This window comes from Bifidobacterium pseudolongum subsp. pseudolongum DSM 20099, from assembly GCF_000771225.1.
Taxonomy (GTDB): domain Bacteria; phylum Actinomycetota; class Actinomycetes; order Actinomycetales; family Bifidobacteriaceae; genus Bifidobacterium; species Bifidobacterium pseudolongum.
On sequence record NZ_JDTZ01000005.1, the window covers coordinates 1 to 57671 of the forward strand.

A 57671-nucleotide genomic window follows, 5' to 3' on the forward strand; every position below is an offset into this window, starting at 1 on the left:
CGCCGATTTCCCGCACTTCCACGGTACCGCTCTGCGCTTAAGCTCCTATACCCACGCAACGCCATCCACTACGCGAACAATACAACCATTTGCATTGAGACAAAGCCCGTACGTACGCCCCGCGGAAAAAGCCCTGCCGGCAGCCCAGCCCAACCCAACCCTTCTTTGTAATACGACAAAAGGGCCGCAACCATCCAAACGGTTGCGGCCCTGCAGCCCAGCGGCTCCCCGCCACTACAGCGGCGCCACCGCGCTCACACGATCTTCGGCATCGGCGTGGTGAGCGACGTCGTCAGGTTCACATGCACGAGCCCCGCACCCGAATGCACGTCCACCTTCTTCAGCGTCACGGTGCGCTCGTCGGCCGGCGCGGTGTCGTCGTCGGTCATCGTGGCGGGCGACTTGACCGACACGAGCGCCAGATCGTCGAACGCGATGCCCGCGCTCTCACACAGCTCACGCGCCGCCTCGAGCGACTGCGCGAACCCGGCCTTCTCCACCACGCGCGCTTCCGGCACGCCGTACGCGTTCTCGCAGACCCAGCGCAGATTGTCGATCAGGCCCATGCCCTTGTGGCTCGCCGGTGTCTCGATTGGCTCGCCATCCGTCACCGCGCCCACAAACTCGTCGAGCTGCGGCACGAGCACGTCGCCGCCGTCGCGGAACAGGTTGCCGACGATCGGCGCGCGGAACCCGAGCTCGCTCGCCGTCTCGCGCAGCGCCGGCACCTGGTCGTCCTCGCCTTCCCACAGATTGATGAGCGGGAATGTGGGAATGTTGAGTTCCTCAAGTCGTTTCACGTGGAACGGATAGCGCCACTGCAGCGCCGGGTCGTCGCGCCACGTGGACGCACGCGTCACCACGACGGCCGCGCTCGGCCACTGCGCGCCGTACTCGCGGCATGCGATGTCGAGCCACTTCTGCGCACCGGCGTCGGCGCCATACCCGGCCTCGACGATGACGACGTCGTGCTCCGCGCACGCCATCTCCACCGAGACAAGCGAGGGAATGCCGATCGAGACGTTCGCGAACGGACCGCCGTGCACATACACCGGCGAACCGTTGACGGTCTCGGTCTTGGCCGGTTTGACGGCGTCGCCAAGGATGTCGGTGATGCGCCACAGGTCGATGAATTCGCCGAACGTGACCGCCTTGCCGTCTTTCGTGCCGGCGATCATCTTCGCCACGCGCTCGGCGATCTCGTCCATCGACCGCGAGAGCACGACGATCTGCATGAGTTCGCACGTCGGCGTCAGCACGACCTTCTCGTGCACGTCGTTCTTGCCGGCGTCCACCACAATCGAGCGCAGCGAGCGCGACGGCACTTCGGAGACGCGCGGCACGAGCACGTCGTCGAGCAGCCCATCGTCCACGGCTTTCTCCGCGAACGAAACAAGCAGGTTCTGCGCGGCTTCGATCGCACCCATCTCACCGCACAGGCCCCAGTCGATGAGCTCGGGGTGGGTCAGAGACGCGCTGCCACCGCCCGACGCGCCGCCCTTGGATCCGGCGGCGGTGATGCCCATGCTCGGCTGGCGCAGCACGGCGGCGGCGTCGATGCCGCGCGCGTTGAGTGCGTCGATGAGCGCGATGGTTGTGGTGGTCTTGCCTTCGCCGCGCGACGCCTTGAGCGGCGTGTCCGCGGTGACGAGCACGACCTTTCCGTGCTTGCGTGGAGCGTCAGGATGATTCTTGAGATAGTCCAAATAACCGAAGGCGTCGATTTTCTCTACCAGCCCGTAAGGCATGGTGAATTGCTCGATGAGCGTCACTACACGTTCCTTTCCGCGGATGTTGTGCTGCCTTTTCAACATATCAGCACACCACGGCCGTGTATAGATGCGTGTCACTGTGCGAACAGTATCCAAGCACCCTCTGAGGCGACTGCCCATAGCTACCAACTAGACACAGACAGCTATGCGATGGCACTGCGATGTACATTCATGGCTACGGTCAGCCACAACCGTACATATTCCTACGAAAAACGGCTGTCCGTGGCTACCAGCCAGCCACGGACAGCCGCCATACGGCATGGCAACCGTCAGTTGTCGGAACGGTTGTAGCCGTTGCGCATCTTCATGCTCACCGTGTAGAGCACGCTGTTGAGCAGTTCGTCGGTGTTCTCTTTGAGCTGCTGCGCCATCGTCTCATTCGCCGCCTCGAGCACATCGCGCACCTCGGGGTTGCGCACGGCGGCGACGATGGCCTCCGGGGCCATCGGCTCGACGTCTTCGGAGATGTCGTCTGCCTCATACCGTTCCTCGAGCTGCGCGGCATCGAACACATCGGCGCCGCCGAGGCGGTCGACCTGTGCGTCCGCGGCGGCGACCATGCGGTTGCCGAGCGCGCCCATCTTCTGTTGGAACCGCTCGACCGCGGCGCTCGTCTCGGCGAAGCGCGCGTCGCACAACGCGGCGATGATGCGGTTTTCCCAATACATGTTCTCGGTCGTCACGCGCGTCGTGGTGTCGCGCAGATACGCGGGCGTGTCGTTCACATTCGGGAAGAACGGCACGAGCGCGTTGAAGGGGTTGGACGCGTAGGTGAGCCACTGCACGGCGCGGTTCGCCTGCGGGCGGTACGGGCGGAGCTGCATGACGGCTAGATGGTTCTGCCGGTTGATACCGATCGGACGGTACAGGTGCCGCGTCTCCTCGGTGCCGAGCGTGCCGTAGGGGTCGAACTCGGTGCCCTGGTAGTGGGAGCTAAGCACATATTTGATGTCTTCGATCGTGATCTTGCGTTCCGGTTGGCGCGCCCACGGAATGTCGTCGCTCGTCGGCTTGTGGTCGGCGTCCGGACCGTCCCAGACCTCGTCGTACGGGTTGAGGCACCGCTGCATGTACCATGCGCGCGGCGTGTTGTACACATGGTCGGCGTCGGAATGCGAGCCGAAGGCCGACCGCGGGTCGAACGCGGACAGTCCTTCGACGGAAAGGTCGAGGTGGTTGTGTGCGATGAACTCGCGCAGGTCGGCGGAGCACATGCAGTCCTGCTGCTCGCCGAAGGCGTCGTCGAGGTCGAACTCGTCGATGCCCAGCTGGTTCGGCATCGTCACATAGCAGCCGTCCGGCACGCGCTTGGCAATCCAATGGTGGCCGCCGACCGATTCGAACCACCAGATCTCGCTCGCGTCACTGAACGCGACACCGTTGGATTCGTATGTGCCGTATTCCTCGAGCAGCGCGCCGAGGCGCTCCACGCCTTCGCGCGCCGTCTTGATGTACGGCAGCACGACGGTCACGAAATCCTCTTCGCCCAGGCCGCCGGGCACGGCCGGCTCATAGCCGTCCTCGCCTTCCGTGCCCTTCGCCGCCACATATTCGACGAGCGGATCGGCGCCGAGCACGCGCTCGTTCGTGGTGATCGTCTCGGTCGCGCTCATCGCGACGTTCGCTTCATTGACGCCGGCCTCGCCCCATTCGCCGATGTGCAGGTCCGCGTTCGGCACCGCCGTGTATTGCAGTGGATTGTCCGGCAACGCCACCGTCAGATGGCTCTGCACGGTCGTGTAGGTGCGCGGCTGGTCGGCCGGCTTGACCACGACGAAGCGCTTCGGGTCGAACTCCCCGAAGCAGGAATCCTCATTGCGCGCGATGATCGTCGATCCGTCGTAGCTGGCGTCCCTGCCAACCAGAATCGTTGTGCAGCTCATTGATGCTCCTCATAGGTATAGCGGTCGCACCCCGGGCGGGGCGCAGTATACGCAGACACCTTAGAGCATTCCGTACGGATACGCCCAGAGCAAGCCATCATGCGGGATGATGGCCTTGGCGCCACAGCACAGCACCGTCATGGCATCATCCCGCAAGAGCGCACACGGATCCGTGCGCCAGTGCCGTCAGGCTTTGCCTACGAGCATCACACCGCCGGCGTCGCACACGGACTTGCCGCGTTCGAGCCCGTGCAGCAGCTCGTTGAGCCAGAAGCCCTGTTCGAGTCCTTCGACCGGCTCGCTCGTGCCCCACACCTGCAGCGCGTACTGATGGTCCTTGTCCGGCGGCTGCGGCCCGTTGTAGCGTTCGATGAGCGCCGGGTCGGAGCTGCGGCCCAGGAACGGCGAGGCGGAGGAATTGCGGCCCTGCAGCGCCTCGGGGATCATCGCGGGCAGCGAGCGCGAGAAATCAGCCGGAATCGACAACGCGTGCGCGTCGCTCGGGTCGAACATGATCGCCTCAACCGGCAGGTTCGCCACGGTCCAGTGGATCCATTCGAACCCGCATACGGGGATGGAATCCGGATCGCTGAACTCCCAGTGCAGGTACTTCGCACGCGGGTTGAGTTGGTCGATGTAGAAGGGGAACGATACGCACGGCACGGAGTCGACGCGTGCGTCTTCAGGCGCGTCTTTTGCGTATGCGCTGGGGATGATGGAAAAATCTGCGGTGATCAGCATGTTCCCAGTATGGCGTATGGGCTGGCCACCCGGGGGCGCACCGGCGTTTCCAGCGCGCCCCATGGGCGTGTCAGCGGCGTCATTCGCCCAGTTCGCACCACTGTGGCGGATTGTAGAAATCGCCGTTGAGCGCCTTCTCGGCGATCTGCTGCGCCTCTTCGAGCGTGTGCTGCGCGAGTTCCGCACGCACGTCGTCGAGGGCGACCGGGGTCATCGACAGCGAGTTGACACCGAGGCCCGCGAGCACGACGGCCAAATCCGGGTCGGCCGCTGCCTCGCCGCACACGCCGACCGGCATGCCATTCTTGTTGCCGGCTTCGCAGATCATCTTGATGACGCGCAGCACGGCCGGGTGCCATGCGGTCTGGTAGTTCGAGACGGAGCCGAGCGTGCGGTCCGCGGCGAGCGTGTACTGCGTCAGGTCGTTCGTGCCGATCGAGACAAAGTCGGTGACCTGCGAGACCTTGTCCGCCATCACGGCGATCGACGGCACTTCGGCCATCGAACCCACGAACTTCAGGCCGAAGCTCTTGCCGAGCTTCGTGAAGTATTCGGCTTCCCACTCGTCGGCCACCATCGGCGCCATGACCCACAGGTCGGCGTCGGTCTGCGCGTCGGCTTCGGCGAGCGCCTTGAGCTGGCCTTCGAGCACGGCCTTGTGCTGTGCGAGCGTGCGCAGGCCGCGCAGGCCGAGCGCCGGGTTCGGCTCGTCTTCGGGCGTCAGGAACGGCAACGGCTTGTCGGCGCCGGCGTCGAGCAAGCGGATCACGACTTTCTTGCCGGGGAATTGCGCGAGCAGTTCGGCGTAGGCCTTCGTCTGCTCTTCCACCGTCGGCGGCTCTTCGTTGCCGATGAACAGGAACTCGGTGCGGAACAGACCGACGCCTTCCGCGCCGTATTCGAGCGCGGTCTTGGCGTCCGACGGCTTGCCGACATTCGCGAGCAGCGGAATGCGGTGGCCGTCCTTGAGCTGTCCGGGCTGGCCGCGCAGTTCCTTGGCCTTGTCGGCGCGCAGCTTCGCGTCGTGTGCGGCGGCGAGCTGCTCGTCGGTCGGGTCGGTCGTCACTTCGCTCTTGGCGGCGTTGACGATCACGGTCTCGCCGTCGGCCAGGTCCACGGCTTCGGTGGCCGAGACGACGGCCACGATGCCGCGCGCACGGCACAGGATGGCCGTGTGCGAGGTGGGGCCGCCTTCCGACGTGACGATCGCGAGCGTCTTGTCCAGATCGAGGCTCGCGGTGTCTGCGGGCGAAAGGTCCTTGGCCACGAGCACGAACGGCGTCTCGCTCTGCGGCACGCCGGGGGCCGGGCGCCCCATGAGCTCGGCGATCACGCGCTGGCCCACGTCGTGCAGGTCGGCGGCGCGTTCACCCTGATAGCCGCCGATCTGGCGGAACATCTCCTCGACCTGGCCGAAGCCATCGAGCACGGCGCGTTCGCCGGTCTTGCCTTCGTCGACCATTTTTGCGATGTTCGCGGCGAGCGCAGGATCGGAGGCGAACATGGCCACGGCCTGCAGGATCTCGGCGGCCTGCTTGGTGCCTTCATCGCCGTTCGCGGCTTCCTGCGCGCGACGGTTGAGGTCGGCGTTCACCGCGGCCAGCGCCTTGGTGACGCGCGCGTTCTCCGCTTCGGCGCTCACCGACGCGGCGCGCGGCTCGTCCTTCGGCTCCGGCAGCGGCTCAGCCATACGAAGCACCGGGCCCACGGCCACACCACGGCCAATGCCCACACCTTTGATAATCATTTAGGGACTCCTTCCATCCCACCCATTCCCCTACGCGCGTCGCACATACTGGGGCCCCACGCACGCCAGCGCGCGGCCCCGGCGCGACGGCACGGGAATCCAGTGAATCGATCGTCAGCAATTCTACTCGCGCGCAGCCGTGTGGGGCCGTTTTCCGGTCTCAGCTAATAGCGCGTCCTTCAAGGTGGGCATGGTAACGTGTGCACTGTCTGCGGTATATCCGCTGCATGTTTTTGCTTATCAGAAGGAGCACACTATGGCAACCGCTACTCGTAGCACCGTGATCAACGATCCCGTGGGCATCCACGCCCGTCCGGCCGCGCAGTTCGCGCAGGCCGCCGGCGCGAGCGGCTGCACCGTGACCATCGCCAAGGGCGACGGCGCACCGGTGCAGGCCGATTCGATCCTCTCGGTGATGGGTCTGGGCGTCAAGCAGGGCGACACGGTGGAGATCACCGTGGAAGGCGACAATGCCGAAGCCGTGGCCGACGAGCTCATCAACACGCTGCTCGCTGTCTGATTCGCGGTACACACCGCCTACACCAAGGCCCGCGATGCGCACTGGCGCACCGTGGGCCTCTTCGTATGCGCCTTTATGCGCGCCGGTCACTGCGGCAACAGCTCGCAGAACAGGGCTTCGAACACCAACTGCGGGTTGACGTTGCCGATCAGACGGCGGCGCGCCACGGCGATGCGGTCGAGCCGTTCGATCACCTGTTCGCGGCGCAACGCGACCGACAGGTCCACGATCGCCTTGCGGTTCTCCACGTTCACGAGCCCCACCGACCCTTCGGCGTCGTTCTGCAGCACCGCCACATCGCGGTAGACGCTCGCCACCGAGTTGAGCGCGCGGTCGAGCACGTCGCGTTGGCGGCGCGTGGCCTGCCGTTTGAGCTCGTCTTTCTTCGTGATCGCGTTGTACATGCCGCGCAGGCCCGGCGGCACACGGTCGTCCTCCCCCAGCCCGTTGATGCGCCGGAACTCCTGCTGCGCGCGCTCGGCCTGCCGGTCCACGTCCGCCTGCGCCTGCGCCTTCGCGCTCGCGATGAGCGTGTCGGCGAGCAGCACCGCCTGCGAGGCGCGCGCCAGGCCGAGCACACCCACCACGAGTTCGTCACGGTCGGCGAGCACCTGTGAATCGCGCGCATAGAGCGCGGCGATGCCGATATGCCCTTCGGCGAGGCGCGCCACACGCGCCGCCGTGGCCCGGTCCGCGCCGCAGCTGTGTTCCAGATACGCGGCCACATCCGCGTCGTCGGGCACGCCCAGATTGACGATTCGTGTGCGTGAGCGAATCGTGGGCAGCACGTCTTGCGCGCTCGGCGCACACAACAGCCAGATGGTGCGTGGGCTCGGCTCTTCGATCTCTTTGAGCAGCACGTTCGTGGTGCGCTCGAGCATGCGGTCCACGTCTTCGATGATGATGATGCGCCACGGCGCCGTGCTCGGCGTCTGCTCAGCTGTGCCGATGAGGCTGCGCACGTCGTCGATACCGATCGTCACTTTGTCGGTCGTGAGCGTCGTCACGTCGGGGTGTGTGCCGGCGAGCACCTGCTTGGTCACGCGCGTTGGCGTTTCGGAAAGCCCATGGTCGGGGCTTTCGAGCGCCGCGGCGAACGCGCGCGCCACATGCGACCGGCCCGACCCGGGCGGCCCGCAGATGAGCCACGACTGCGCCAGCGCGCTCCCGTCGCCGCTGCTGACGGCGCGCAGCTGCTCCACCACGCGCGGCTGGCCCACAATGGAATCCCATACACTCATACGGATTCACCCAACCAGATTCGCACTGTCTTGGCAAATCACTTCGGCGATGCGCCCAATCGGCTCGCGCGCGTCCAACACAAGGAACCGCTCCGGTTCGCGCTCGGCGAGACGCAGGAACGCGGCGCGCGTGCGGCGGGCGAACTCGGCGCCGGCCGATTCCATGCGGTCCTGCTCGTGTTCGAGCCGGCCGAGCGATACGGCCGGGTCGATGTCGAGCAGATAGGTGCGCGCCGGCAGCAGCCCGTCTGTGGCCCACATGCTCAACGCGCGCACGTCGTCGGCGGTCAATTCGCGGCCGCCCGACTGGTAGGCAAGCGACGAATCGAGGTACCGGTCGGTGATCACGATCGCGCCGCGGTCGAGCGCGGGGCGCACGACCTGCGCCACATGCTGCGCGCGGTCCGCGGCGAACAGCAGCGCCTCGGCGCGCGGCGCGATCGGCTCCGCACCGTGCAGCAGCAGCCGGCGGATCCGCGTGCCGAGCTCGGTGCCGCCCGGTTCGCGCGTGACGACGACTTCACGCCCGCGCGCACGCCAGAACCCGGCGAGACGCTCGACCTGCGTGGTCTTGCCGGCGCCGTCGACGCCTTCGAACGAGATGAACAGTCCGCGTGGGGTCTGTGTGGCCATGGCGACCATGCCCTCAGCGGTTCGGCACGACCGGCGGACGGCTGTAGCCGTCGTGTTCGGCCATGTATTCGACGTCGTTTTTCACGGTGATGGCGGTCGTGCCGAGCTCCTTGGCGATGCGCGAGTTCGCCCACCCCTTGTCGGCGAGTTCACGCACCTTACGGCGGCGCTCCTCGCGCGCCTTCTGCGCAGGGCTGGCCGATTTTCCGCCCGACTTCGCCTTCGTCTTCGCAGCGGTCTTGCGCCCACGGCGTTTGGCGGGGCCGGCCGCGCGCTTTTCGGCGAGCAGGCGGAACGCGTCTTCCGCGGAGATTGTCTTGGAGTCGTACTGCTTGGGCAGCGACCGGTTCGTTTCGCCGTCGGTGATGTACGCGCCGTAGAAGCCCTCTTTGATCGTCACCGGCTTGTTCGTGGCCGGGTCGTTGCCCAGTTCGCGCAGCGGCGGCTTGGCCGCGCGCCCACGCCCACGGCCGTACTTGGGCTGCGCGAACAGATCGCGCGCCTGCTGTTCGGTCACAGTGAAGATCGCGTCTTCGTTCTCGAGCGAACGGGTCTCGCTCGCCCCGCCCTCCACGGCGCGCGTCAGGTACGGGCCGTAGCGGCCGTTGTTCGCCGTCACCGTCACATGTTCGATCTCGCCGGTCTTCGCGTTCGGCTCATCGGCCGCATACACCTCGCGCGGCAGGCTCAGCAAGCGCAGCGCGTCCGCGAGCGTGACCGTCTCGGGGCTCATCGACTTGAACAGCGACGCCATCTTGGGGCGCTCGCCCTCCGCCTTCTTGGATTTCTTCGCATCGTGCTCGTGCGCGGCCTGCTCCTGGCCGGGCAGCACAAGCGCCACATACGGGCCGTAACGCCCGTTGCGCACTTCCACCGTGCCGCCGGTGGCCGGGTCGGTGCCGAGCACACGCGGGCCGCCCGCATTGCTGTCGATCAGCTTGCGCGCCTCGGCCACAGTCAGCTCATCGGGGGCGAGCGTGTCGGGGATCGTGGCGCGCTTGGGGTTGCCCTCGGCGTCCAGATGCGCACAATCCTCCAGATACGGGCCATAGCGCCCCACGCGCACGGCCAGGCCGTCGCCGATCTCGATCGTGTTGATCGCGCGCGCGTCGATCTCGCCGAGCTGCGCGACCTGCTGCTGCAGGCCCTCATGCACGTCCTGCGCGGTGTGCGCGGCGTCGTGCCCCGTACCGAAGTAAAACGCGGTGAGCCATTCGCGCCCGGTCTCCTTGCCGTGCGCGATCTGATCGAGCCCGTTCTCCATGTCCGCGGTGAACTGGTAGTCCACGTATTTCGGGAAGCGCGTCTCGAGCAGTTTCGTGACCGCGAACGCGAGCCATGACGGGATCAGCGCGCGGCCGCGCTCATACACATACCCGCGGTCCATGATCGTGGAGATGATGCTCGCGTACGTGGACGGACGGCCGATCTCCTTCGCCTCAAGCGTTTTGACGAGCGACGCCTCGGTGTATCGCGCCGGCGGCTGCGTCTCATGGCCGTCGGCCTGCACGCCGGTGGCGGTGAGCACTTGGCCTTCGCTCATCGGCGGCAGCGACACCTCGTCGCTCCCCTTCGCCCGCGCCGATCCGAGCACGCGCAGGAAGCCGGGGAATTCGATCACGGTGCCGGACGTCTGGAATACCGCCTTGCCGTGTTCCGGGGCCTGCGCAGTGAAGCGCGCGACGGCGGTGGAGCCGGTCGCGTCGGCCATCTGCGAGGCGAGCGTGCGCTGCCAGATCAATGTATAGAGCTTGAGCTGGTCCGGCGGCAGCGTGCCCGCGAGCTCGTCGGGCGCGCGGAACCGCGAACCCGCCGGGCGGATGCATTCGTGCGCTTCCTGCGCGCCAGCCGTCTTTGTGGCGTACTGCTTGGGCTGCGGCGCCAGATACTGCTCGCCGAACTGCTGCGCCACCGACTCGCGCGCGGCGGCGATCGCCTCGTGGCTCAACGTGACCGAATCGGTACGCATATATGTGATATAGCCGTTTTCGTACAGGCTCTGCGCCGCGCGCATCGTCTGGCGCGACGACATGCCGAGGCGGTTGCCGGCGGCCTGCTGCATCGTCGACGTGGTGAACGGCGGCTGCGGACGGCGGCGGTACGGCTTCTTCTCGACCGACGAGACGAGGAAGTCGGCGTCGCGCAACGTGTCGGCGAGCGCCGTCGCATCGGCCTCGGTCAGCTGGCGCACATCGTCGTGCGCAGCCGCGTCGGTCAGCGCGCCCGCGGCGGTGAAGTCCTTCGAGCCGGCCACGCGACGGCCGTCGAGCGTGGTCAGGCGCGCATCGAACGGTGTGAGTTCGCCGAGCGCATCGGGGGCCTGCAGTTGGGCCACCACATCCCAGTATGGGGCGCGCACGAACGCCATGCGCTCGCGCTCGCGCTCCACGATCAGGCGCGTGGCCACCGACTGCACGCGGCCGGCGGACAGGCCCGGCCCCACCTTGCGCCACAGCACCGGCGAAAGCTCATAGCCGTACAGGCGGTCGAGGATGCGGCGCGTCTCCTGTGCGTCGACCATGTGGTCGTCCACTTGGCGCGTGTGTTCGAGCGACGCGCGGATCGCCTCGGGCGTGATCTCGTGGAACACCATGCGCTTGACCGGCACCTTCGGCTTGAGCGTCTGCACGAGGTGCCATGCAATCGCCTCGCCTTCGCGGTCCTCATCAGTCGCCAGATAGAGTTCGCTCGCGTGTTTGAGCGCGGACCGCAGTTCGGAGACCGTCTTCTTTTTGTCGGCGCCCACAATGTAATAGGGTTTGAAGCCGTCGTTCACGTCCACGCCGAACTTGCCGTACTGCGCCTTCTGGTCGGCGGGGATCTGGCTGGGCTGCGCAAGGTCGCGGATATGGCCCACTGACGCCAGCACGGTGTAGCCCTCACCCAGATACCCGCCGATCTTCTTTGCCTTGGCGGGAGACTCGACGATGACGAGCTTGCTACCGGTAGTCATGCTCTTCTCCTTACACTTACGCGTTTCGAGACGTCATATTACTCATGCCGTGTGCACAGCGCGCGGACGAGGTGTGGCGCACAGCTGAAAACACAGCTGTGGCGGAGGTCAGGCCGCGGCCTTGCGCGGTGGCGCGGGAGGCTCGCCTATCAGGCCGAGGCGCGTGAGCGGGGCCGCCGTGATCTGCCGCATCATCAGCACCATGCCGTTGACGAGCCCGGCGAACCCGACGACCATCGCGGTGGCCGCGGCACATGCGCCCGGCGCCGCCCACGCGGAGGCGTACTGCAATCCGGGGAACACCTGCCACAGCACGTATGCGCCGTATGCGATCGCGCACAAGCCCAGCGTGATGAGCGCGGTGGCCGCAATCTGCACGCTCGGCGACGACATGCGGCTGCCCGTGCGGTCCATGCCCGAGGCGCGCGTGCAGGCGAGCGCGAGCATCATGCACGCGCCGGCGATGCACACCGACATCACCACGTCCACCGGCCGGTGCCAGCGGTCATAGATCACGCTCACACCCACGATCGACGTGAACACAGTGGACAGCACCGCCGCGCACGCGCGCCATGAACGCGGCACCGCGGCGAGCAGCATGAGCCCGGCCGCCGCGGCGAGCATCGTGTGGCCCGAGGGGGCGGAATTGTTGACCGACGACTCCACATGCACGAGCAGCGGGCGCGGCAAAAGCGGTTTGAGCAGCTTCGCCGCGGCGAACGCGACGGCCGCGAACACGGCGAGCTGGCCGAGCAGCCACCAGCGTTTGCGCGCCGCCGCCACGAGCATGGCCGCGGCGCCGAACGCGAGACTCACGCCGATGACGAGCCCCGATTTGAGGTTGCCGAAGCTGAGCCATGCGGGCATCGTGTCGGCGAAGTTCATGATGGCCAGGTCTTCGTAGCTCTGGCCGTCCACCGTGTGCACGCCGAGCCAGTAGACGGCTGCCGCGACCGCCAGGAACACCACGCCGAACACCACGCACAGCACAACGCTCGATGTGCGCGGGCGCAGCGCGAGGGGGTCGGGCTGGGCGAGCGAGGCGTCGATCTGCGCCGACAGCTGGTCTTCCGCGGTAGGCACGGCGGTGGGCGCACTGGTCGGCTGCGACTCACGGCGTTCCTCGAGCGGGGCCCACTGCGCGGCGGGGGTGGTGGCATCGCCGGTGGCAACACCATCGCTGGGTGCACTGCCGCCGGAGGCGTTCGCGGAGCCGTTGGCGCGCGGCTCGTCTTCTGGGGCGGATTCGTGTTGTGTCATGGCTACGACTGTACGAGCACGAGTGAACCTTGGCACCGACGCCAATGCGTGCACGAATTGGAAGAGGGTATGGAAAAACCTCCGCGCACCCACCAGAGGCCACTTACCCTTGCTGCATTCCTGCCCTGGGGGGATTGGGTGACGTAGTGCCACGCGGAGGCTTTATCAGTGTACACCATGCCGGGACCAAGCGGAACCGGCGGCTGTGTCAGGCCTTCCAGACGTCCTTGCCGTCGGCCTTCGCCTTGGCGACGTCGGCGTTGAGCTGCTCTTCGGTCGCTTCGACCGTGCCGGCGATGAACTCCTCGACGAGCTGGCGTGCCTCATTGTCCTCATGCTGCACGGCCGGGGACTTCATGAAGTACGACGACGGCGCGAGGATCGGGCCGGCCAGGCCGCGGTCGAGCGCGATCTTGGCGGCGCGCAGCGCGTCGATCACGATGCCGGCGGAGTTCGGGGAATCCCACACTTCGAGCTTGTATTCAAGATTGAGCGGCACATCGCCGAACGTGGTGCCTTCGAGACGCACGAACGCGAACTTGCGGTCGTCGAGCCATGCCACGTAGTCGGACGGCCCGATGTGCACGTTGTACGGATCCATCTCGTGCGGCACCACGGAGGTGACGGCGCGGGTCTTCGAGATCTTCTTCGACTCAAGGCGCGAACGCTGCAGCATGTTCATGAAGTCCATGTTGCCACCCACGTTGAGCTGGTAGGTGCGGTCGAGGCGCACACCGCGGTCCTCGAACAGGCGGGCCATCACGCGGTGCGTGATCGTGGCGCCGACCTGCGACTTGATGTCGTCGCCGACGATCGGCACGCCGGCATCGCGGAACTTCTGCGCCCACTCCGGGTCGGACGCGATGAACACGGGCAGGCAGTTGACGAACGCGCAGCCGGCGTCCATCGCGGCCTGCGCATACGCCTTGTCCGCCTCTTCCGAGCCGACCGGCAGATACGAGATCAGGACGTCGACCTTCTTGTCGCGCAGCACCTGGGCCACGTCCACAGGTTCGGCGTCGGACTCCTCGATCATCTCACGGTAGTATTCGCCCAGACCGTCGTAGGTGGGTCCGCGCAGCACTTCGACGCCCAGTTCCGGCACGTCCGCGAATTTGATCGTGTTGTTCTGCGAAGCGCCGATCGCCTCAGACAGATCCTTGCCCACCTTTTCGGCGTCCACGTCGAATGCCGTGACGAACTCGATGTCTCGGACACGGTACCCGCCGAAATTGTTGTGCATCAGGCCCGGAATCTTGTCTTCGTCTTTGGTGTCTTTATAGTAGGTCACACCTTGCACCAGCGACGAGGCGCAATTGCCCACACCGGCGATAGCCACGCGAATGCTCATCTGAAACGACTCCTCCAAGTTGCGTGCGTTCATACAACCTTCAAGCATACCTTTACACCCCCGCAATTGCCATCACGGGGCGGTTCGACGATAGCGGAAGCGCTGGAAAACAACAGATTGCGCGCATCTGCACAAAGGTCGCGGTCGTGTGCACGGCCGCGTATTTTCCATTGGCGAACCCGCCTTTTTTCAGGTGGAACGATTACCGTGGTGCTCATGGCTTCACAAACTCGCACCGCAAGCTCACGCCAGAATGGCGCCAAGCCGCGCACCGCCGCCTCAGGTTCCACCAGGCAGGCCGGTTCCTCCACGCGCCGCAGCGCCACGCGTTCGAGCGGCAAACGGCCCAGTGGCAGCCGCAACCAGTCCAAAGGCCACAAGCAGCCGAGGAACCACAAGAAAGGGTTGTGGTGGAAGATCCTGCTCGGCGTGATCGGCGGCCTGCTGCTCGCCGGCATCGGCCTGTTCATCTACCTGTATGCCACAACCGACATCCCCCAGCCTGAAAAAGTGGCGATCGCCGAAAAGACGAACATCTACTACAGCGACGGCACCACGCCGATCGGCTCGATCTCGTCGCAGAACCGCGAGATCATCGACTGTTCCGTGCTGCCCGAGTATGTGGGCAATGCGATCGTATCGTCCGAGGACCGTTCGTTCCACACGAACAAGGGCATCGACATCATGGGCATGGCCCGCGCGCTCTACAACAACCTGACCACCGGGTCACGCCAAGGCGGCTCGACGATCACGCAGCAATACGCGGAGCGGTATTACCTCGGCGAGACCACGTCGTACGCGGGCAAGATCCGCGAGGCGATCCTCGCGATGAAGATCGCGAATTCGCAAGACAAAGACGAAGTGCTGTGCAATTACATGAACACGATCTACCTGGGGCGTGGCGCGTACGGCATCCAGGCCGCCGCGCAGGCGTACTTCGGCAAGGACGCCAAGGACCTCACCGTGTCCGAGGCGGCCATGATCGCCGGCATCATCCCCGCGCCAAGCTCGTGGGATCCGCAGGAGAACCCCGAGCAGGCGAAGAAACGCTTCGACCGCGTGATCCGCATCATGAAGGAGGACGGCTACATCACCGACGCCGAGGCGGCCGAAGCCCAGTTCCCGCAAGTCAAGGACTACACGCTGAGCAACGATTTCGCTGGCCCGAACGGATACCTGCTCTCCACTGTGGAATCGGAACTGGTCAACGCCAAGGCGTTCACCAAGGACGAGCTCGAAACGGGCGGCTACAAGGTGGTGACCACGATTGACAAGGCGTTGCAGGACCGCATCCAGGAGGTGGGCGACGAACGCCCCGAGGGCATGCCGGAAACACTGCAGGTGGGCGGCATAGCCGTCGACCAGAAGACCGGTTCGGTCAAGGCGATGTACGCCGGCTCCGACTACCTCAAGCAGCAGCTCAACAATACCACGCAGTCCACGTTCCAGCCCGGTTCCACCATGAAGCCCTTCGGCCTCATCGGCGCCGCGCAGAGCGATGTGAGCTTCGCGACGCTGTTCAACGGCAACTCGCCCGAGGAGTTCGAAACCACGCCCGGCACCTTCGCCGAAGTACCGAACGCGCTCGGCATCAGCTGGGGCAACATCAACCTCAACCAAGCCACCGCGAACTCGGTGAACACGGTGTTCATGAACGTCAACGAACACCTGACGCCGGAACGCTACGCGCAGATCGCGCATGACGCCGGCATCAGCGGAGACATCCAGACCGACACGCTCTACAACATCCTGGGCATCAACTCGCTCACCGTGTGGGATCTGGCACAGGGCCACTCGACGATCGCCAACAACGGCACGAAGAACACACTGCACGTCGTGGACCGCGTGCTCAAGGGCGACAAAGACATGTACCAGCCGAATCTCAACACCACCAAGGTGTTCGACGAGAACGACTGCGCCCTCGTGCAGCACGCGATGCTCGGCACCACGCAGTATGGCACGGCCGCAGGCGTGGCGAGCGCGCTCGGTCGCCCAGTGGCCGGCAAATCGGGCACGGCGAACGACGAGACCGCGGCTTCGTTCGTGGGCTATACACCGCAGCTGATGAACGTGTGGGCCATCTGGAACCCGGGCCCGAACGGCGAGAACCAGGTGGTGCCGCAGTTCGCCGGCTATGGCGTCTCGTCCACCGGTTATCCGTCGCATCTGTTCTCCGAATTCATGTCGACGGCGGTCGCCGACATGCCGGTCGAACAGTTCCCCGACGCCATTGACAACGGCGTGATCGGCGGACCGGACGGCGATTGGGGTCTGGGCGGCAGCAAGCGCGGGTCCGGCAACAGCTACAACAACCTGCAGCAGATGCAGCCCACGCCGAGCGAGAGCAGCTCGTCGCCGTCGAATTCACCGTCGCCTTCGACGGAGCAGCAGCAGACGCCCGAACAGACGACACCCACCGAGCCGAGCGGCGGCAATACGCCCGAGCCGGAGCCAAAGCCGAGCCAAAGCACGCCGGGGCCCCAGCCGAGCGAATCTCCGGCCGAGACGCCGGGCGGCGGCGGTGAATCCGGCGGCAACACGCAGGAGAACAAGCCGTAGCAGCAGTCAGGGCCAGTCAGCTCGTCCAGCCCTGACTGCTCCATCATGATGAGGTGACGACACGCAGCGCCGTCACACGTGGCCCGCAGGTTGTGGCCGTGGCGCTCAACGAGAAGCGCGCACAGGCTCCCGCATCTCCCGCCTCATGCAGGCGCCCGGGCGGATCGCACTGCGGCACGGCGTACACATCGATGATGCGGGATGAATCCTTCATGGTGCATCTCTGGGTTCGCTCAAGCGGCATGTCGTTCATGAACACCGCATAGTCGCAATCGCAATCGGCCTTCATGATCTCGACGTGCAGCGTGCATCGATCCCGAGTGAGCGCCATTATATAGGAGAACACCCCGCACAATTGCGCGCAGCGCCAGTGCACATCGCGCTGCCTGCCAAGGCGGTCCGCACGGCCACGGTACTGGTGCCCCACCTCGGATTGCTGCCTGCCACATTCCACTTCGTCAACAATGCCGGCAGCATGCTCAAGGCGCTCCTCATCCAACCGCATCAGTCCGGCCCGCACCCGCGCCGCATCGGATTCATCCCGTGCAATCGGCAGATACACGCTATACCGGGTACGGTCCATCGCAGCAAACGGCTCCAGTGTGAGTTCGGCGAGAGCCCCATCCGGCATCAGCGCCTCAACGCGCAACGAGCCTTCGATCAACCGGGGAGGACGGTTGCCACACAGGACCGGCAGATCCGCAAGAGGCAGTTTCTCGCCTTGGGCGATATGCCCCATCCGGCTGGAGTCAGCGTTTTCACCGTCTCGGCCGCCATGACCATCACGTAACGCCATGACCGTGTTCCCGACAATGATGCTTGCCCAATCGGAACCATCAGGCAAACGCTCAACCGCTATGTTCTCGGTGAGGCGCACCGTGAACTCCATGCCGCCCGTCCAAGTCGCCCGCAACGGACGGAACCCTTCGGGCACATCGTCATCTGCATCCACGGCAATCGTGCCTCCCTGCACATCCTCGACGCTCCAGCCGAAAGCCCATTGTGGTTCCCGTACGCCAAGGCGTAGTTCATGGCGGAAGCCCCGCGTCTCACGCAAGGCGATGGTGACGAGCAAGGAGCCATCGGCGGCATGGTGAACGCGTTGTTTGATGTGCAATCCACGTTCACGCCACTGCAACGAAGAGCCGATGAACAGATTGATGAGCAGACGGCGCGAATCGAGCGGGCCGCCACCCTGCTTGGCGTAGATAAGACGCCCATAACGCGCATGGTTCTCGAGCCCCGACCCAACGCAGCACCAGAAGCATTCCCGCACCGAGGAATAGACACGGTAATGCCGGGGCCTCATCGGCGTGAAATACACGAAACCCGGCTCATCGACGCTCACCGTGGACAAGATGTGATTGCACATGATCCGCTCGTAGAAATCAAGGTATTCGCGGCGTGGATCCTGCAGCCACATCCGTGCGGTGAGTTTGGCCATATTGTATGAATTGCAGGTCTCCGGCCCCTGCTCCGAAGTGACCATGGGACCGAAATCGGCGCTGTCATGGAAATGCTCTGCCACCGAATGCGCGCCGATGCTCACGGATCGACCAAGCGCCACCGACCTCCAGAAGGTCTCCACCGCATCCGCATACCGCCTCTCATGGGTGAGCGCGCCGATTCGCTGCCAACCGAGCACCTTGGGTATCTGCGTATTGGCGTGTTGACCAGTGAGGGCATCGACGCCATGGGACAGTGGGTCGAACACACTCGAATCCGTGAGGCGGTGCGCCATATCGAGATAGCGCTCGTTGCCGGTACGGGCGTACAGTTCAGCGAACGATTCGCACAGCCCCCCGAATTCGCTCACCAGTATGCGCGCGAACAACGCATCGTCGATTGTGGCCGTCAAACGGCACCACCAGTTCGCCAGATCAACCACGCATGCCCTGGCCATGGAGGCGGTCGGCGGATCGATTGACGAGAGCCCCGACCATGCGTCGAGCAGGCCGGCGAAGGTCTTATGCACATTGTAGAGGGGCACCCATGCCCCGTTGAGCGAGAATGCCTGTGACTGCACCTCACCCCGCCCGATGCGTTGGAACACCTCCACGGCACCCGGAACACCCCCGATGAATCCTCTCATGAGCCCCTGCATGTGTTCTTGGCATTCGCGCATCCCCCTGACAAGCGAAGCGGCGCGGCGTGCGAATTCAGGCAGGTCGGTGGTTTGCGCGAAGGCGACATACGCGCTGAGCGCATGCCCCGCCATATGGCCGTCGAGTCCGGTCGATTCCCAGTTCGGATACGGCTCCGTCGGGGCGCCTGTATGGTCAGCCATAGGCAGACCGGCCTCGCGGCGCATCGGGGCGAGCAGACGATCGATATCCAACGACAGCAGATATGATCCCGCGGCGGACTGGGCGGCTTCATACCGCCCGGAATGGATGCGCACGGCCGAAGGATCGAATGCGTCCAAAGCAGGTGCGGGCGCGGCGACGGGCTCAAGGCCCTCCGCGGACGATGCGACACTCATGGCAGCGGCCTTTCTGATCAACATGGTCGGGTTAATACCCGTCGGGCCGCCGACCACGACTGCGCGGTTGGCGGCCCGACGGGCGGAGAGGAAAGGAGAAGGTAAGAATATGGATACGCGGATGCGCTCACTTCATGCCGGTCATGGCAATGCCCTCAACGAACCGCTTCTGCACGAAGAAGAACACGATGATCAACGGCAATGCTGAGATCAATGCACCGGCCATCACGACGCCATACGGGGTCACGGATGACCCGTGCCCTGTGAGCATGGCCAATCCTGCGGTGATGGTGCGCGTCTCCGGCTTGGACGTCATGATGAGCGGCCACAGCAGGTCATTCCAATTGCCCATGAAATTGAACATGCCGACGGTGAGGATGGCGGGCACTGAATTCGGCAGGATGATCTGCAGGAAGATGCGGAACTCACCTGCGCCGTCGATGCGGGCTGCGTTGTCGAGGTCCTTCGGGATCGAGATGAAGAACTGCCTCAGCAGGAAAATGCCACCCACATCCGCCAGTCTCGGAATGATGATGCCGAGGTAGCTGTTGACGAGCCCCATGTTGGCGAGCAGCTTGTAGATTGGAATCAGCAAGGCCATTGCGGGGATCATCATCGTCGCGATGAGCACGCCCAGGAGGATGCCGCGCCCTTTGAAGTCGACGCGCGACAACCCGTAGGCGGCGAGCGCATCAAAGAATACCGAGAAAATGGTCACACAGCCGGCGAAGACAATGGTGTTGAGCATCTCCCGGCCGACTGGCAAGCGTTGGAACAGCGACTGGTAGTTCTCGAGGGTGAACGCGGATGGGATGAACTTCGGAGGCCATGTCTGCGTCACCGCGTTCGGCGTGAACGAGACCAGCAGGATGACGAGCAGGGGGAAGACCATGAGGATCGTCACGAGGATCAGGGCCAGGTAACTGAAGCCAAGTCCCCAACGGCGACGGGCTGTCGCCCTGCGGCGCAGTCGCTCATTCTCGTCGTATTCTTCGGATGCGCGGTGCGCGACGAGGGTTGCGGTGGTCATGCGAGTTCCTCCTTCTCGTGCTTGGCGTTGGTGTACAGCTGGATGAGGCCGACGATCAGCGTCATGATGAGCAGCACATATGACAGCGCCGAGGCATAGCCGAGCTTTCCGTTGCCGAAGGCCTCGGTGTAGATGCGGTAGACGATGGTCTCGGTGGCACGGTCGGGTCCGCCGGAGGTGAGGATGAACACCTGGTCGAAGACCTGGAACGCGCCGATCAGACCGAAGATGACGATGTAGTTGAAGGTCGGCCGCAAAGCCGGGATGGTGATATGCCAGAACTTCTGCCATGAGTTCGCGCCGTCGAGGCTCGCCGCCTCATACAGTTCGGCGGAGATGCCTTGCAGGCCGGCGAGGAAGATGACCATGAAGTAGCCGAAATTCTTCCAGACCGTGATGAAGACGATCGTCGCCATGGCCGTAGAGCGCGTGCCCAGCAGATTGAGGTGTTCGATGCCGAACAGTTGCGACGCCCAATACGGCACGAGGCCGAGCGATGGGGAGAGAATGAAGTTCCAGGCGATCGCCGCGACCGTCAGCGAGATGACGAACGGCAGGAACATGCATGTGCGGAAGAATCCGACGAACTTCAGGTCCTTGCGGTTGAGCAGCAGCGCGAACGCGAGCGCGACGATGACGACGAGCGGCGCGTACAGCACCGCGTAGAACAGCGTGTTCCTCACATCGGTCCAGAAATCGGCGCTATGGAACAGCTTGACGTAGTTTTCGAATCCAATGAACTTTCCCGCGCGGTTGATGCGATTGTTCGTCAGCGAGACGATGAAGGTCTCGATGGCGGGATAGAACACGAAGACCGCGAGCACGATGAGTGCGGGTGCAGTGAACAGCAAACCGGTGCGTAGATTGCGCCGTGCAATGGACTTCCGGTTCTCTTCGGCGATTCTCGCACTGCCGGTAACCGTTGATGCCTGGGTCATGGCTTTTCCTTTCCTCCGATCAGAATTGGGTGCTGCCCGGGCGGGACCATGTACGGGCACGGTCCCGTCCGGAGCATGTGGACTGTTCGCCTTGGGAGGCTCAGTCCTCGGCGTATTCCTCGAGGTAGCCGGAGATCTTCTGTTCGGCTTCGTCAAGCAGGCCTTGGATGTCGTCATCCGTGCGGGCTGCATTGCTGGTGAGCGTGTCGACGGTGGCGAGCACATCGCCGAAGCCTCCCTTGAGTCCTGCGATGGGGATGAAGGAGTTGTCGGTGTACTGGGAGATCTTCGCGATGAGCGGTCGCTCGGACAGATCCTCTTCGGTCACGGTCGTGTTGTTCGGCGGGTAGGCGGAGCCGAGCGACCAGATGATCTGGTTGTCGTGGTTGTTGTACCACTTGTAGAACTCATAGATGCCCTTCTTGACGTCGTCGTCCTTCACCTGCGAGGTGACCCACCAATACAGGCCGGTCGAACCGGTGTTGGAGCCCTTCGAACCGTTCGGGAAGACGTAGGTGCCATTGCCGTTTGGGACTTGGAAGACATCATGCGGAATGCCCTTGTCCGTGGCCGCCTGGTCCTCCCAAGGGCCGACGATGACCATGGCCGACTGGCCGGATTCGAAGGATTCACGTGCCGCGGTCTCGTCCATGCCCGACAGCGAATAGCCGCCCTTGTAGAATTCGCGTATCTGCTGGAGGAATGCCTTGTTCTCGGGGGTATTCACGGAGACTTTGCCTTCCATGGTGTACAGGCCTGAGCCGTTGCCCTTGAGGAACGGTGCCATCGTCACGTCCGGCAGGGCGATCCCATACTGCTGCTTGCCCTTGGTGAGTTTTTTGGCGACTTCGAGCAGCTGGTCCCACGTTTTCGGATAATCGGCCTCCGTGAGGCCCGCGGCCTTCCACATGTCGGTGTTGTACCATACGGCGGTGGGTGCATAGCCCATCGGCACGGCGCATTTCTCCTGGGATCCGTCGATGTCGAAGGTGATCTGGTCCACGACGTTGGGGATGTAGTTCTTGGTCTCATAGGCGGGGTCGTCGTAGAAGTCGGAGACGCACTGGAAGGTGCCGTCGATAGACCATCCCTGGCCGTTGTCCGCTCCTGTCGTCACGAAATCGGGGCCATCACCGGAAGTGACCTTGGTGACCATGGTCTCGCCGATTGTGGTCCACGGCTGCAGCTGGGCATCGATCTGGTATTTGTCCTGCGATTTGTTGAAGGAATCCACAATGCCTTCGAGTGTCTTGCCATCGGCTTCGGAAAAACCATGCCACATCGTGATCTGCACTTTGCCGTCAGCGGTCTTCTTGACGTCGCCGCCTGCTGAGCCGCATCCGGAGAGCCCAAGTGTGGAGGCCGTGACTATGGCAAGCGCCGCGGCGATGGTCTTGTTCATCTTCATTGATTGCTCCGTTTCTTTCCCAATTCGACAAGGAACCGGGAACGTTGACGCAGCGACGGCGGAACGCCCTCGCTAGCTCCATTGCTTTTTGCAACGTTGTACTTGAAGTATAGCGCCGTTTTCAACGTTGTACAAAACAATACTCCCAAATCGGCCATCATCCCCGAGATTACGCCACTTTCCCGCGTGTCGCAGACATTATGCGACAATCGGGGCGCCGGAACGAACGAAACGGCGTCCGGAAGCCGAAGCCCCGGACGCCGCCGCAAGGAAAGGAAGACAGGAGGATCAGGACACCGCGCTCAAGCCATCTTCCTCGAGGAGACAGGAGCTGTGCCCGCGAGTGCACCGCCATCGGGGGGAAGCACATCCACCGATTTCGGCGTCCACAGCGTATCCGGCTCGGGCACGCCGAAATCGGGGCCATCCGCGGTCCAACGCACGATTTGCGCGCGCGCATGGCGATTGGGGTCGAAGAGGGGGTCGCCGTCGATATCCGTGTAGTTGCGCGCATGGTAGACCATGATGTCCTGCGCGCCGTCCTTTGTCTTGGTGAAGGAATTATGGCCCGGCCCATACTGGCCGTTGGCCTCGCATGTGCGGAACACCGGCTGCGCGCTCTTTGTCCAGGAAGCGGGGTCCAGCAGGTCCACGTCCGTATCTGCGGCAAGCATGCCCATCGCATAGGCGGGGCCGGTGCCGGAGGCGGAATAGGTGATGTAGATGCGCCCATCATGCTCAAGCACGGCGGGGCCTTCGTTGACGAGGAAGTCAATGCATTCCCAATCGTATTCCGGCTTGGAGAGCATGACCGGCTCACCGCCAAGCGTCCACGGATCGGACATCGGAGCGATGTAGAGGTTCGAGTTGCCTTCGATCGCCGGGTCCTTCTGCGCCCAGACAAGGTATTGCGTGCCGCGGTGGACGAATGTCGTGGCATCAAGCGCAAACGAATCGATTGGTGTGACGATCTGCCCTTTTTCGACCCAATGGTCGCTCATCGGGTCTTCGTCGACGTTTTCAAGCACGAACATGCGGTGCGTGGGCAGTCCGGAATCCTCGAAATCGGTTTCGGCGGCGGCGAAGTAGATATACCACGCGTCCCCGATGCGGTGCAATTCCGGGGCCCAGATGTATTTGCTGGCGGGGCCGGACTCATGCCTACGCCAGACCGTCTTCTCGGGCGCGGACTGCAGGCCGTCAAGATCGGCAGCATACCGCAGTGCGATGCCGTCATACCGTGGGTCCGAGCCGGTGAAGTAATACCCATCGCCATGTTTGATGACCCACGGGTCGGCACGCTGCAGCACGATTGGATTCAGGTAGGTGCGCATATGACCACTCTTTCTCACAAACGCCAATGTTTACATCGTTGAATATAGCAGGTTATACAACGTTGTACAATTGTTCGGCATGTCGCCGTCCATACGGGATGGGCATTGGCCCGGCGGGAGCGTCTACGCCATAGCCGTCAGAAAATGGGAGGGCGGGTGGATTCACGCACGACGAGCGAGGACGGCACCTTATGGAACACCTTGCCAGTGGCCGGATCCGTCTCCTCGGCGAGCCCCTCGAGGGCATGGGAGGCCGGATCGAGGCCATCGATGCGGTCCTTGAGCACGCGCACGGCAAGGCGGGCCACCTCGGGCAATCCGGGCGAGATCGATGTGAGCGCGGGCGAGAGGTACTTGGAATCATCGGAATTGTCGAAACCGACAACGGCCACATCATCCGGGATCCCGTACCCGCGCATCTGGATGGCATGCATGACGCCGGAGGCGAGCATGTCGTTGAGCGCGACGACGCCATCGGGCACAATGCCCGAATCGAACAACATGTTCATCGCGGTCTCGCCATCCACGCGGTGCCACATGCGCGACGGAACCACAAGGCGTTCGTCATACTCGATCCCAGCTTCGTGCAGCGCCTCGCAATAGCCTTGGAATCGCAGCGCGGCCGAACCCACCCGCTCCCCGGGGTGCGCGCCAACGACGGCGATGCGCCGGCACCCGGTCTCCAGCAGATACGACGTGGCCCGTTTGGCGCCCTCGACGTTCTCGGTGGCGATGTGGTCCGCGCGGGAAGTGAAGATGCGCTCGCCGAGCAGCACAAGCGGGTAGTCCACCTGCAGCTCGTCGACATCCTCCTGCCCCAGTTCGAGCGGGCTGAAGATGAGCCCATCGACCATCGTGGACTGCGCGCCATGCAACACGTTGAGCTCCTCGTCACGCGAATACAGCGTCGGCTCGATGAGCACGCGCAACCCCTGCTGCTTGGCTTCGGCGATGACAAGCGAGGACAGCTGGGCGAAATACGGCATCTGCAGATCGGGAACCGCCAATGCGATGATATTCGTGTGCCCCGTGCGCAGCGTGCGCGCGGAGACATTCACCGAATACCCAAGGCGGTCGATCGCCTCACGCACTTTGGCGCGCGTGGCCTCCGTGACGAACTCGTAGTCGTTGACGACGTTCGAGACCGTCTTGATCGACACCCCCGCCGCATTGGCTACATCGCGCATGGTCACCGTATGCTCGCGTTTCGAATGCGTCCGTCCGGCCATCGCTGCGCCTCCGTTCCATATCCTCGTCACGGCGACCAGGGCCGCGATCCATCTGCCTTCGACGATACTACCTCCGACGGCGCAAGACCTGCCGTCAGTCCACGACTATGGTCATCGTGACCTCACGGTATGCGGGATCGAGTTCCTCGTCGGCCTGCATGTCGAGCACCGGCATGCCATCGGCCGCCCAGTGCACACGACGCACCTGCGCATCACGGCCGCCATATGCGCCATCCTCATATTCGGCGGCATGGAAGACATAGATGAGGTTACCGTCCTCGTCATGGGACCACATGCCGTGGCCGGTGCCGAGCTGCCATGCGCCGTTGTACACACCCGACTTCTGCAATGGGTAGTCAAGCTTCGTCCACACCGCCGGATCGAGCAGATCCGCGCCCACACCGGCCGGTGCGGTCGCCAAGCCCGTCGCATAGTCGATGCCGACGCTCGAACCGGAGTAGATGAGGTAGATCACGCCGTCATGCACGATTGCATTGGGCCCCTCGGCGATGAGGTTGTCCCAGGCAAACTCGGGCACAATGAGCTGCGCCGGCTGGCCGGTGAGACGCGCGGGGCGCCGCGGATCGAACGGGGCTATCCACACCGAGCCCACCTGTTGCCACAAGTAGTACCAGCGCCCGGAATCCTCAAGCACGGTCATGTCGAGCGAAATGAGCTGCACCGGGTTGAGGATGCCCCCGTCAGGCCCGAGGATCGGCTCCGGTACAGTCCAATTGCCCTTGACACGGGGATCGAGGTCGCGGCCATCGGGCCCTTTGCGCAACTGCATGATATGGCACCGCCCTGTCCACATGTCGGCGAGGCCCAGCCTGTCCCCCTCCACGCCATCGAAGCACGGCATGAACAGAATGGACAGGCGGCCATCGATCACATGCAGCTCAGGAGCCCAGAAGCAGCCGGTCATTGCGCGCCCTTCGGAGTTGAGGTCGCCGCGCGCCAGCAGGTCGATCTCGCGCGCCCGTCCACCTGCGGCATCGGCGAGCTCCGCGATCGAGCCGGCCACGCGCAGCGGCATATGCGTGGCGCCACCGCGGGGGTCGATGCAGTTGCCGTCGGCATCTTCGGTCGCGATGAACATGAACATCGGCTCGCCGTTGAAGCTCCACGCGAACACTGACGGATCGGCTCGTTCCACCGCGAAGGGGACCGGGTATCTCGGCGCGCGCACGGAGCCATGCACCTCGACGCGCGCGCCCGGGCCAAGGGCACCGTCATCCAATGCGCGGCGCATATCGCCAAGCGCGGCCGCGTCCCAATCGACGCGGCGGGTGGCGGTCGAACCATCGCTGTACCGCAGCGTGACCGGGGTCCGCTCCAGATCCACAGCCCCTCCACCGACAGACGCGGGAACGGACACGGTGATGGGGTCGACGCCGACATTGGCGATGCGCCCGAAACGACCCATCAGCCGTGCCGCCTCTTCGGCGTCGACGCTCACGACATTGCCGCCGCACGCCTGTGGGATGCCCGTGGCGGCGGCATCAACAAAGGTCGGTGCCGGCCCCGGGCCGGCGCCTTCACCGGCCGGCCCGAGAACGGCATGGGTGCGCGCGACGGCCTCGATGTCATCGCAGAACGCATGGCGCGGCAAGCCCGCATCGTCATGCCACCGCACAACATACCGCGCAGCAGTAGGGTCGAACACGACGGACGGATTGCGCACACCGCTGTCGACGGCCAGGTGCAGCAGACCGAAGCGCTCAAAGGACAGCAGGTCATCGCTTGTTGCGAACAGCATCGCGTTGCGTTCTGAACCATCGGGCGCGCCCCCGCGCGCCGTGCGCGTGGCGACGACGCCGAAACGGCCGTCAGCCAGCCGGAACAGGTATGGGTCGCGCAAGGACGCCAACACGATATCGACGTCGGGCATCACAGCGGCATACGGAAGGGCGCCCGAGGGGCTGCGCGAAGGCAAATCGCCTTCATAACCCGCCGCACGCATCTGCGAAACGGCGCCTTGGGCCGCCGTGCATGCACGCGCAGCGCCGGCGTCCACCGCCTCGCGAGACGGTGTTCCGGACGCGAAGAAAATGCCGTAGTTCCCGTTCAGCGGCTCCCAATCCCCGCTGACCGGCGAGCGCAACGCCAGGTGCATGCTCAGCGCGACATCGGCGTTGTTCGCCTCTTCATTGGACGTGGGCGTGCGCATATAGCACAGCAACGGGAAACATGGACTCGCCATTGGGCCACCTTTCTGCATAAGGGTTTACATCGATGTATCATAGCAGTGTGTACATCGTTGTACAACTTGCGCGGCGCCAACAGCCGCCTGCATTGCCCACCCTACCCAAGGACCTGATATGACGTTGCCGACCCAACCAAAACGCACAATCGCCGCAATCATCGCCATCATCATGCTGCTCTGCCCGCTTGCCGCCGGCTGTACCGACACCACCAAACCGCGTCCGGAGACCACCCCGACCCAGACAATCGCACGCGGGGAATCCCATGACCCATCCATCGTGAAAGCGGACGGACGGTACTACATCTTCGGTTCGCACCTCGCATTCCTGCAAAGCGACGACCTTGTCGACTGGAAACCGCTGACCAACAACCTCACCGACGACTACGCTTCAATCTTCGCGGACATCTGGAACGACTGGTCGAGCCAGTCGACGAACCCCGACATCAAGGGGAACATGTGGGCGCCCGACGTGCTGTGGAATCCGGCGATGCGCAAATGGTGCATGTACATGTCGATCAACGGCGACAACCGCCGTTCGGCGATCGTGCTGCTCACTGCGGATGACATCGCCGGCGACTGGAGCTATGTGGGGCCCGTCGTGTACTCGGGGTTCTCGCGCGGCAACGCCTCACGCACCGACATACCACGCGTCCTGGGAGCGGACGCCGACCTCACCCGCTACCAGTCACCGAACGACACGGGCATCAATGCGATCGACCCATGCGTGACCTTCGACGAAGACGGTGGGATGTGGATGACCTACGGCTCGTGGTTCGGCGGGATCTGGATGCTGCGGCTCGACCCGGCCACAGGACTGCGCGACTACACAGCGGACTACTTCACAAAGCATGATGCCTCCGACGCCTACTACGGCGTGAAGATCGCCGGCGGACACGGCAACTCCGGAGAAGGCCCCTATCTGATCCATACGGGCGGCTGGTGGTACCTGTTCGTCTCCTATGGCCATCTCCAGCAGAAAGGCGGCTACCAGATCCGCATGTTCCGGTCGAAGAAGATCACCGGCCCGTATGTCGACGAGGCCGGCCATGCGGCCATCACGACACGCGCGGAAGGCAACAACTGGCAGGGTGACACCGGCGTGCGCCTCATGGGCTCGGTCCAGTGGAGCGGCAACGACAACGGGAACATCGAAGTCGCCCAAGGGCACAACTCCGTGCTCATCGACGACGATGGCACCGTGTTCCTCGTCTACCACACACGATTCTCGGGTAGTGGGGAGCGCCATGAAGTGCGTGTGCGGCAGATGCTCCCCACCGCCGACGGCTGGCTTGTCGCCGCGCCGTACGAATACACCGGCGTGAAAGCCGACATGAAGGGGTATGCCACGGATGCCGTCACCGGCGACTACGAACTCGTCACCCACGACCCGCATGCCGCGTTCAAGGGCCCCAAGAAAGCCACCGACCCCACGAGCACCAAATACCGCGGGGTCAACCGCCCCGTACGCATCACACTCCATGAAGATGGCACCATCACCGGCGCCCGGCAAGGCACATGGAAGGCCACCGCCGGCACCAACCTCCTGACGATGTCGATTGACGGCGTCACCTACCAAGGCGCGTTCGACCGCCTGCCTCGCGACAAGGCAGGCTCCCCCGATATGACGTTCAGCGCGATCGGAGGCAACCAATGCGTCTGGGGTCTGCACCGTTGACATGCACGCACACCACGGACCATCCGACCATCCATACCCCGGTACCGCACAAGGAGATAACCATGCCCCTGCATAACAACCATGCCTCCCTCATCAACAACACCGCTCCGCACATCCACGATCCGGCGATCGTACAGGACCACGACGGCTCATATGCCGTCTTCGGCACACACCGCATGTTCGCCCATAGCGACGATCTTGTGCATTGGAGCCCCCTGACGAACAACCTCACCCGCAATCCCGAGGCTGAGCTCGGCGCGATCTGGGAACAATGGCCCGCAAGTCCCACGAATCCCGATCTTCGCGGCAACACATGGGCGCCAGACGTCATATGGAATCCGACGATGCATCGATGGTGCATGTACCTGTCACTCAACGGTGACGACCTGCGTTCGGTCATCGTCCTGCTCGTGGCGGAGGAACTCACCGGCGACTGGACCTATGTGGGGCCCGTCGTCTACTCCGGCTTCACCAGGCAGGACATCGCCCGCACCGATGCCAATGATGTGCTGCGTGAGGCCGCCGCCACATCCTCACCCATGGATGCGGCGCGCATACTTGACATGGCGCGCTATATGTCGCGTAAAGACACGCGCATCAACGCCATAGACGCCGCGCCGGTGCTGTGCGAGGACGGCACGATGTGGCTCGCGTTCGGTTCATGGTTCGCGGGCATCTGGATGCTCCGCCTTGACCCGGCGACAGGACTGCGCGACCGCAGCATACGCTATCCGCTCATACGCGACACGACAGGCAACGCGAGTGTGAGCGACCCGTATTACGGTGTGAAGATTGCCGGCGGATACTGGAACAGCGGCGAAGGGGCTTATCTGGTGCAACGCGATGGCTGGTGGTTCCTCATGCTCTCCTACGGTTGGCTCGGACGCACCGGCGGCTACCAGGTCCGCGAGTTCCGCGCACGTTCCCCGCTCGGCCCCTTTGTCGACATGCATGGAAACCCGGCGATTGCGCTCGGTGAGACACCGCACAACGAAACCGGACGCACCGGGGTGCGTATGCTGTCAAGCGTGCATTGGCACGACGGTTCCGACGCCATAGAGGTGTCACAAGGGCATAACTCCGTACTGCAGCGCAATGACGGGAGGATGTTCCTCGTCTACCACACAAGATTCGCCGACCGTTTCCATCCTGACGACGACGAGGATTTCGATATGCGCGTGAGGGAACTGGTGATGACCGACAACGGCTGGCTCGCAGTCTCCCCGGCGCTGTACCGGGGAGAGCCGATGCAGCCGGTTGATATGGCGGACATTCCCGGTGATTACGACATCATCATCCACGATCCGACGACATGCTTCACAGGCGACACCGATGACACCGGCCGTCGGGAAGGCGTCGGGATCCCTCAGTCAATCACGTTGCAGGCGGATGGGCGAATCATTTGCGGTGAAGCCGTGGCATTCAGTGACACAAATGGACTGACGGCCCCGCGCATGACCGATGGCGCACCGACATGTGGATTGTGGCGTTTCGCCGCCCGCGCACGGCCAGGATTGCCCGAAGACGATGCGGGGCCGGTCATCGGCAGCGCCCATGCGGCTTCGGATATTGTCATGCATCTGAACGGCATGCCTTACCACATGAGGGCCGGCGCACAGCCTCACGACGCCGCTCCAGCCCGCATCCTGCTGACAGGCGTTGGATGCAACCAGGCGGTCTGGGGTGTACGCCGCGGCTAGCCCCGTCCTGGAAGTAAAAGAGGGCGTCCGTGTGGCCAGACAAGAACCACACGGGCGCCGTCGCGCATGGGACCGTGGAGGTCAGCGACCGGAACGGTTGATCGCGGAGATGATCGCCTTGAGCGAGCTCGTGATGATCGACGAATCGATGCCGACGCCCCAGACGGTGCGCTTCTCCTCGTCTTCCATGCCGACTTCGCATTCCACGTACGAGGCGGCGAGCGCGTCGGTGCCAACGGACATTGTGTGCTCGGCGTAATCGAGCACCGAGGCCTCCACACCGAAGGACTTCAGCGCGTTGAGGAACGCGGCGATCGGGCCGTTGCCGGTGCCCGTGATCTCGCGCGTCACCTCGGGCTCGTGACCGACGTTGATGCCGCGGTCGAGCACGGTGGCGTGCAGCACGGTGTCGGAGCCGTCTTCGCCGGACGACACACTGACCTTGAGCAGCTTGAGGCGGCCCCACTGTTCGAGCGAGGCGTCGCCGCTGTCGCTCAGCACGTCACCGCTCGCCACGGCGCCGCCGTCTTCGACCGGCAGGTACTCGTCCTTGAACAGACGCCAGATGTCTTCGTCCTTGACTTCCTTCTTCGTCTCGTCGGCGTGCTGCTGCACCACGCGCTCGAACTCCACCTGCAGTTTCTTCGGCAGGTCGAGGTTGTGGTTCGCCTTGAGCAGGTACGCCATGCCGCCCTTGCCCGACTGCGAGTTCACGCGGATGATTGCCTCGTACGACCGGCCGATGTCCTTCGGGTCGATCGGCAGGTACGGCACGAGCCACACGAAGTTCTCGACTTCGCTGCCGGCCATTTCCGCGGCCACCTCGCGGGCTTCGAGGCCCTTCTTGATGGCGTCCTGATGCGAGCCGGAGAACGCGGTGAACACGAAGTTGCCCGCGTACGGGTGGCGCTCCGAGATCTTGATCTGGTTGCAGTATTCCACCGTGCGGCGGATCGTGGGCATGTCGGACAGGTCGAGCTGCGGGTCGATGCCCTGCGTGAGCAGGTTGAGTCCGATTGTCACGAGGTCCACATTGCCGGTGCGCTCGCCGTTGCCGAGCAGGCAGCCTTCGATGCGGTCGGCGCCGGCGAGGATGCCTAGTTCGGCCGCGGCCACGCCCATGCCTTCGTCGTTGTGCGGGTGGAGCGAAAGCACCACGGCGTCGCGACGGTCGAGGTTGTTGGAGACGTACTCCACCTGGTCGGCGAACACGTTCGGCGTGGTCATCTCCACCGTGGCGGGCAGGTTGATGATCATCGGGTGCTCCGGCGTCGGCTTGATCACGTCGATCACCGCATTGCACACCTCGACCGCATACTCCGGCTCGGTGCCGGTGAATGATTCGGGCGAATACTCGTAATACAGGTCGATGCCCTCGGCGTCGCCCTCAAGTTCCTTGCACAGCGCCGCGGCGTCGGTCGCGAGCTTCTTGATGCCGTCGCGGTCCTTGCGGAACACCACTTCGCGCTGCAGCACCGAAACCGAGTTGTAGAAGTGCACGATTGCGCGCTTGCAGCCCTTGAGGCACTCGTAGGTCTTGCGGATCAGATGTTCGCGGGCCTGTGTGAGCACCACGATCGTCACGTCGTCGGGGATCAGTTCACGCTCGATGAGCATGCGGATGAAGTCATAATCGGTTTCCGAGGCGCTCGGGAAGCCGACTTCGATCTCTTTGAAGCCCATTTCCACGAGCATGGTCCAGAAGCGCAGCTTGCGCTCGGAATCCATCGGATTGACCAGCGCCTGGTTGCCGTCGCGAAGATCGACGGAGCACCAGCGCGGTGCGCGCTGCAGTCGCTTGCCCGGCCACGTGCGCTCCGGGTAGTCGAACGGCACCTGCTTGTCGTATGCCACGTACTTCGTGTAGGGCATATCGCTCGGCTTCTGCGGGGCACCGATAAAACGCGCCGGAGGCAGCAGCGGGTCGTTGTTCCCTCCGTTGGATGCCGCAGCCACTGCGGCGAGATCAAACACAGTCGATTGATCCTGACCCATCACTCCTCCTTTTTACTGTTATTGTAGATATAGTTGTTCCCTATATAAATAATCAATATGATAGTTCATATAGCGAGTGCGCGCGAGCACGCACAACCGCTACGTTATACAGCGTAGCGAAGAACCGGCGGCGAAACGTCCGAATACTGGCATTTCCCCGCATCTTATTTACAACTATCGTGTATAAGCCGGCGCGGCGCCCAGTCAGCCGATCAGATTGACACCGCGGCGCGCCACGCAGTACGCGTTGCCGAGCCACGTGTGCCGCGAATTCGGCCACACGGAGCCGAGGCGCGGCGCGTTCTGGCTCATCCAGATGCTCGGCACACGCCCGTCGGCGCTGCGCGAGCCAAGCAGATTGAAGCCGTTCTTCTCGAGCAGCCATTCAGGGTGTTGCGTGGCCACGGCGAGCCCCTCTTCGAGTGTGAGCGGGATGCGCTCGTCGGATTCGATGAGCTTGCGCGCCACGTCGGGCTCGCGGTTCACATAGCATGTGCCCGTGTGCGGGTCGACGACCAGGTAGAACGGGCCCTCCGGCGGTTCGAAGCCGTCGGTCGGCAGGAAGCTCGCGATGTCGCGCGGCGGCATCGTGGTGAAGCCGGCCATGCGGTTGATGCTCGTGCGGGCGATCAGCGATTCGGGCGTGACGAGCTCGCGCGTGGGAACCAAGAGGATGTCCGTGCCGAGGTCGCTGTCTTCGAGCGCGCTGATGAGCGGGCGGGCGAGCGCGCGGAACGAATCCGAGCTCATGTCCGCTACGTCGGGGTAGCCGAGTGCCACAATGCGGTCCAGTTGTTTGGTCGCTTCAATCGATGCCAATGACATGGTTCCCAGCATAGCCGCCGCCCCTACACCAACGCACGACGCAAACCAGTCACCTAGCGATGTGCGTCGGTGCGCATCGCACCAACGCGCCACGGAACCAGACTCCTTAGCATGCAGCGTTGGTGCATATGGCGGGAACGCACCACGCAAACACCAGGACACATAGCACAAGGCGCACGCCACGATGGCGTGCGCCTTGTGCAGGGGCTATCCGGCCTACTCAGGCCGTGGAAGTCACAGCTGGTCGGCGAAATGCTTCTGCGCCACGACCTCGGCGAGCTCGACCGCGTTGAGCGCGGCGCCCTTGCGCAGGTTGTCGTTCGTCACAAAGAACGCGAGGCCCTTGTTGCCGTCGACGGCCTGGTCCTGGCGGATGCGGCCCACGAAGCTCGGCGTCTTGCCTGCGGCGAGCTGCGCGGTCGGAATGTCCACGAGCTCCACAGCCGGCGCCTCACCGAGCACTTCGCGCGCCTGATCCGGCGTCACGTCCTGCTCGAATTCGGCGTTCACGCTCATGCCGTGCGAGGTGAACACACCCACACGCACGCACGTGCACGAGGCCTTGAGGTCGGGCAGGTGCAGGATCTTGCGGCTTTCGTTGCGCAGCTTCTGCTCTTCGTCGGTCTCTTCGGAGCCGTCGTCGACGATGTCGCCGATCATCGGCACCTCGTTGAACGCGATTGTGCGCGCGACCTTCGTCGGCTCCGGGAAGTCGATCGCGTCGCCGCCGAACACGAGCTTGTCGGCGCCCTGTTCGACCGCGGCCTTCGCTTCGTTCATGAGCTGCTCCACGCCGGCGCGGCCCGCACCGGAAACCGCCTGGTACGAGCTGACGATGAGGCGCTTGAGGCCGAAGGCGTCGGCGAGCGGCTTCAATACCGGCATGATCGCCATCGTCGTGCAGTTCGGGTTGGCCACGATGCCGGCAGGGATCTCGTCGAGGTCGTCCGGGTTCACTTCGGCCACCACGAGCGGCACGTCGTCATGCAGACGCCACTGCGAGGAGTTGTCGATCACGATGGCGCCGGCTTCGGCGAACTTGGGCGCCCACTGCTTCGAGGTGCCGCCGCCCGCGGAAAAGATCGCGATGTCGATGCCGCTCAGGTCGGCCGTGGCCACGTCTTCCACCGTGATGTCATGGCCGCGCCAGTTGAGCGTCTGGCCCGCGGAACGTGCCGAGGCGAGGAAACGCAGGTCCTTGATCGGGAAGTCGCGCTCGTCGAGCACGCGGCGCATGACCATGCCCACCTGGCCGGTCGCGCCGAGCACCGCCACATTGACACCGCGTTCGTTGATTTGTACCATTGCCGGACTCCTTTACCGTATTTGCCCTGTTGTGCCGTGTACTGTGTGCCGTTGGTTCAGCGGCCCGTGCCGCCGTAGACGACCGCTTCCACCTGGTCCGCGTCGAGACCGTAGGCGGTATGCAGCGCCTTGACCGCCTCGTTGAGCTGGTCAAGCGGCACAAGCGCGGCGATGCGGATCTCGGACGTGGAGATCATCAGCACATTGATGCCCTTGTCGCTCAGCGCCTCGAAGAAGCGCGCGGCGAGACCGGAGTGCGTCTTCATGCCGACGCCCACCACGGCCACCTTGCCCACGTTCGGATTGACGTCGAACGAATCGTAGCCGAGCACGTCCTGCTCCTGCAGCAGCACTTCACGCACGCGCGCCGCGTCGGCGCCGGGCACGGTGAACGAGATGTCGGCGGTGCCAGTCGAAGCGCCTGCCTGCACGATCATGTCGATGTTCACGCCGATCTGCGCGAGGCGGGTGAACACGCGCGCCGCCATACCCGGCTCGTCGGTCACGCCGCGCACGGTGGCGAGCGATTCGCTGCTGTCGTGCGCCACGCCGGAGATGATTGGCGTCTCCTGGCCCAGGTCTGGAAACAGATCACCCATCGACTTGTCTTCGTTCTCGTTCATATTGCTCTCCGTAGATTCTGCTTGGTTCTGTACAAAGTTCGGTTGAAAAATATGAGCCCTTAGAGATTGGGCAGGGTGTGCGGGTCCATGCCGTCGGGCACCACGAGCGTGCCGCTGCGGTGCGAGAAGGAGCTGCGCACATGCAGCGGCATCTTGAAGCGCTGGGCGTATTCCACGCAGCGCAGCGCGAGCACCTTGGAGCCGCACGACGACATTTCGAGGATCTCGTCGTAGCCGATCACCGGAATGCGGCGGGCCGTGGGCACAATGCGCGGGTCGGCGGTGAACACGCCGTCCACATCCGTGTAGATCTCGCACACGTCGGCGCCGAGGGCCACGGCGAGCGCGACGGCGGACGTGTCGGAGCCGCCGCGGCCGAGCGTCGTGGCGTCGCCGCGCTCATTCTTGCCTTGGAATCCGGCCACAATCGCCACACTGCCCTTGTCGAGCGCGCGGCGCACACGGTCCGGCTTGACGGCGCGGATATGCGCGGCGCCGAACTGGGCGTCAGTCATGAATCCGGCCTGCGAGCCGGTGAACGAATAGGCGTGCGAGCCGGCCGCGTGGATCGCCATAGCCAGCAGGCTCATTGAGATGCGCTCGCCGGCGGTCATGAGCATGTCCATTTCACGCGCCGGTGGATCGGAATCGATGCTCAGCGCCTGGTCGATGAGGTCGTCGGTGGTGTCTCCCATCGCCGAAACCACTACCGCCACGTCGTTGCCGGCGTTCTTGGTTTCGATGATGCGCCGTGCCACACGCTTGATCGAGTCGGGGTCGGCGACAGACGAACCGCCGTATTTCTGCACGATAAGAGCCACTGCTATCCAATCTTCTTGTCTGGTGAATCGTCCTTCGGTACGCGTTATTCAGTGTACGCGGGAAGCGCGATTATTATATGGAACCGCGCACGTGATGCCACAGTGCCGACCATAATGCGGAAAACTGCGTCAAATCATACGGATTGGCGGCCCTGCAACGCGCGCGAGAGCGTGATCTCGTCGGCGTATTCCAGGTCGCCGCCCACCGGCAGGCCGCTCGCCAGACGCGTGACCTTCACGTCGAGCGGGGTGAGCAGCCGGCTCAGGTATGTTGTGGTGGCCTCGCCCTCGATGTTCGGGTTGAGCGCCACGATGATCTCCTTGACCTCGTCGGTCTGCAACCGGTTGAGCAGTTGGGCGATGTTGAGGTCGTTGGGGCCGATGTTGGCCATCGGGTTGATCGCGCCGCCGAGCACATGGTAGAGGCCGCGGTATTCGCGCGTGCGCTCGATGCTCATCACGTCTTTCGGCTCCTCGACGACGCAGATCACCGTGTGGTCCCTGCGCGGGTCGGCGCACACCGTGCATGGGCTCGTTTCGCACACATTGCCGCAGATCTCGCAGAACTTCACTTTCGCCTTGACCTCGGCGATGGCCTCGGTGAGGCGCTGCGCCTCGTCGTCGGGCGCGCCGAGCAGGTAGAACGCGATGCGCTGCGCGCCTTTGGGCCCGATGCCGGGAAGGCTCGCGAACGAGTCGATAAGGCGCTGGATCGCGCCGTCATAAGCCAAGGCCATTGCCGTCTCCTGATCCTCCTGGTGGTATGCGCCGGTCAGTGCTCGTCATGGTGTTTCTGCGCGTGCAGGTTGCGCGGGTTCTTCGGGTCGTCGGCGCTGAAATCCTCAACAGACTTGACGTCGAATAATTCCTTGACGGCGTCCAGATCCATCATCATCGACGTGCTGATGGACTCGTCGGTCATCGAGTATTCGTCGTCGTCCGGATCCACTTGCGGCGTGGGCTCGGGCTGCGCGGGCCCGGACGTGGCGGCCGCGGGCTGCGCAGATGCACGGTCCGGCGCCGACTCCCCCGGCATGCGCTGCCACGGGTCGTCGGTTTTGGCGGCACGCGCCTGCGCGGCCTGCTGCTCGAACGACGAGACGCGGTCGAAGTCGATGTGCGTCTGCTCGTCCTCCGGGTACGCCCACGGGTCGATATCGTCGAGCGCAGGTGTGGCCGGGGCGGTCTGCGCGGCGGAGACAGCCGGCATGGCCGGCGCGGTCTGCGCGGGCGCGGCTCGGTGCACAGCGTCGGCGTCGGACGGAGCCTCGCCGTCTGCGCCACTGTGCTTGCTGGATTCACGTTCCGCACGCCCCGCGATCTGCGACTGCAGGCTGCCCTGCAGCAGCTGCGCCTTGATGCGCTGCTGCTGATCCGCCGGCAGTTTGCTCAACGGCGGCGCCACCTGGCCGTCCGCCATTTTCTCGGTCGGCGCGAGCGCCACCTGCGGCCCGAACGCGCGGTGCACCTCGGCGCGCAGGATGTCAACGACCTTGGTGGTGCCATCCACGCTTTCGGCACTGACGGCGAGCGCGAACGCATATTTGCTCATCGGGGTGTCGAACTTGATCCACAGGCGCGAGCGGCCGGTGCGCGGATCCTGTGCCAGGTTGATGCGCGGCACTTTCTGGCGGTCCACATACGCGCGCACGTCCTCGGGCAGCCCCCGCACCAAGGCGTCCCAACGCTCGTCGGGGCTCGCATTGGACTGCGCCGCGGATGCGGGCTGCTGCTGCACCGGTTGGGTGGATTGTGCGGGCTGGGCCGGCTGAGCGGCCGCACGGGAGGCCATGTCGGGCCAACCGGACTGCGCGGGCTGGGGTGCGTCAGCCGCCTGCAGTGCCTGGTGCGGCTCGGCGGACTGTTGCGGCGTGGGCCGCGGCTCCGGCGCCTTCTGCTGCTGGGCCTTCGCCTGATTGGCGATGAACCCGCCGTGCGGCGCAGGCTTGGTGGGGTCGTCGGCAATCGCCTTGGCGGGCGCGTTGATCGCCGCATAGCCGGTCTCGCGTCCAGCGAGCAGTTTCGCCGCGAGCAGTTCAAGCCGCATGCGCGGCGAAATCGCGCCGGCCATATGCACGAGTGCGTCGTCCATCGTTTCGGCCATGGCCGTGAGCGTCGGCAAGCCCAGCGCCTTGGCCTGCCGGTGCAGTTGTTCGAGGTCTTCGGCTGCGGCGTCATCGCTCAACACACGTTCGGCCTGGTCGCCGCCAAGTGTGAGCACGAGCAGGTCGCGTGTGCGCGCCAGCAGGTCCTCCACAAAGCGGCGCGCGTCGAAGCCACCGACGATCACCTTCTGGATCACGTCGTACAATTTCGCGCCGTCGTGGTCGATGATCGCGTCAATCGCCGTGCCGATGAGCACGTCGGGCGTAAAACCGAGCAGCGCCACGGCGGCGTCATACGAGATCTCGCCGTCCACGGCGCCCACCATGAGCTGGTCGAGCACCGAAAGCGTGTCGCGCACCGAGCCGCCGCCTGCACGCATCGCCAGGCGCAGCACGCCGGGCTCGGCCTCGATCTGCTCCTTTTCGCAGATCTCCTCGAGGTACGGCCCCATCACCTCGGGCGGCACCAGACGGAACGGATAATGGTGCGTGCGCGAGCGGATCGTGCCGATCACCTTTTCGGGCTCGGTCGTGGCGAAGATGAACATCACATGCTCCGGCGGCTCCTCCACGATCTTGAGCAGCGCATTGAACCCCTGCTGGGTCACCATATGCGCCTCGTCGAGGATGAAGATCTTGTAGCGGTCGCGCGCCGGCGCGAACCCCGCGCGTTCACGCAGTTCGCGCGCGTCGTCCACACCGTTGTGGCTCGCGGCGTCGATCTCCACGACGTCGATCGAGCCGGGGCCGCCGGTCGCCAGGTCCCGGCAGCTTTCGCAGACGCCGCACGGCTGCGACGTGGGGCCTTCGGCGCAGTTGACGCAACGCGCCAGGATGCGCGCCGAGCTCGTCTTGCCGCAGCCGCGCGGGCCCGAGAACAGATATGCGTGCGTGAGCTTGTGTTCGTCGAGCGCGCGCATGAGCGGCACGGTCACCTGATCCTGCCCGATAACGCCCGCGAACGTGTCTGGACGGTACCGACGATATAACGCTAATGCCATAATGTGCCCTGTTTCCTTCTCGCGATGATTCGCGTAGTGCTGCTACTTAAAATACAGGCTGCATCACCCGTGCAGGGCGCGGGAACGCACCTGCGCACACGGAACGCCCCGCTGCCCGCGCGTGTTGCACGCCTCCCGCGGCGGCGCATGGGCGCGGACCGGCGCGCGCCTGCGCCGTGACGTGCCGCACGAACGGCACTTGTGTGGCCACACGCGCACGCACCTGCACGTCGTCGCCATCCACCATGCACGTCTCGATTGCACCACCGTTCGCGCTGGCGATATGCCCAGCGAGAACGCACGGCGTCTCTGTTTCGCCATACCACAGCGCCTGCGCCGCGCCGACCGCGGCCAGATCGGCCACAGTGCGAGCCTGCCCGCGCCGCAGCACGATGTTTCCGCCGGCGGCAATCAGGCTGAGCAGCAGGGCCGCCGCGCACACGAGCGCGACGCCGGCCATGGCGGCACTGCCTTCGTCACGCACGTCCAGCCACCCACGCATACGCCGCAGAACCGCGCGCACGGTACTGACCATGCTATGCCTGCCCATCCTGCTTCACCCCCACCGCTTTGCCGTGCACACTGCCCGGAATCACATGCAACGGATCCGACACGACCCTGCACGTTGTGGTCACGACGTACCGGTTCGCTTCGGAGGCCACCGCCACATGCACGCCGGCGCCCGCCGATGCGCGCGCTGCGGCAGCGTCACCGTCGAGCACCACGAGCTGGCGCGCCACGGCCGCCGCCGCGTCTTGGCATTCCAGCTGCACCACGCATGCACGGGCCGTGTAGAGCAGCAGGGCGACCATGACCACCACGGCGGGGAGGACCACCGCGAATTCCGCGGTGGCCGCCCCCTCATCGTGCGCCCGAAGCCAGCGCCCAAGACGTTGCGCCATGTGCCACACGGCACCGGAGCCGTTCATGCCGCGCATCGCTAGGCGACGCTCAGCGCCTTCTTGACGATGTTCGTCAAGAGCGTCTTGATGGTGTCCGACTTGAGCAATGCCACGAGTATGGCCGCAAACCCGGTGGCCGCCACAAGCACTACGGCGTATTCGGCCGTGGCGGCGCCTTCCTCCGGCTCGGCGGCCAACGTGCGCCAGCGCGCGTCGAGCATGATGGCCGCGCGCTGCGCACGCGCCGCCCAATCCCCTACCGTGCCGCCGATGCCACGTCGGGTTGCGAGGCCATCCCCATTGATGGCGGTGAGTTCGTTCATGATGCACTCCATTCCTTACGATTGCTGTATTCGGTTGTATGGCGCCCCTGGTGCGGGGCGTGGGTTCACTGTGCGCCATGCGCGCCTGCGTGTCCAGCCCAGCGAGGGCATGTGGTCGGACGGTCGGTTATCCACATTTCCTCAGCCCTGCGCAAACGACATGATCGTCGGCACCACGGCGATGCACAGGAACGCCGGCAGAAAACACAGGCCCATCGGCAACAGCAGCCGTACCGAAAGCGCCGACGCCGCGCGTTCGATGCGCATGCGTTCAAGCGCATCCAGCTGTTCGGCTGCGGCACGCAGCCTCGGCACAGCCGCCGAACCGTCGTGCCATGGCGAGCGCAGCGCGTCGGCGAGCGTGTGCAGCACGGCGGCCAAGCCGCGCGTATCTGGCTCGTCCACGAGCACAGCGGCCACACTCCAGGCATCATTCCACGGCATGCCCTGTTCGAGCGCGCCGGCCACGTCGGCGAACGCGCTGGCGCATGCAGGGCCACAACAGGCGCCCACGGTGCGCAGCGCAGTGGGGATCGATGCGCCTTGTTCAAGCGCCGCAACGACAAGCGCGATCACCAAAGTGCCCGACGGCCGCCAATCGTCATCATGGGGCACGCCGGCACGCGCATCCCGCAGCCGCACGGACGCAGTGCGCGGCACGGGCAGCCAACACACGGCCGCCGCCGCGCAGCAGGCGGCCAGCAATGCCCAAGCCGACCCCGCCAGCGCGATCATGGCGGCGTGCCGATCATCGCGAGCATCAGACGGTGCATCCACGCGGCGCCCACGGCGTAGCAGATGGAGCCGAGCAGCAGGCAGCACATCCCCTGCACCGAGCCGAACAGCACGCTGAGGGGATGCGCGCCGAGCAATTCACCCAACGCGACGGTGACGGCCGGGAGCCCCATGAGCATACGCACCGTGGAGCGTGGCACGGCGAACGCGTTGCGCTTCAGGTCCTCGCGCAACCGCAAGCGCGCATATGATTCGCGCACCGCCTCAAAACAGCGCGCGGCCGGGCAGCCAAGCCGGTGGCTCACCCCATACGCCGCGCATATGCCGTGTGCGGCGGCGCAAATCTGCGCATCGGTCTCTTCCGCGAGCCTGTGCGCCTGCAACAATGCGGCGATCGCGTCGGCATCGCAGTCGCCGTTGACGTCCGTCACCGCCGTGTGCGCGACAAGGCCGGGCAGCGCGGCGCCGTGTGGATCGCTCAGCGGTGACGCACGGGCATGCTGTTGCGGCACCTCGAATTGGCGGCACAGCGCCTCGAGCACGCCGGCACCGCCCTGCAACGAGGCGACGACGCCCGCGAGCACCACGCTCACGCCCTGATTGCCCGAATCGGTGTGCGCTTCATCAACATGCACACCCGGGGCATGGTGCGCATCACGAAGCCGTGCATGCGGCGCGCGCATGCACAGCCATACTGCGGCCCCCATACACAGCGCCGCCCACCACGCCAGCCAGTTCATGACCCGCCTCCGGAACCGTGGGCCTTCCACTGCGCGACGAAATCGCCCCACGCCTCACCCGCCACCGCATTGCCCGTGCCACTCCACTGCGCCACCACCCGGCCGCACAGGCGGCCGTCTACGCACTGCACCATGCCGATCTGCGCGATGCGCCGGCATTGCGAGCCGCGCTCCAGATGCAGCAGCACGTCGAACGCGCCCTCCGCCAGTATCGCCGTCGCGCGCGGTTCGAGCCCGGCGAGCAGGCCCAATGCAATGAGCCGGCCCGGCACACGCGCCACGGAATCCGCGTGCACCGTGGTGAACGACCCGCGGTGCCCCGAATTCAACGCCCGCAACAGATCAGCCACCTCCTCACCGCGGCATTCGCCCACCACCACGCGGTCGGGCCGCATGCGCAGCGTCGCCTTGACAAGATCGGGCAGCCCCACCGCTCCCCTGCCCTCGACGTTCGCCGCACGGGCCACGAGCGACACCGTGTGCGCATGCGGTACGGCGTTCAATTCGCGCACCTCCTCGACCGTCACGATGCGCTCCTGGGGTGCGCAACAGGCCAGCAGCGCCTTGAGCAGCGTCGTTTTGCCCACGCCGGTGCCTCCAGTGATGAGCACATTCGCGCGGCCCCGCACCAACAACCGCAGCAACGGCACCCATGGCGCAGGGCACATGCCCAGCCGCGCCAACACATCCAAATCGGGAGCCACACGGTCGGGGAAGCGAATTGAAATCGACGCGCCATGCGGCACAATCGGCGCGACGACCGCGTGCACGCGCGTGCCGTCAGGGGCGCTCGCGTCGGCGATCGGGCAGGATTCGTCGAGCCTGCAGCCCAATTGGGCGCACAACCGCACAGCGAAGTCACGCAGCACATGCGGGTCGTGCAGCGGGATCGCGGTATGCGCGAGCTGCATGCCGCGCCCACAGTCGACCCATACCGCGCCGTCGCACGTCACCACCACATCGGTCACGGTGCCGTCGCACGCGAACCGCTCCAGCGGTCCCAGCTGCAACGCCGGAGTGGGGTGCTTCACGGACTGATGGGCGGGTTGCTGCGCGAGTGGTGGCGCTACCGATTGCGCGGCAGTCTGCGTAGATTGGCGCGCGCCCGCCGGCACCATATGCCAGCCGCGTTCGGGGGTCATCACGGCTGTGCAACCCGCCGCCGCGCGCTTTGACGCCGCGCGTCCCACTTCCGTGTGCCCCGCTCCTGCATGCCCTGCTGCCGTATGCCCCATCGCCATCGTCCACCTTTCGTTTTTGCCGTGCCCATACGCGACTCAATCACGCCGGCCATCGAGCGCGCAGGCGTGCTCTGCGACCGACGTCAGTTCATCGATGACCGCGCGGTTCCGGCGCGGCACCGTGCGCACGCCAAGCCCTTCCAGCACGTCACCGCACAAATGCACGTCCGTGCGCAGTGTGCCGAGCACGTCACGTCCCAGATACGACGTGGCCTCGTCGGGCGCCACCACGCCGCGCTCGCGCACCGTGCCGCGCGGTTCGACACCGACGACCGCAACGATCTGCCCAGGCACCGCCGCCATCGGGCGCACCTCCTGCCCAATGCCCGGCGGGGTGTTGCGCTGCTCCACACTGTTCAGGCCGACCTGTTCGAGCCATTCGATATGCATTTGCGCGCGGGCGAGCCCCAGCACCGACAGTTCGACGAACACAATGTGCGAGGCTTCCACGAGCGTGGCGACCTGTTCGATCATTTCACCGCGGCCCGCATCCACAACCACCGCATCGTCTTCCTGTGCAAGCGCCTGCACCGCCGCCTGCACTTCCCACCAGTCCGGTGCCTCGCCCTGCCAGGGGTTGTGCGAAAGGACCGCCACGCCCTTCCACTTCGGCAGTTTGCGCTGCAGCGCGGGGCCGTTGAGCTGGCCGAGCGGCGCGTGCACGTCGTGCCACCGCACCCCGCGCTCATGCTCCAGGCCGAGCATCAGGTCCAACCCGCCGCCGGCCACGCGCAGGTCGGCGTCGACGAGCGCGGTGGACGCATGGCGCTTGGCGAGCTGCCGCGCCAGGATTGCCGCCGTGAGCGTCGTGCCTATTCCGCCGCTCGCCGATGTGCATGTGATGACGTTGCGGCCGACAATCGTCACGCGCTCGCGCTCAGGTGCCGGATCGGTAATCGCCTCATGCGCCGGAGCGACCGGCGCCCAACGCACACCTGACCCTGAGCGGGAAGCGGCGCGCGCGGGCTCCTGTTGGTGCGGCACATAGAACCGCTGTGGTTCGAGCGTGGTGCGGCGGCTCACGGTGCTGCGCGCGCCGGGCGATTGCGTGGCATCGCGGTGTGCGAACGGTGTCTGGATATTGCCCAAGGGCATTGTTGCTGTACTCATGGTTCGATTGAACGGCATGCGCGCAGTGCGGGCCAAACTGTGCGGACCCATGTGGTCGGACGGTCGGCTATCCACAGCTATCCACATCGCCTTGTGCGTCTCCCTGCGTTACGAAGTGGCACTTTCTTCGTTATGAATGCACTTTCTTCGTTACGGATGCTGCCTTCCTCATTACGGGTGGTGCTGGCATCGATCAAACGGGGCATGCAAGCCATACCATCCGTTACGGGTAGCGCCCATGGCTAGACCCTAGACATCGACAGCCACCCAAGGCATTGATGGCGACCTCCCCCGTCTGGCCACTAGACACGGGCGTCCATTCCAGGAGCAGATGCCGACTGCATATGTCTACCCACTAGACACCGACAACCACCCAGGCCACAAATGTCAGCCGCCTCACTATATAGTGATAATAAAATGAATAATTACTAGCTATATAATATTTCGCGCCTCAGCCACAAAAAAGGGGAAGGCCCACGCTATTGTGGGCCTTCCCTACAAGTCCAACTGTGCAGAATCTCTACACAACCTCATCGTTGCAACGGTAAGTCTTTCCAATACCCGCTCAACGTAATAATCTTGCTGATCATATACTTTTTGTGGGTCTGCTATTCAGTTGTTCTTGTACTTGCAATTATGCTCGCCATTTGGCATTCCGCAACTGGATTTGGCCAATGTGCACAAATTCTCCTTTTTGTTCGCTCAACTACCTAATCTCACATCGCAATGTGCTGTTTTATGTGCACAACCTGCCCTGAATGTTCATTCAAACACGTTATGCCTCACCTTACGGCGTGTCGCGACCGCGCCAACCCGTCGGCGCCCGCACTCCAACACGACGCCCCGCACAACACACGCACAGCCGCAAGGCGCAAGCCCCGAACGGAACAGGAAGTCTCCAGAGCCCACCACGATGGCAACGGATGCGCAGGCGGCAGAACATACAACCCATGAGCATGCTGCCGGAATTGGAACTCATCATGGTCAACGAATTCGATGACCTCATGGGATGCGACATGTTTTCCAGATTCCATCTGGAGGGGAAATACGAAAACGAACTGCTGCTGCTTTCACCTGTCGTGGTAAAGATGGATTTCCAAAGGCAGCATGTTTCCAAAGACATTATCGAATCCGGTTTCCAGAGCACCGCCGCACACTATACAACACCGCGGAACATGAATAAATAGCAAAGTTTTCGCCACTTTCAGTGATTTTTCGGGCGCAAGGCCCTAAAGTAGAGTGCATGACACAGATTTTTGACGCACCATCAAAGGCGATACTGCGCAGTCAGATTGCCGAGCATATCGCAGAGACCGACAAATCCGACAAGCGCGAGACGCTCAACGGAGAGCAGCCGCTGCCGAAGGACCGTTTCTTCGACCGCGAACTGAGCTGGCTCAAGTTCAACAAGCGCGTGCTCGAACTGGCGCAAGACGAAGACATCCCGATCATCGAGCGCGCCACCTTCGCCGCGATCTTCGCGAGCAACCTCGACGAATTCTTCATGGTCCGTGTGGCCGGCCTCAAGCGCCGCATCGACACCGGCATCGCCGTCACGAGCGCATCGGGGCTAAGCCCGCGCCAGCAGATGCGCGCGATCAGCGAGCAGGCCCACCGCCTGCAGGACGAGCACGCGCACTACGTGGTGGACCACATCCTGCCCGACCTGGCGAAGGAGAACATCAAGCTGCTGGGCTGGGACAAGCTCACGATCGCCGAGCAGGAGCGCCTCTCGAAGTACTTCCGCCAGCAGGTGTTCCCCGTGCTCACCCCGCTCGCCGTGGACCCCGCGCACCCCTTCCCGTACATCTCGGGCAACTCGATCAATCTGGCCGTGCTCGTGGAGAACCCGGCTTCGGGCAAATCGCATTTCGCGCGCGTGAAGATACCCGACAACATCAACCGCCTCGTGCCGGTCGACGACATGACCGAAGACGAGGCCGATGAGGTGCGCTACGGCTTCATCACAATGGAGAACCTGATCATCGCGCATCTGGAATCGCTGTTCCCGGGCATGATCATCAAGGAGGCACGCTCGTTCCGCGTGACGCGCAACGAGGACATCGAGGTCGAGGAAGACGACGCCGAAAACCTGCTCAACGCAATCGAGAAGGAGCTGCTGCGCCGCCGCTTCGGACCGCCGATCCGCCTGGAGATCTCCGACGAGACCTCGCCGTTCCTCTCCCAGCTGCTCGCCGACCAGATGGGCGTGACGCCGGACGAGGTCTACCGTCTGCCCGCCCCGCTCGACGCGACCGTGCTCTTCGAACTCGGCGGCATCGACCGCCCGGACCTCAAGTTCCGCCCGTTCGTGCCGACGACGAACCGCCAGATCGCGCAGGTCGAGACGAGCCGTGCGCAGGACATCTTCGCGGCGATCCGCGAGCGCGACATCCTGCTGCACCACCCCTACGACTCGTTCTCCACCTCGGTGCAGGCGTTCCTCGCGCAGGCTGCGGCCGACCCGAAGGTGCTCGCGATCAAGCAGACGCTCTACCGCACGTCGAGCAATTCGCCGATCATCGACGCGCTCATCGACGCCGCGCACGCCGGCAAGCAGGTGCTCGCGCTCGTCGAGCTCAAGGCGCGCTTCGACGAGGACGCAAACATCGCGTGGGCGCGCAAGCTCGAGCGCGCGGGCGTGCACGTCGTCTACGGCATCGTCGGGCTCAAGACGCACTGCAAGCTCTCGCTCGTCGTGCGTCAGGAGGCGGACGGCCTCAAACGCTACTGCCACGTGGGTACGGGCAACTACAATCCGAAGACCGCGCGCCAGTACACCGACCTCGGCCTGCTCACATGCGACCCCGTGGTGGGTCAGGACATGACGCGCCTGTTCAACCAGCTGAGCGGCTACGCGCCGAAGTCGAGTTTCCACCGTCTGCTCGTCGCGCCGCGCACAGTGCGCTCCGGGCTGATTCAGCGCATCCGCCGCGAGGAGGACGCCGCGCGCGCAGGCAAGGAGGCGTGGATCAAGATCAAGGTGAACTCGATTGTCGACGAAAAGACGATCGATGCGCTGTACCGCGCGAGCCAGGCCGGCGTGAAGATCGACATCGTGGAGCGTGGCATCTGCTCGCTCAAGCCGGGCGTGCCGGGCCTGAGCGAGAACATCCGCGTACGCTCGATCCTCGGCCGGTTCCTCGAGCACAGCCGCATCTACGCGTTCGCGAATTCCGACGGCCCGCAGATCGGCGAAGGCCCGATTGCCGGACCGGAGGTGTGGATCGGTTCCGCCGACCTGATGCACCGCAACCTCGACCGGCGCGTGGAGGCGCTTGTGCGCATCACCGCACCCGAGCAGATCGACGAGCTGATCAAGTACATCGACCTGCAGATGGCCGACACCACGTCGTCGTGGCACATGGAGCCTGATGGCACGTATGTGCGCCACTCGAAGGACGAAGAGGGCCGCCCGCTCGTGGACAGCCAGGAGTACCTGATCCGCAAGCACCAGCGCAGGCCCAACCCGCATCGCTGACGCACTCCGCCGAGGCCGCCCGCACCACGCACCGGGCGGCCTCGCGCATATTCCCCAGTAGCCGCCCCACACAGCCCCTACAATGGGGAACCATGAGCAAACGCAGAATTGTCGAAGCGGCAGGTGGCATCCTATACCGCACACGCGCAGGCGCACCGGATGGCGACATCGAAGTGTGCGTGGTGCACCGCCCCAAATACGACGATTGGAGCTGGCCGAAAGGAAAACTGGAACTCAACGAATCCCACCGCCACGCGGCCGTGCGCGAAATCGGCGAGGAGACCGGCTGCCATGTGGCGCTCGGCCCGTTCCTGGGTGAGGTCGAATACCCGCTCGCCGACGAAGGCCGCAAAAAACGCCACGCCGGCGCGCAAGGCAACAGCAGCGGCAGTGACGACACCCAGACCAAGCATGTGGCCTATTGGATGGCCACGGTGATCAGTGACTCGCAGGCACACCGCATGGCCACTGCGTTCGGTCCCGTGCGCCGCGCCGATGTGGGCGAGATCAGCGACGTGCGTTGGCTCACGATCGCCGAGGCGCGCAAACAGCTCACCCATTCAACCGACAAAGACGTGCTCGCGTGGTTCGTCGACCGCCTGCAGGAGGACGCGCACCACGCGCGCACGGTCCTGCTCGTGAGGCATGCCAAGGCCGAGCCGCGCAAATTGTGGAAAGGCACCGACCCCGCGCGTCCGATTACACCGAAAGGCGCAGCGGCCGCCTATGCGCTCGACCGCGAACTCGCCTGCTACGCGCCCGAACGACTCACGACATCCCCGTGGATTCGCTGCCAGCAAACCATGCAGATGCTCGCATGGCAGACTGGATTACCCGTTGAGCTGATCCCCGAGCTGACCGAAGACGCGTTCGCCGCCGACCCAGCCGCCGCGTGGGCCGCGTTCCGCGCGCAGATCGCCGAGGCGCTCACCAGTGGCGCCACGACCGCGATCTGCATGCACCGCCCCGTCATCGGCGGCATCTTCGAGCAACTGCGCCCGCTGTGCTCGTGCAAATCCCTGACCAAACGACTCATCGCGAAGTCCCCGTACATGCCCACCGGCAATGCGCTCGCCCTGTTCGTCACCGGCAGCCCGGAGGGCCCGCGCATCATCGATATTCAGAAAGTGGCACCGATTGTCTACTAACGCCCCGCACTTCGGCAACGGCTCCGTGATCGCGAGCCGTGCCGCGTTCACCCACACCGGCTCGCCCCGCCCTGCACGCCCAGGCCAGCTCGACCAAGGGCTCGCCGAGAACATCGCCGGCGGCGTCGACCCCGAGCAGCTGAGCGAAGTGAGTCACGCGACCGCCTGGGCCCTGCTCAGCCATGTGCACAAGACCGACGACCCGGCCGTCGTGGCGCGCACGCTGACCCTCGTGGACCATGAGGGCGTGGACGTGATCGCGGAACTGTGGAGCCACGCGGAACCCGACTCACTGCCGGGCGTGCTGTGGCGTCTGTATCTGCTGCGCACATGGATGCGCCGCCAGCGTAATGCAATCGCGCGCCTGTGGCGTCTCGGCGAGCCGATCGCCACGTCGGCGTCTGCGATCGCCGGAGTGGTCGCGGCGCCGACGGAAGAGGACATTGCGCGCACGGCGGATTCGATCCTCGCCGGCGCGTTCCGCGGCGATTTCGCCGTCGCGCTCGAGCGCGCCTCGACGTTCGTGGATGTGGTCGTGCTCGGCCTGCGCGTCGAGGCGAAACGCGTGACTGCGCGCGCCTCGGCGATGGCCGACGTCGACTCCCCCGTCGTCGGCACGACTGACGAGATCCACACCCTGCGCGCGCAAGCGGCGCGCCTGCTGCACACCGCGGCGAACCTGCAGACCACCGCGCGGGACCTGCGGGCCGGCGCGCACCTGTGGCGCCGCGGCCAGCTCGAATAGCGGCGCGTCACAGCGGTATGGTGTACACACCCGCGCAAATCATGTACAATATAAGACGCGTCGGGCCGTGCATAGCCCCGGGCTCCATTTTTTGCCGCTGCGAGCGGCCTTTGCGCCGACATGGCGCTTTCGCGGTCCGACGTTCTCTCTTCCCTCAGCCGCGCGTCAGTGTGTAGGCACGGGCATGTTCGGCAGTTCCTCATCGATGAACTTCATGTACGGCTTGGCCACCACCTCATTGCGGTGCGCGCTGTACCACGCGTATGACTCGCGCAGACCCTCGGCGAGCGGCGTCGTCTCCGGCATGAGTTCGCGTTGCGCACGCACATCGAGCTCATACTGGTAATCGTGGAAGGGGAAGAAACTGCGCTGGGGCACGTTGTGCACCTCCACGCATTCGAGCGGTTTGCCCGCGGCGCGGTAGCACAGCTCGACCCATTCGCGCACACTAACCGATTCCGGATTGCCCACATTGAACACATGCTGCTGCGGCCGCTGCCCGATGATCACGTTGATGAACCGGCACAAGTCGCGCACATGGAAGAACTGCAGGCGCATCTCCCCTTCGCCCGGAAGGCGGAACGCGCGCGAGGCGTCGGCGCAGTCGAAGACGAAGGCCTCGCGGTACACGTTGTTCATCGGTCCGTACAAGTACGGCGGCCGGATGATGTATGCGTTCGGAATCTGTTGGAGCACGGCGCGTTCGGCGGCGATCTTGCCTTCGCTGTACGGGCCCCACACCTCATGTTCCGTGTTGAGCCCAAGCCGGCCGTTCTCGACGAATGGCTGCAGGTTGGTGGTTGGGTACACCGCGCTGGAACTGATCATCACATAGGTCTCGAAAGTGGCCGATCCCAAGGCGCGCGCCAGATTGTCCACATCCTGCGCGTTGTAGGCGGTTACGTCGATCACCGCGTCGAAATGCTGGCCGTCCAGCACATTCCCCAGTGCGTGCCGGTCGGCTTCGATGACCGTGACGCCCTCCAGCTGCTGCTTGGTATTGCGGTTGAGGACCACAACGTCTGCGCCAAGACCCGCGAAATACCGCGCGAGGTACTTGCTCACGAAGACGGTTCCCCCTGTCACCAGAATCCTACGTGCCACTTCGCTCCCTTGTTCTCCTGTGGATTAGGACTACAGCAGAACGTACCAGATGGATGCGGGACATGGGGCCAGGGCGCCCACGATGTGGGATTGAGCAGGCCCCATGTCATGTGATCAGATTCGCCGTTTTCGTCACCGTTTTCGCCGTTATGGTCATTAATCGAGATAAAAAGTGACGAAAACGGCGAAAACGGTGACGAAAACGGCGAATCCAGAGAGGTAACGACACCTACCGCCACGACAGCAGGCGGCAAGACGGCAATCTTCAACCATCTCCAAACCACAATCATCCTGCATCGCATAACAAAGAGGCCCTGCATGTAGAGCCTGCAGGGCCTGAAACGCCTATACGTGACAATCACTTCTTGGCGGTGACTCTCATCACGAAGAACGAGACAACAGCGACCACGATGACCGCGCCGATGAGCGATGGGAAGATGGCCATGCCGCCGAGTTGCGGGCCCCAGCTGCCGAAGAGCGCCTGTCCCAGCGCCGAACCAGCAAGGCCTGCGATGATGTTGGCGATCCAACCCATCGATCCGCTGCGGTTCGTGATGGCTCCAGCGATGGCTCCAATGATTGCTCCAACGATAAGCGTCCAAATCCAATACATGATATTTCCTTACGTCTTGGTTTTCAAGGTTCGGGAAGAAACCTTGAACTATCTTTCACTGTACGGGACCGCACGATGATTTCCTTGAAATCACGCGGTTTTACGCTACTACGGCAAAATCAGGCAACGCACAGGCTGGCCAACTATGCTTCCGCATGTGCGCCGGCCGCGGGAGTGGCCCGGCCCGTCATTCACCCGTGCGCCCCTCGCATTCGGACAAAAACGCAACGCCGGTGCAAGGCGCATGCCCCACACCGGTGTATGACGGTAACCAACCCCGTGACGTCACTTGCTTGAACGCATGAGGAAGAACGAAACGACGGCAACGACAATGATCGCGCCGATGAGCGACGGGATGATTGCCATGCCTGCGAGCTGCGGACCCCAATGTCCCAGCAGGGCCTCACCGATCGCCGAGCCAACCAAGCCGGCGATGATGTTGCTGATCCAGCCCATCGCTCCACTGCGACGGGTGATGACACCAGCGACTGCGCCAATAATGGCTCCTACAATCAATACCCATATCCAACGCATAATAGTACTCCTTTCCTAACGCGAAGAATGTGGGTAGGTATAAATATACGAAGCCGATAATGGTGAGTATTGCTTTTTAGCTAATGGCAAGCACCGCTATCTCATAGCTGAAAAGGCATGCGCGTTGACACGATTGCGCTATCCGCATGGACATCGGCGCATCGCCCGGTGTGCGTCCATCGCTGAATCAGACACGCGCGCCATGCGCAGGCTATGCTAGGAGATATGGAACTCCAAGTACTCAATCATCCGCTGGTCGAGCACAAGCTCACCGTGCTGCGAGACAAGAACACCCCTTCATCCACCTTCCGCGAACTCGTCTCCGAGCTCGTCACACTCGAAGCCTACGAAGCCACCCGCAACCTTGAGGTCGTGGACAAGCCGATCGAGACGCCTGTGGCGCCGATGGTGGGCAAGACAATCGCCAAGCCGCGCCCAATCATCGTGCCGGTGCTGCGTGCCGGCTTGGGTATGCTCGACGGCATGACGCGCATGATGCCGAGCGCCGAGGTCGGATTCCTGGGCATGAAGCGCGACGAAGAGCATCCCACCCAGCAGATCACCTACGCGAACCGCTTGCCGGACGACCTTTCGGGCCGCCAATGCTTCCTGATCGACCCGATGCTCGCCACCGGCGGCACGCTCGTGGCCGCCACCCACTATCTGGCGGAAAAGGGCGCCAAAGACGTGACCGCCATCTGCATCATCGCCGCACCGGAGGGCATCAAGTTCGTCGAAGAGAACATCGACCCGAGCATCTCGTTCCGCGTTGTCGTCTGCGGTGTGGACGAAGGCCTCAACAGTAAGAGCTACATCGTGCCCGGTCTGGGCGACGCCGGCGACCGCCTGTACGGCGTGATCGACTGACACAACCTACGCACAGACGGGGGTTTTCGCCGTTTTCGTCATAAATCCAACCAAAAAATGACGAAAACAGCGAAAACCCTGACGAAAACGGCGAAACCAGCAACATAAACAGCGAAACCCCCAATGCAAGAGCGGGCCGCGGTATTCACCACCGCGGCCCGCCCGTATTATGCGCGTATCAGCTCATAGCTGCATGTTCGGCGCGGGCAGTTCGCCCGGCACGAACGCTTCGAAGATGTAGCGGTCGAAGTATGGCATGCTTTGGCTCAGTTCAGCCGAGCTGCGTACGGTCCATGCCACGGAGAGCGCGCCCATCTTGCGCGCGAAGGCGAGCAGCTTGCTGCTGCCGTTACGGTAGTCATACGCCACGAAATCGGGCCGCGACATCCAGTTGAACACGAGCTTGCCGGCGGCCCATGCCACCGGGTCAGTCGAGCCGAACGGCACGTCCTCGGCGAGCTGCCCACGGCACACGTCCGGATGGTTCGTCTTGTACCAGTGCATCGCGGCCGGGTTGAACGACTCCACCGCATACAGCCCACAGTACGCCTCGAGCAGATCCGCTGCGCGCGCCATGAACTCATCGTCACGGGAGTCCCATGCGCGCACGTTCTCGAACTTGAATTCGACGATGATCGGCACGCGGCCGTCCACCACGCGCAGCACGTCGCTGAGCAGCGGCACATGCTGGTAGTAGCCCTTCGGCGCCTGCTCCGGCGTTTTGACCGCAGCCGGGTCGTCCGCGGCGGCGCCCGGCAGCAGCGGCGACTCATGCGCGCCTGGCGCGGCTGTAGGGAAGAGCGGGATGCGCACGAGCTCGTCGTACGTCAGGTCGGCCACGCGGCGCGGATCGCCGGCCACGCGCAGCAGGTCGGGGTCGTGCAGCACCACGATCTGATTGTCGAGCGTCATCTGCACATCGAGTTCGATGCCGTAGCCGGCGGTCGCTGCCGCGGCGAACGCGGCGAGCGAATTCTCCGGCGCGATCGGGCCCGGTTCGTTCGGCGTGCCGTAACCCGACTGCATCGCCATGCGGCGTGCGAGCGCGATGTATTCGCCGCTCTCCCCCGCGTACTGCTGGCTCAGGCCGGAGCCCGCGTCATGCAAGCCGCGATGCGCGTAGGGGATCTGCGGCAGCGTGGGCACATAGTTCTTGCGCTTGTTGCCGAACGTGCGCGGCGCCATCGCCCACAATCCGGCACCTGCGGCGAGCGCTCCGCCAATCAGGATTTTCTGTACGGTCTTGGCCATGTTTCCTCCTTGGGAGTTCCACTACCCGAGCCTACTGCACGCCGGTGCCGTTGCTGTCAGCGAACGCGCGTCATTTGCGGGCGCGCCGTTTGGCCTGCCGTTTCTTCGAGTAGATGTCGAAGACGATCCATACGGACAGCACAAACGCCGCCAAGTACCCCAGGAACCCCACGGCCGGGATGCCGAAGATGATCGGCTTCATGCCGGCGTAGTACACGATCGACGATCCGATGAACAGGCCGACGACGATGAGCGCCATCGTCAGTCGGTTGACCATGTCGGAAAGCTGGCGCATCGGCTCTTCGGATGAGACGAGCTCGAGGTTCATGCGCAGTTCGCCGCGCGTGAGCATGTGGAGCGCGGTGTTGGCCTCGCTCATCGATTTGAGCGCGCCGTGCAGCGCCTCGTGCCCCTCCACGGCGAGCGTCTTGAGTTCGTCGGTCACCGATTCCATGTTCGTCTTCGACGCCGCGATGTGCTTCGAGACGATCTGGATCATATTGACGTTGGGGATGAACTTGTCAAGCAGGCCTTCGAGCGTCACGAGCGCACGGCCCACCGTGGTCACTGAGCTCGGAATCTCGATACCGTGCCGGCGCGCCATCTGCGTCAACTGCGCCAAAAACGCGGCCAAGTCGAGGTCGGCCAGATCCACGGTGCCGAATTCCTCGACGATCCCGTCCAGGTCGGCGAGCAGCGAGGGGTAGTCCGTGTGGTTGATCTCGGTGCCGGCGAAGCGCAGCAGCGCGTCGGCGAGCCCCGCCGAATCCTGCTTGGCCACCGCGAACAACATCTGTTTGAGCGCCGCGCGCGTCGATGCGTTGAGCCGCCCGGTCATGCCGAGGTCGAGCAGCACGATCGTGCCGCCGCGGATCTCGATGTTGCCCGGGTGCGGGTCGGCGTGGAAGAAGCCGGCGTCGAGGATCTGCGAAGCGTAGTTGTCGACGAGCTTCGTGCCGATCTCCTTGAGCGAATAACCGTCGTCGAGCAGTTCGCGCGTGTGCGCGATCGGAATGCCCTCGATGTATTCCATGACGACCACATGCTCGGTGCACAGGTCCACATACGGCGTGGGGCAGTCCATGTAGGCATAGCCCTCGCAGAAGCGCTTGAATTCACACAGGTTGCGCGCTTCGTTGAGGAAGTTCGTCTCCTCGTCGAAGGTCTCCCACAGTTCCTCCACGACGCCCTGGAAGTCCACCACCTGCGCGTTGTGCATGATCTTGGTGGCGCCGCGCGCGAGCGAACGCATGATCGACACGTCCTCGGCCATCGTCTCGCGCACGCCCGGCCGCTGCACCTTGACGGCCACATCTTCGCCCGTGAGCAGCGTGGCGCGGTGCACTTGCGCAAGTGAGGCGGAACCAAGCGGCGTGGGGTCGATCTTCGCGAAGATCTCGTCCACCGGCCGCCGGTATTCGTTTTCGAGCGTCTCGAGCACGATCGAATACGGCATGGGGTCGGCGTCGGCGCGCAGCTTCGCGAGCTCATCGCAGAACGATTGCGGCAGGATCTCGGACCGCATCGAAAGGATCTGCCCGACCTTGACGAACGTGGGGCCGAGCGCTTCGAACATGAGGCGCATCTTGACCGGCGTGAGCCCCTTGAGGGCGTCGAACTGCACGGCGATCTTGCCGATCTGGTGCAGGCGTTTGATTTTGCTGCGCCGCGTGAGGTGGTATTCGCTCGAAAACGACTTCTTGCGCGCGCCGAACAGGCCGATTGTCTCATCTTCGGTATGCCGGTTGAGCGGCACGTCCTCAGGCATCGGCTGGCGGCGCGCCGGACCGCTGTGCTGCTGCGCGGCCTCCCGCTCGTCGTCTTCCAACTGCATGATCCGCTCCGCCTCGCGGGCCTCGGCCTGCGCGCGCAACCGGGCGTCGCGCTCCCCGGCCGCACCGGGCGCATCGGCCGCCGCCTCCTGATCCTGCAACGCGTCGTCGAGCGCGATGATCCGCGTGGTCTCACGGTCTTCGCGCGCTCGGCGTTCGCGCGCGGCATGCGTGGCCTGCTCATCCGCGCTGCGGCGCGCACGCGCGACCTCCCGCTCGTCGCGGCGCAGTTCGCGCGCCGCGCTGCGGTCATCTGGATTGTGTTCGTTCATAGGCAAACCAAAACGCCGCCCGGGTCATACCGGCTCGGGCGGCGCGTGTCATCGGGAGCTTGTGCACGTCATCGCACGCTCATCGGGGATTGGCTGCGGCGCGGGCCGCACGGAGCGCCGCGCCGGGACGGCTCACTTCGTGGAGCCGGCGTTCGCAGGGTCGACCGGGGTGTTGTCGGCGGGCGCGGCGGCGTTGTCATCGTCGGCCCCGACCATGGACTTGACGTTCTGCTGCACCTGGTCCTTGATGCCGGCGGCGGCGTCACGCACGGTCTGCGTGGCTTCCTGCGCCTGTTCCTTGAGGCCGCTCGTCTTCTCGCTGGCCTTGTGCGCGAGCTCGCTGTTGAGCTTCTTGCCCTGCTCGACGGTCAGCTCGCCACGGGCCACCAGATTGTTGACGATCTCCTGGCCCTTCTCCGCGGTGGCGGCGAGCGCGCCGACGCCCGCGAGGAAGATCTTGCGCAGGCCTTCGCCGAAGTCCGGCATATTGGTGTTGTTGGAAGTGTTGTTGTCGGTCATGATACCTCCCGGGTTCAAACGACTGTCATTGCCCACTCTACACGCTCAAGGCCGGCCTGCCGCGCGCCGCGGCGGCGTTTCAGCGTGGGCGTACCTCGGCCACGGCTCGGGCATGTTCGGCGAGTGCGTCCAAGCGCGCGAGCTCGTCGCGCATGTCTGCGCTCTGCTCGGGGGTGAACGTGCCGTAGCGGCGTTCGGCGGCCGCACGGATCAGGAAGTCGCTGATCGCAGGATTCTTCGGCAGCAGCGACCCATGCATGTAGGTGCCGATCACATGGTTCACCACGGCGCCTTCGGTGTGGTCCTCGCCGTTGTTGCCGCAACCGTCGGCGTCCACATGCCCCAGCGGCTGCACATGCTCGCGCAGGAACGTCTGCCCCGAATGGTTCTCGTAGCCCACGATCCGGCCGAATTGTTCGCTCAATTCGGTGAGGTTGCCGATCATGCGCACATCACGCCCCACCGTGTACGCGCCGATGATCGAGATGCCTTCGAGCTTCGAGCCGTCCACCGTCTCAAAGTATTCGCCGAACAGCTGGTAGAGGCCGCAGATCATGAGCATCGGCACGCCGTCCTGCGCGAGCGAGCGCAGCAGGTCGGCGCGGCGGAACAGGTCCTCGATGATCTTGCGCTGGCCGTTGTCCTGGCCGCCACCGCCCAGGATGATGTCGGCATGGTCGGGCCACGGGTCGTTCTGGTTGACGGCGTGGATGCGCGGCTCATAGCCGTAGAGCGCGAGCCGGCGCTCCACGGTGAGCACGTTGCCCGAATCGCCGTAGATGTTCATGTCTTTGGGATAGAGCGAGACAATGTCGATTTGCCGTGCCATCACGCACTCCTTTACTTGCCCACGCCGGCGTCCGCAACGTCGGCCATCGTGCCCAGGATCGAACGCACGGCGAGCATTGCCGTGTACG

The 57671-nt window shown here is 64.4% G+C and carries 47 protein-coding genes and 1 other RNA gene (1 of these 48 running past the window's edge); 9 read left to right on the forward strand and 39 right to left on the reverse strand.

Annotated elements, in window-relative coordinates; translation table 11 throughout:
• Positions 1–254: 254 nt before the first annotated feature.
• From OU02_RS04670 to ptsP, 4 genes are all read right to left on the reverse strand, one after another.
• Positions 255–1772 carry a formate--tetrahydrofolate ligase gene (locus OU02_RS04670; RefSeq protein ID WP_033489085.1) on the reverse strand — a complete coding sequence of 506 codons (1518 nt, stop codon included), beginning with the start codon at positions 1770–1772 and terminating at the stop codon, positions 255–257.
• Positions 1773–2041: 269 nt separating this feature from the next.
• Positions 2042–3655 (reverse strand): C69 family dipeptidase, encoded by a 1614-nt coding sequence (locus OU02_RS04675; RefSeq protein ID WP_033489086.1) that lies wholly within the window; start codon positions 3653–3655, stop codon positions 2042–2044.
• 186 nt (positions 3656–3841) lie between these two features.
• Positions 3842–4396 carry a YbhB/YbcL family Raf kinase inhibitor-like protein gene (locus OU02_RS04680; protein ID WP_033489087.1) on the reverse strand — a complete coding sequence of 185 codons (555 nt, stop codon included), beginning with the start codon at positions 4394–4396 and terminating at the stop codon, positions 3842–3844.
• Positions 4397–4475: 79 nt separating this feature from the next.
• Positions 4476–6143 carry a phosphoenolpyruvate--protein phosphotransferase gene (gene ptsP, locus OU02_RS04685; RefSeq protein WP_033489088.1) on the reverse strand — a complete coding sequence of 556 codons (1668 nt, stop codon included), beginning with the start codon at positions 6141–6143 and terminating at the stop codon, positions 4476–4478.
• 256 nt (positions 6144–6399) lie between these two features.
• Between ptsP and OU02_RS04690 the strand changes: the two genes are divergently transcribed.
• On the forward strand, positions 6400–6663 hold the full coding sequence (locus tag OU02_RS04690; protein ID WP_022858101.1) for an HPr family phosphocarrier protein: 264 nt from the start codon (positions 6400–6402) through the stop codon (positions 6661–6663).
• Positions 6664–6749: 86 nt separating this feature from the next.
• Here the strand turns inward: OU02_RS04690 and OU02_RS04695 are convergent, their stop codons facing one another.
• From OU02_RS04695 to OU02_RS04715, 6 genes are all read right to left on the reverse strand, one after another.
• Complete coding sequence (locus OU02_RS04695) at positions 6750–7904, reverse strand: DNA polymerase III subunit delta' (RefSeq protein WP_033489089.1); 1155 nt, start codon at positions 7902–7904, stop codon at positions 6750–6752.
• Positions 7905–7910: 6 nt separating this feature from the next.
• Positions 7911–8537, reverse strand: a complete 627-nt coding sequence (gene tmk / locus OU02_RS04700; RefSeq protein ID WP_033489312.1) for a dTMP kinase — start codon at positions 8535–8537, stop codon at positions 7911–7913.
• A gap of 13 nt (positions 8538–8550) precedes the next feature.
• A complete protein-coding gene (topA, locus tag OU02_RS04705) occupies positions 8551–11490 on the reverse strand; it encodes a type I DNA topoisomerase (protein ID WP_033489090.1) in 2940 nt (979 codons plus the stop codon).
• Between the two features lie 108 nt (positions 11491–11598).
• A complete protein-coding gene (locus OU02_RS04710; protein WP_033489091.1) occupies positions 11599–12750 on the reverse strand; it encodes a phosphatase PAP2 family protein in 1152 nt (383 codons plus the stop codon).
• A 69-nt stretch (positions 12751–12819) separates the two neighbouring features.
• Positions 12820–12916, reverse strand: an RNA gene (ffs, locus tag OU02_RS08535) — signal recognition particle sRNA small type.
• Between the two features lie 42 nt (positions 12917–12958).
• On the reverse strand, positions 12959–14101 hold the full coding sequence (locus tag OU02_RS04715) for an inositol-3-phosphate synthase (protein ID WP_026647926.1): 1143 nt from the start codon (positions 14099–14101) through the stop codon (positions 12959–12961).
• 216 nt (positions 14102–14317) lie between these two features.
• Here OU02_RS04715 and OU02_RS04720 point away from each other — a divergent pair, with 216 nt between their 5' ends.
• Entirely contained in the window at positions 14318–16660 is a 2343-nt protein-coding gene (locus tag OU02_RS04720; protein WP_080720572.1) for a transglycosylase domain-containing protein, read from the forward strand.
• A gap of 43 nt (positions 16661–16703) precedes the next feature.
• Here the strand turns inward: OU02_RS04720 and OU02_RS04725 are convergent, their stop codons facing one another.
• The 7 genes from OU02_RS04725 to OU02_RS04755 all read right to left on the reverse strand — a co-directional run bounded on the left by OU02_RS04725 (position 16704) and on the right by OU02_RS04755 (position 27284).
• The gene (locus OU02_RS04725; protein WP_051918357.1) at positions 16704–19142 is read right to left on the reverse strand and encodes a beta-L-arabinofuranosidase domain-containing protein; all 2439 of its coding nucleotides are present in this window, start codon (positions 19140–19142) and stop codon (positions 16704–16706) included.
• A gap of 127 nt (positions 19143–19269) precedes the next feature.
• Positions 19270–20172 carry a carbohydrate ABC transporter permease gene (locus OU02_RS04730; protein ID WP_033489092.1) on the reverse strand — a complete coding sequence of 301 codons (903 nt, stop codon included), beginning with the start codon at positions 20170–20172 and terminating at the stop codon, positions 19270–19272.
• Complete coding sequence (locus tag OU02_RS04735) at positions 20169–21110, reverse strand: carbohydrate ABC transporter permease (RefSeq protein ID WP_033489093.1); 942 nt, start codon at positions 21108–21110, stop codon at positions 20169–20171. The genes OU02_RS04730 and OU02_RS04735 overlap by 4 nt, the downstream gene beginning before the upstream one ends.
• 100 nt (positions 21111–21210) lie before the next feature.
• Positions 21211–22518 (reverse strand): ABC transporter substrate-binding protein, encoded by a 1308-nt coding sequence (locus OU02_RS04740; protein WP_033489094.1) that lies wholly within the window; start codon positions 22516–22518, stop codon positions 21211–21213.
• Positions 22519–22820: 302 nt separating this feature from the next.
• A complete protein-coding gene (locus OU02_RS04745; protein ID WP_033489095.1) occupies positions 22821–23852 on the reverse strand; it encodes a glycoside hydrolase family 43 protein in 1032 nt (343 codons plus the stop codon).
• A 137-nt stretch (positions 23853–23989) separates the two neighbouring features.
• A complete protein-coding gene (locus OU02_RS04750; protein WP_033489096.1) occupies positions 23990–25081 on the reverse strand; it encodes a LacI family DNA-binding transcriptional regulator in 1092 nt (363 codons plus the stop codon).
• A 94-nt stretch (positions 25082–25175) separates the two neighbouring features.
• A complete protein-coding gene (locus tag OU02_RS04755) occupies positions 25176–27284 on the reverse strand; it encodes a family 43 glycosylhydrolase (protein ID WP_033489097.1) in 2109 nt (702 codons plus the stop codon).
• Between the two features lie 118 nt (positions 27285–27402).
• Between OU02_RS04755 and OU02_RS04760 the strand changes: the two genes are divergently transcribed.
• Positions 27403–28962, forward strand: coding sequence for a glycoside hydrolase family 43 protein (locus OU02_RS04760; protein ID WP_033489098.1), 1560 nt, complete (start codon positions 27403–27405; stop codon positions 28960–28962).
• Between the two features lie 62 nt (positions 28963–29024).
• Complete coding sequence (locus tag OU02_RS04765; protein ID WP_051918356.1) at positions 29025–30662, forward strand: family 43 glycosylhydrolase; 1638 nt, start codon at positions 29025–29027, stop codon at positions 30660–30662.
• 81 nt (positions 30663–30743) lie between these two features.
• On the opposite strand, the gene leuA is transcribed toward OU02_RS04765, so the two are convergent.
• The 14 genes from leuA to OU02_RS04835 form a co-directional block, all read right to left on the reverse strand.
• Positions 30744–32657, reverse strand: a complete 1914-nt coding sequence (gene leuA / locus OU02_RS04770; protein ID WP_033489099.1) for a 2-isopropylmalate synthase — start codon at positions 32655–32657, stop codon at positions 30744–30746.
• A gap of 204 nt (positions 32658–32861) precedes the next feature.
• Positions 32862–33482, reverse strand: coding sequence for a DUF5701 family protein (locus tag OU02_RS04775; protein WP_022858109.1), 621 nt, complete (start codon positions 33480–33482; stop codon positions 32862–32864).
• Positions 33483–33716: 234 nt separating this feature from the next.
• On the reverse strand, positions 33717–34787 hold the full coding sequence (locus OU02_RS04780) for an aspartate-semialdehyde dehydrogenase (RefSeq protein ID WP_026644142.1): 1071 nt from the start codon (positions 34785–34787) through the stop codon (positions 33717–33719).
• A 56-nt stretch (positions 34788–34843) separates the two neighbouring features.
• Positions 34844–35410 (reverse strand): ACT domain-containing protein, encoded by a 567-nt coding sequence (locus tag OU02_RS04785; protein ID WP_022858111.1) that lies wholly within the window; start codon positions 35408–35410, stop codon positions 34844–34846.
• A 59-nt stretch (positions 35411–35469) separates the two neighbouring features.
• Entirely contained in the window at positions 35470–36231 is a 762-nt protein-coding gene (locus tag OU02_RS04790; RefSeq protein ID WP_052110242.1) for an aspartate kinase, read from the reverse strand.
• Between the two features lie 134 nt (positions 36232–36365).
• Positions 36366–36968 carry a recombination mediator RecR gene (gene recR, locus OU02_RS04795; RefSeq protein ID WP_033489100.1) on the reverse strand — a complete coding sequence of 201 codons (603 nt, stop codon included), beginning with the start codon at positions 36966–36968 and terminating at the stop codon, positions 36366–36368.
• A 35-nt stretch (positions 36969–37003) separates the two neighbouring features.
• Positions 37004–39337 carry a DNA polymerase III subunit gamma/tau gene (gene dnaX, locus OU02_RS04800; RefSeq protein ID WP_033489101.1) on the reverse strand — a complete coding sequence of 778 codons (2334 nt, stop codon included), beginning with the start codon at positions 39335–39337 and terminating at the stop codon, positions 37004–37006.
• 46 nt (positions 39338–39383) lie between these two features.
• Entirely contained in the window at positions 39384–39839 is a 456-nt protein-coding gene (locus OU02_RS04805) for an Rv3654c family TadE-like protein (RefSeq protein WP_160248851.1), read from the reverse strand.
• Between the two features lie 34 nt (positions 39840–39873).
• Complete coding sequence (locus OU02_RS04810) at positions 39874–40239, reverse strand: TadE/TadG family type IV pilus assembly protein (RefSeq protein WP_033489318.1); 366 nt, start codon at positions 40237–40239, stop codon at positions 39874–39876.
• A gap of 38 nt (positions 40240–40277) precedes the next feature.
• On the reverse strand, positions 40278–40562 hold the full coding sequence (locus OU02_RS04815; RefSeq protein WP_033489102.1) for a DUF4244 domain-containing protein: 285 nt from the start codon (positions 40560–40562) through the stop codon (positions 40278–40280).
• 141 nt (positions 40563–40703) lie between these two features.
• Positions 40704–41297: a type II secretion system F family protein gene (locus OU02_RS04820; protein WP_051918354.1), complete on the reverse strand. Its 594-nt coding sequence runs from the start codon at positions 41295–41297 to the stop codon at positions 40704–40706.
• Positions 41294–41932, reverse strand: a complete 639-nt coding sequence (locus tag OU02_RS04825) for a type II secretion system F family protein (RefSeq protein ID WP_129970462.1) — start codon at positions 41930–41932, stop codon at positions 41294–41296. Before OU02_RS04825 ends, OU02_RS04820 begins: the two co-directional genes overlap by 4 nt.
• 101 nt (positions 41933–42033) lie before the next feature.
• Positions 42034–43047 (reverse strand): TadA family conjugal transfer-associated ATPase, encoded by a 1014-nt coding sequence (locus tag OU02_RS04830; protein WP_033489321.1) that lies wholly within the window; start codon positions 43045–43047, stop codon positions 42034–42036.
• 267 nt (positions 43048–43314) lie between these two features.
• Entirely contained in the window at positions 43315–44388 is a 1074-nt protein-coding gene (locus tag OU02_RS04835; protein ID WP_238552123.1) for a CpaE/TadZ family protein, read from the reverse strand.
• Positions 44389–45146: 758 nt separating this feature from the next.
• Between OU02_RS04835 and OU02_RS08720 the strand changes: the two genes are divergently transcribed.
• The 4 genes from OU02_RS08720 to OU02_RS04855 all read left to right on the forward strand — a co-directional run bounded on the left by OU02_RS08720 (position 45147) and on the right by OU02_RS04855 (position 49762).
• Positions 45147–45575 (forward strand): hypothetical protein, encoded by a 429-nt coding sequence (locus OU02_RS08720; protein ID WP_152593145.1) that lies wholly within the window; start codon positions 45147–45149, stop codon positions 45573–45575.
• Positions 45576–45631: 56 nt separating this feature from the next.
• Positions 45632–47869 (forward strand): RNA degradosome polyphosphate kinase, encoded by a 2238-nt coding sequence (locus OU02_RS04845; RefSeq protein WP_033489104.1) that lies wholly within the window; start codon positions 45632–45634, stop codon positions 47867–47869.
• A 92-nt stretch (positions 47870–47961) separates the two neighbouring features.
• Positions 47962–49017 carry an NUDIX hydrolase gene (locus OU02_RS04850; RefSeq protein ID WP_033489105.1) on the forward strand — a complete coding sequence of 352 codons (1056 nt, stop codon included), beginning with the start codon at positions 47962–47964 and terminating at the stop codon, positions 49015–49017.
• On the forward strand, positions 49007–49762 hold the full coding sequence (locus tag OU02_RS04855) for a hypothetical protein (protein ID WP_033489106.1): 756 nt from the start codon (positions 49007–49009) through the stop codon (positions 49760–49762). The genes OU02_RS04850 and OU02_RS04855 overlap by 11 nt, the downstream gene beginning before the upstream one ends.
• Before the next feature lie 165 nt (positions 49763–49927).
• On the opposite strand, the gene OU02_RS04860 is transcribed toward OU02_RS04855, so the two are convergent.
• The 3 genes from OU02_RS04860 to OU02_RS04870 form a co-directional block, all read right to left on the reverse strand.
• Positions 49928–50866, reverse strand: coding sequence for an NAD-dependent epimerase/dehydratase family protein (locus OU02_RS04860; RefSeq protein WP_033489107.1), 939 nt, complete (start codon positions 50864–50866; stop codon positions 49928–49930).
• Positions 50867–51224: 358 nt separating this feature from the next.
• On the reverse strand, positions 51225–51479 hold the full coding sequence (locus OU02_RS04865) for a GlsB/YeaQ/YmgE family stress response membrane protein (protein WP_026644069.1): 255 nt from the start codon (positions 51477–51479) through the stop codon (positions 51225–51227).
• A 285-nt stretch (positions 51480–51764) separates the two neighbouring features.
• Positions 51765–51935 (reverse strand): GlsB/YeaQ/YmgE family stress response membrane protein, encoded by a 171-nt coding sequence (locus OU02_RS04870; RefSeq protein WP_425592529.1) that lies wholly within the window; start codon positions 51933–51935, stop codon positions 51765–51767.
• Positions 51936–52238: 303 nt separating this feature from the next.
• On the opposite strand from OU02_RS04870, the gene upp reads away from it, so the two are divergent.
• Positions 52239–52880: a uracil phosphoribosyltransferase gene (upp, locus tag OU02_RS04875; protein ID WP_033489109.1), complete on the forward strand. Its 642-nt coding sequence runs from the start codon at positions 52239–52241 to the stop codon at positions 52878–52880.
• 183 nt (positions 52881–53063) lie between these two features.
• Here upp and OU02_RS04880 read toward each other — a convergent pair whose 3' ends face one another.
• The 5 genes from OU02_RS04880 to OU02_RS04900 all read right to left on the reverse strand — a co-directional run.
• Positions 53064–54131: a glycerophosphodiester phosphodiesterase family protein gene (locus OU02_RS04880; RefSeq protein ID WP_033489110.1), complete on the reverse strand. Its 1068-nt coding sequence runs from the start codon at positions 54129–54131 to the stop codon at positions 53064–53066.
• A gap of 70 nt (positions 54132–54201) precedes the next feature.
• The gene (locus tag OU02_RS04885; protein ID WP_225532087.1) at positions 54202–55899 is read right to left on the reverse strand and encodes an ABC1 kinase family protein; all 1698 of its coding nucleotides are present in this window, start codon (positions 55897–55899) and stop codon (positions 54202–54204) included.
• Positions 55900–56367: 468 nt separating this feature from the next.
• Positions 56368–56721 carry a phasin family protein gene (locus tag OU02_RS08540; protein ID WP_420796580.1) on the reverse strand — a complete coding sequence of 118 codons (354 nt, stop codon included), beginning with the start codon at positions 56719–56721 and terminating at the stop codon, positions 56368–56370.
• 112 nt (positions 56722–56833) lie between these two features.
• On the reverse strand, positions 56834–57583 hold the full coding sequence (locus OU02_RS04895) for a type 1 glutamine amidotransferase (RefSeq protein WP_033489112.1): 750 nt from the start codon (positions 57581–57583) through the stop codon (positions 56834–56836).
• An 11-nt stretch (positions 57584–57594) separates the two neighbouring features.
• Positions 57595–57671, reverse strand: the 3' end of a protein-coding gene (locus tag OU02_RS04900; protein WP_033489113.1) for a Mur ligase family protein. Its footprint extends 1372 nt past the window's final position; only the last 77 of its 1449 coding nucleotides appear in the window; its start codon lies off the right edge, out of view — the gene reads right to left on this strand; the stop codon is at positions 57595–57597.

What these genes read in the sequence shown, in the direction of transcription:
- recR (WP_033489100.1), bottom strand. Translation starts at nt 36,968, where the DNA reads ATGGCCTTGGCTTATGACGGCGCGATCCAGCGCCTTATCGACTCGTTC.
- OU02_RS04865 (WP_026644069.1), bottom strand. Translation starts at nt 51,479, where the DNA reads ATGTATTGGATTTGGACGCTTATCGTTGGAGCAATCATTGGAGCCATC.
- OU02_RS04730 (WP_033489092.1), bottom strand. Translation starts at nt 20,172, where the DNA reads ATGACCACCGCAACCCTCGTCGCGCACCGCGCATCCGAAGAATACGAC.
- topA (WP_033489090.1), bottom strand. Translation starts at nt 11,490, where the DNA reads ATGACTACCGGTAGCAAGCTCGTCATCGTCGAGTCTCCCGCCAAGGCA.
- OU02_RS08720 (WP_152593145.1), top strand. Translation starts at nt 45,147, where the DNA reads ATGTTCATTCAAACACGTTATGCCTCACCTTACGGCGTGTCGCGACCG.
- OU02_RS04835 (WP_238552123.1), bottom strand. Translation starts at nt 44,388, where the DNA reads ATGAGTACAGCAACAATGCCCTTGGGCAATATCCAGACACCGTTCGCA.
- OU02_RS04750 (WP_033489096.1), bottom strand. Translation starts at nt 25,081, where the DNA reads ATGGCCGGACGGACGCATTCGAAACGCGAGCATACGGTGACCATGCGC.
- OU02_RS04735 (WP_033489093.1), bottom strand. Translation starts at nt 21,110, where the DNA reads ATGACCCAGGCATCAACGGTTACCGGCAGTGCGAGAATCGCCGAAGAG.
- leuA (WP_033489099.1), bottom strand. Translation starts at nt 32,657, where the DNA reads ATGGGTCAGGATCAATCGACTGTGTTTGATCTCGCCGCAGTGGCTGCG.
- OU02_RS04810 (WP_033489318.1), bottom strand. Translation starts at nt 40,239, where the DNA reads ATGGCGCAACGTCTTGGGCGCTGGCTTCGGGCGCACGATGAGGGGGCG.
- OU02_RS04815 (WP_033489102.1), bottom strand. Translation starts at nt 40,562, where the DNA reads ATGAACGAACTCACCGCCATCAATGGGGATGGCCTCGCAACCCGACGT.
- OU02_RS04715 (WP_026647926.1), bottom strand. Translation starts at nt 14,101, where the DNA reads ATGAGCATTCGCGTGGCTATCGCCGGTGTGGGCAATTGCGCCTCGTCG.
- dnaX (WP_033489101.1), bottom strand. Translation starts at nt 39,337, where the DNA reads ATGGCATTAGCGTTATATCGTCGGTACCGTCCAGACACGTTCGCGGGC.
- OU02_RS04745 (WP_033489095.1), bottom strand. Translation starts at nt 23,852, where the DNA reads ATGCGCACCTACCTGAATCCAATCGTGCTGCAGCGTGCCGACCCGTGG.
- tmk (WP_033489312.1), bottom strand. Translation starts at nt 8,537, where the DNA reads ATGGCCACACAGACCCCACGCGGACTGTTCATCTCGTTCGAAGGCGTC.
- OU02_RS04780 (WP_026644142.1), bottom strand. Translation starts at nt 34,787, where the DNA reads ATGGTACAAATCAACGAACGCGGTGTCAATGTGGCGGTGCTCGGCGCG.
- OU02_RS04845 (WP_033489104.1), top strand. Translation starts at nt 45,632, where the DNA reads ATGACACAGATTTTTGACGCACCATCAAAGGCGATACTGCGCAGTCAG.
- OU02_RS04710 (WP_033489091.1), bottom strand. Translation starts at nt 12,750, where the DNA reads ATGACACAACACGAATCCGCCCCAGAAGACGAGCCGCGCGCCAACGGC.
- OU02_RS04695 (WP_033489089.1), bottom strand. Translation starts at nt 7,904, where the DNA reads ATGAGTGTATGGGATTCCATTGTGGGCCAGCCGCGCGTGGTGGAGCAG.
- OU02_RS04850 (WP_033489105.1), top strand. Translation starts at nt 47,962, where the DNA reads ATGAGCAAACGCAGAATTGTCGAAGCGGCAGGTGGCATCCTATACCGC.
- OU02_RS04760 (WP_033489098.1), top strand. Translation starts at nt 27,403, where the DNA reads ATGACGTTGCCGACCCAACCAAAACGCACAATCGCCGCAATCATCGCC.
- OU02_RS04690 (WP_022858101.1), top strand. Translation starts at nt 6,400, where the DNA reads ATGGCAACCGCTACTCGTAGCACCGTGATCAACGATCCCGTGGGCATC.
- OU02_RS04880 (WP_033489110.1), bottom strand. Translation starts at nt 54,131, where the DNA reads ATGGCCAAGACCGTACAGAAAATCCTGATTGGCGGAGCGCTCGCCGCA.
- OU02_RS04820 (WP_051918354.1), bottom strand. Translation starts at nt 41,297, where the DNA reads ATGATCGCGCTGGCGGGGTCGGCTTGGGCATTGCTGGCCGCCTGCTGC.
- OU02_RS04805 (WP_160248851.1), bottom strand. Translation starts at nt 39,839, where the DNA reads ATGCGTGGGTGGCTGGACGTGCGTGACGAAGGCAGTGCCGCCATGGCC.
- OU02_RS04870 (WP_425592529.1), bottom strand. Translation starts at nt 51,935, where the DNA reads ATGGGCTGGATCAGCAACATCATCGCCGGCTTGGTTGGCTCGGCGATC.
- OU02_RS04895 (WP_033489112.1), bottom strand. Translation starts at nt 57,583, where the DNA reads ATGGCACGGCAAATCGACATTGTCTCGCTCTATCCCAAAGACATGAAC.
- OU02_RS04765 (WP_051918356.1), top strand. Translation starts at nt 29,025, where the DNA reads ATGCCCCTGCATAACAACCATGCCTCCCTCATCAACAACACCGCTCCG.
- OU02_RS04680 (WP_033489087.1), bottom strand. Translation starts at nt 4,396, where the DNA reads ATGCTGATCACCGCAGATTTTTCCATCATCCCCAGCGCATACGCAAAA.
- OU02_RS04775 (WP_022858109.1), bottom strand. Translation starts at nt 33,482, where the DNA reads ATGTCATTGGCATCGATTGAAGCGACCAAACAACTGGACCGCATTGTG.
- ptsP (WP_033489088.1), bottom strand. Translation starts at nt 6,143, where the DNA reads ATGATTATCAAAGGTGTGGGCATTGGCCGTGGTGTGGCCGTGGGCCCG.
- OU02_RS04755 (WP_033489097.1), bottom strand. Translation starts at nt 27,284, where the DNA reads ATGGCGAGTCCATGTTTCCCGTTGCTGTGCTATATGCGCACGCCCACG.
- OU02_RS04675 (WP_033489086.1), bottom strand. Translation starts at nt 3,655, where the DNA reads ATGAGCTGCACAACGATTCTGGTTGGCAGGGACGCCAGCTACGACGGA.
- upp (WP_033489109.1), top strand. Translation starts at nt 52,239, where the DNA reads ATGGAACTCCAAGTACTCAATCATCCGCTGGTCGAGCACAAGCTCACC.
- OU02_RS04785 (WP_022858111.1), bottom strand. Translation starts at nt 35,410, where the DNA reads ATGAACGAGAACGAAGACAAGTCGATGGGTGATCTGTTTCCAGACCTG.
- OU02_RS04720 (WP_080720572.1), top strand. Translation starts at nt 14,318, where the DNA reads ATGGCTTCACAAACTCGCACCGCAAGCTCACGCCAGAATGGCGCCAAG.
- OU02_RS04740 (WP_033489094.1), bottom strand. Translation starts at nt 22,518, where the DNA reads ATGAAGATGAACAAGACCATCGCCGCGGCGCTTGCCATAGTCACGGCC.
- OU02_RS04885 (WP_225532087.1), bottom strand. Translation starts at nt 55,899, where the DNA reads ATGCCTGAGGACGTGCCGCTCAACCGGCATACCGAAGATGAGACAATC.
- OU02_RS08540 (WP_420796580.1), bottom strand. Translation starts at nt 56,721, where the DNA reads ATGCCGGACTTCGGCGAAGGCCTGCGCAAGATCTTCCTCGCGGGCGTC.
- OU02_RS04725 (WP_051918357.1), bottom strand. Translation starts at nt 19,142, where the DNA reads ATGAGTGTCGCATCGTCCGCGGAGGGCCTTGAGCCCGTCGCCGCGCCC.